Below are 54922 nucleotides of genomic sequence, written 5' to 3' on the forward strand. Positions count from 1 at the left end.
GTCCCACCGTCTCACCGGTGCGTCCCAAGCGCCTCAGCAGCGCCGGTGAAGGGGGTTCTAAGTATAACCAGCACTAGCCGCAAGCAGAAAATCACATCCTGCGCAATTTTTTTGCCATTTTACTATTTTTTATTTATTTTCAATAATTTATGAGCACCTCCGGCAGGGCGATCTCTGCCAACACACCCCAAAGCCGGTGATCCACCACAAAGCCATGACCCGGCCGCGTCCACGCCCACTCTATATATAGTGAGTCCGCCTTCCGCACCCACAAGGCCAGCCCGACTCGGTTGCCCAAAATTCGGCCAGTTTTCCCGACTCGACTCGCATTTTAGACTTAGAAAGCCGCTCGGGTCCAAGCCCGGGGCTTGCGCATTGGCCCGGGATAAGATCACCTCGCCGCAAAGAAACGTTCGAACGCATTATGAGATGACACCCAAGCAGGTAGCCCCTTTCCCACGCATCCGAACAGTTGGTCTGGACGGTGTGCTGATTTCGTTTGGAGATACGATTTCGGAACCCTCCAATCGTGCCGCCCTCGCGTTCCGCAACGCTGTCGACTCTCTGAATTGGGATGGTGTGGCGGAGACATCGGCCTCGCTTGCTTCGGCCTATATCCGGTTTGATCCAATTCGATTGCCGCACTCCGAAATTCAGGCGCGCCTGGAACAGATTTTAGAGCGACAGAATTGGTATCAGGCATCGCTTCCGGCCGGGCGTCGTCTGTGGAAGGTGCCAACCGTTTATGGCGGCGAGCTTGCGCCGCAACTGGATGAGGCCGCCGCCGCGGCGGGGCTGTCATCCGTCGAAGCCATCAAACGCCTCGGCAACACCTGCGTGCGCGTGCTGACCATAGGCTTCGCGCCTGGTCAGCCCTATCTCGGCCCGCTGGGACAGGAGTTCAACATTCCGCGCCTCAAGGAACTGACGCCGATGGTACCCGAGGGCGCCCTGGTGCTGGCGATTTCCCAGTTTGTGCTGTTTTCGGGGCCAACCCCCACCGGATGGCGGCATGTAGGTCAGACCGCGTTCCGGTGTTTCCGCCCCGAAGCCGAGCAGAGCTTTGCACTGCGCCCCGGGGATGAGATGCAGTTTATTCCGGTTAGCCCGGACGAACTGGAGGCCATCCGCGCGACCCGCGATAGCGCGGGCGGCGCGTCCTGCACGGAGATCCCGGCATGAGTCTGCTTGTGCATCAGATCGGACCGGCCTGCACAGTGCAGGATCAGGGGCGCACGGGATATCTGGATCAGGGTCTGTCACGGTCTGGCGCGGCGGATCAGTTGGCCCTTCATGAAGGCGCAGCGCTGTTGGGCCAAAGCCCAGAAAGCGCTGCATTGGAAATGGCAGGCAAGGGCGGATCGTTCGAGGCCACTGAGCCAGTCAACATTGCCCTGTCCGGTGCGTCGATGCAGGCGAATATCGATGGCACGCCGATCGTCTGGAATGCCTCTTATGCCTTGCAGGCCGGGCAGAAGCTGACCATCGGTGCGGTCACACAAGGAACATATGGCTATCTGCACGTTGGAGGCGGGATTGATGCGCCCCAGTTTCTGGGGTCGCGCTCTGCCCATTTGACCGCGAAGGTCGGGCGCGCAGTGCAGATGGGTGACATGTTGCCGGCAGGTCCGCATGCGGGCAGCGCTGGAATGAAGCTGCGTCCGGAGGATCGGTTCGCCGGTGGCACTCTGCGTGTAGTTGCAAGCTTTCAAACCCCCTTGTTCGAGCAGAGCACGCTGAACCGTTTTGCCCGGACAGCGTTTCGGCGCGGGGCACGGGCGAACCGGATGGGTATGCAACTAAACAGCGATGGCGAGGGTTTCGCTGCCCAAGGTCAGCTGAACATATTGTCCGAGGTGATCACCCCCGGTGACATCCAGATGACTGGCACCGGCAACCCCTTTATCCTTCTGCCTGAATGTCAGACCACCGGAGGCTATCCCCGGATTGCCACCGTCCTGCCCTGTGACCTGCCCCGTGCGGCGCAGACCCCTTCGGGAGGGCAGGTCCGGTTCCAATTCGTGACGATGGAGGAAGCTGTCGCCCTGCATGCAACCTATCTTTCCGATCTGTCACGATTGCGGACACGGGTCGAACCTCTGGTCCTTAACCCACATGACATACCGGATCTGTTGTCCTACCAATTGATCGGCGGAATGGTCTCTGCCACGGAGTAAGGAGTGTTGCCGATGCCCAGCGTCGATCTGAATGCAGATATGGGAGAAAGCTTTGGCCCATGGAAAATGGGCGATGATGACAGCCTGCTGAAGATCATCACATCGGCCAATATAGCCTGCGGCTTTCACGCGGGCGATCCGGATGTGATGGCAAAGACGATGACTCTGGCGGCCCGGAACGGAGTGGGCATCGGTGCGCATCCCGGCTTTCCCGACCTGCAGGGGTTTGGTCGCCGCAACATGAAGGTGCCCCATGACAGCTTGCGCAATCTGGTGCGTTATCAACTGGGCGCGGCGATGGGGATGGCCAAGGCAGTTGGCACCAAAGTCCGACACCTGAAACTGCACGGAGCGCTGGCCAATATGTGCTCGGTCGATATCGACATGGCGCGGGCTTGTTATCTGGGCGCGCTGGACGTGGACCCGGATATCATCATCATGGTTTTAGCCGTCACCAAACAAGAAGAGGCTGTGCGTGAGATTGGCTGCAAATGGGTCGGCGAGATTTTTGCCGACCGCGCCTATAATGATGACGGCACTCTGGTGGATCGCAGCCTGCCCGGCGCGGTTATCCATGACCCGGAGCTTGCCGGGCCGCGCATCCTGAACATGGTCCGCGAAGGCGCCATCATCACCGAATCCGGCAAACTGCTTGAAACCTCGATCGATACGATCTGCCTGCATGGCGATGGACCTACCGCAGTGCAAATCGCTCGGTCCGTGCGCGAGAACCTGATCGCAGGCGGTGTCGAGGTGACAAAATTCACCCGATGACCATGCGGTCGTAAGACCATCGCCCCACCTTCTTACTGTTGCCCGCTTGGACTTCTGACCCTAGCATGACCGCAAGTGCATGTTCTGATTATTGGAAATCCAAGCAAGGCCACGCCCGACTGCCACCGGGTATGCGCAAGGAGGTTTATCAATGTCTTTCGATTTGATGTCGTATCAGCCCCGCGGGGACAAGAAGAACTCGGACTTCTTCAACGAGTACCTGCCGATGATCTACGAACGGCGTACCAGCTCGGGTGTGGCCGATCAGGTTGGGCCGATGCGGGCAATAGTCCTGCAGGTGGAAACCACCGCGCTGTTCGATACGCTGATTGAGCTGTATGTGATGACCCCCTATCGCCACACGGCCACATATATGGGGCAGACCCACAAGTTCTCAATCCTGCATTCGCATCCCGATTACCCGGCCATGATCGTGATGGCTCCGCTGAACCCCAGCTTTGAGGACTTCATCCCACGCATCAACCGGATGTACCCGCTGGCGCGCAACACACCACAAACCCGATACGTCGGAGAAATCTATGGTGCGACCGACCTGAAAACGCTCAGCAAGACGCTCGAAGATCAAAACATCCGCTTTGAGTACAAAGGCGATACCGAGAACCCATTCTACACGCAGGATGGATATTGCTTCACCACCCCGTCCGATTTTACCTGCAACCGGGTGGGTTATTCCACGCTGGACTTCAATGACACGGACGGTTTGGGGCTGGGGGACCGCGTGCTGCTGAGCGATGCGGAACGGGCACAACTGGATCAGGCCGCCGCGTTTGGGGCGGACAGCAAAATCTCTCCTTTGATGCTGGGGATCGATCACCTCGCCACCCGCATTCTGGCCGGTGAGCGTGAGGACGCGATCCTCGAGTTCCTGACAATGGTGCCCTATTATTTCTGGGGGGCGTACAACATCTTCGACATGAATTCCTCGACCAACGTGAACCGGAATGCCAATGTGGATGATGACAAGAAGTCACCCGCCAAGGTCTTCACGGCGAACAACACGCCTTCCTTCGTCAATTCCTTTGAACAGTTGCCGATGCCGACCGAGGATTTTGTCCGCAATTTTGGTCGCCGCCTGCATCACATGGCGGTTGAGATTCAGGATGGTGATCACAACGCCGGGGAAAAGAACGTCGATTTCGTTGTCAATACGCTCAAGGACAAGGGCGTGCCGTTCCTGGCGCATGTGGTGGGTGAATGCAAAGACGACCCTAACCTGAAACAGATTTTCTCGAAACACTCAAAAAACACTCTGCTGATCACCGAGTATATCGAGCGCTGCCATCACTATGACGGGTTCTTTACGAAGGACAATGTGGCCGCTCTGACCGCAGCTGCCGGGCAGGATGAGCAATATCAGCACGGCCACGTGTTCGACTAAGGCGTTCTGACAAAAAAAGAGGCTGCGAGTATCCTCGCAGCCAGACCCATTCAGGAGAGTATATGTCGGATCTTATGACGGCCCGATCATGAAACATGTGACATTCCGGGCCTGAAGCCTGCGGCAGGCCAGATCAGCCTGTTCGCGGGTCATGCCCTGAAATGTCGCCTCGAACCCGCGCGAGCTTTGGTTCACCTTGCGCAGGGTTCCTTCCAGAGTGGTCATTTCCGACAGGGCGGTTTTCAGCAAAACCTTTTCCGCCTCGTATCGGGTGGTATAGCGGCCCACATTGACGCCCCACAAATGCCCGCCGGATGTAGACAGCCGGGTCACAATTTCCTGTTCGGGCTCGGGCTGCACGTTCGGGTCGGTCGATGCCAGAACCAGTTTTTCCGGACGTGCGGCTGGCCGCGTTGTGTCGTCGGTTGCAGCCTGAACATCCGCAGCCGCAATGGCTGCGGCGATACCGTCCTGAATGCGCGCACCGTTCTTGGCAGCGGTCGCTGCAACGGTGCCAGCCACCTGTACGGCGGCACCTGGCCCCGGACGTAGAACCGGCCGCAGGCTGGTTTTCGGTGCTCCTGTCAGAGCCGCGACAGTCGCGTCCAACCCGACATTCCCGGCATAGGCCGGACGGGCCGGTTTGCGGATCGGTGCCCGCGACGGTGCGCGACGGAAACCCATGTCCAGCAGCTCGGCCACTTTGGCATTGCGCGATGCGCCGGATTTACCGCCGAACACGGTGGCGATGATCCGTTCATCTTTGCGCTTGGCCGAAGCCACAAGGTTGAAGCCCGCAGCCCGGGTGTAACCGGTTTTGATCCCATCCGCGCCTTTATAGGCGGCCAGCAGGCGACGGTTCGTGTTCGGAACGGTCTTGATCCCGGCATTGGTCGATTGCCGCGAGAACAGGTTGTAGTACTGCGGGTAATCATACAGCAGGTGACGGCCCAGCGTGGTCATGTCCCGTGCGGTGGACAGGTGACCCGATTCTGTCAAACCATGCGCGTTCTTGAACGTGGTGCGGCTCATCCCCATGGCCTTGGCGGTGCGGGTCATGCGGCGGGCAAAGGCGGCTTCGGACCCGCTGATGGCGATACCGATGGCAGTGGCGGCATCATTGGCCGACTTCACTGCGGCAGCGCGAATCAGATAGCGGAAGGCAATCTTCTGCCCTGTGCGCAAACCCAGTTTCGATGGCGGCTCGGACGCGGCTTTCGTGGTGACACGCACCGGTGTGTCCAGCGTGATTTCCCCGTTCCGCACCGCTTCGAACGCGATGTAGAGCGTCATCATCTTGGTCAGCGAAGCCGGATGCAATCGTGTGTCGGCGTTGCGCGAGTGCAGCACCTCTCCGGTTCGTGCATCAATCACCATTGCCGCATAGGGCGCGGCCACCCCTTGCAACGGCGCAAAGGAGAGCAGCCACAAGAATGCTATAAGGAATAAGCCCATTCGGGCCGGAACTGTCCGCCGAACCTGCACGATCTTTGCCTCTGTCTACCTCGGGCCGCCGGGTTTTCCCGGTCAGCTTGTAATTATTTTATTGCTTTAAAGGCTAACACAGGGACCCAATGAAATAAACCAAAAGCTCATCAAATCGCTGTTTGGTTACCCTTTGCATGACATACAACATATGGCCATGCACGTCCCCTGCCCCACCACATCCATGAATGTGACCGGAAAATGCCGCCGCTCTGCGTCGAATTTTCGAAACTGAGACCATTCGGCAACATCAGCCGAGCCGCTGAACAAGGTCCGAGAGCTGGCCCAGGTCCTGCAACTCGCGGTACCGGGGGTTCTCGGCTGGCGTTTCGGCCTGCTCGACCTCCCAGACCAGCCCGTACGGCACATACACACCCCAGCATCCAGCCTGAATCGGGGCCACCACATCAGATCGCATTGAATTGCCGACCATCATGGCCGACGCAGGTCCGCCCTCGTACTGGCTAAAAATCTGCTGATAGGTCTGTGGTGTCTTCTCAGAGACGATTTCAACCCCGTCGAACAGCTCTCCCAATCCGGACTGCGCCAGTTTCCGCTCCTGGTCGATCAGGTCGCCCTTGGTGATCAGCACCACCTGATGAGTCGCCGCCGCGCCCTCGATCGCTTCACGTGCATGGGGCAGCAACTCGATCGGATGGGCCAGCATCTCTTGCCCGGCTTCGACCAGTTGGCGGATGACCGAGGCCGGAACCCGGTCATTCGTCACCTCGATCGCGGTTTCGATCATCGACAGGGTAAAGCCTTTGATTCCGTACCCGTAGTGACGGATGTTGCGCTTTTCAGCCGCCAGCAGGCGCTCCAACAGATGATCCTTCTCGGCATGATCGGCCAGCAAATCGGTGAAATGAGCCTGTGTGAGCTGAAAAAAACGCTCGTTGTGCCACAAAGTATCATCCGCATCGAAGCCGATTGTGGTAAGGTTTTGACCCATGTCGAATACGTCCTGCTGGCTCTTTTCTCTGGCCAGTACGACGTTATATAAGCGCACAGATAAACCGAAGCCTGAATCGGACAGTAGAACGCAATGCTTGAACACCAATGGATCATGTCTGACAAACCGGACGACGACGACCCAGACTCGTCAGTCCTGGTGCAGACGCGCCCAAAGACCAAGCGCCCGCCACTGTACAAGGTTCTGCTGCTGAATGACGACTACACCCCAATGGAGTTCGTGGTGCATGTACTGGAGCGCTTCTTCAGCATGACCCACGCACAAGCGTTCGAGATCATGCTGACTGTCCACAAAAAAGGCGTCGCGGTCGTGGGTGTGTTCAGCCACGAGATCGCCGAAACTAAAGTAGGTCAGGTCATGGATTTTGCCCGTCGGCATCAGCACCCTCTGCAATGCACCATGGAGCGGGAAGAGTAAGCCCGCGCTGCTCTTTCGAAGTCGTTCATGTCTCCTCGTCTCGATCTCGCCCTGCATAGCGGCCTTTCGCTGTCGCAACCGCTGACGGTGCTTGGACCAACCGCAAGCAGTGACCTGTCTGCCTTGCCCCGCGAGACGCGGGTGGTGCAGCCGTTCAAGCCGTTTCATGATCACTTTGCCAACCAGGGGTTCTCGGTCACCCCTGAAACGGATGAGCCCTGTCGGGACGCCATTGTGATCCTGCCCCGTGCCAAGGCGCTGGCCCGCTCGATGGTGTATCAGGCGTGCTGTCGCGCCACAGGAGTCGTCGTTGTGGATGGTGCCAAGACAGATGGCGTGGACAGCCTGCTGAAAGACATCCGAAAACGCGTCGCGGTCGAGGGGCCGATCTCCAAGGCCCATGGCAAGATTTTCTGGTTCCGGACGGATCGCCAGACTTTTGCGGATTGGGCCGCGCCCGAGCATCAGACCGCAGACGGCTTTCAGACCGCGCCGGGGGTGTTCTCGGCGGACGGCATCGATCCGGCTTCGGCCCTGTTGCGGGCGGCGCTGCCCGAAAAGCCGGGCGCTCGGGTCGCTGACCTTGGTGCGGGTTGGGGATATATGTCCGCCGGGCTTCTGCAGGCTCCGGGCCTGAAGGCCCTGCATCTGGTCGAGGCCGACCACACCGCGCTTACCTGCGCCCGCACCAATGTAGCTGACCCGCGCGCGCAGTTTCACTGGGCCGATGCGGTGACCTGGCTTGCACCCGAACCCATCGACGCAGTGGTGATGAACCCGCCGTTCCACACCGGCCGCAGCGCCGAACCGGAGCTGGGGCAAGGCTTCATCCGGTCGTCCGCCAGGAACCTGACCCGCACCGGTGCACTGTGGATGGTTGCCAACCGTCACCTGCCCTATGAAACCACTCTGACCGACGTTTTTATCCATGTCGAAGAAGTAACCGGCGACAATCGGTTCAAGGTCTTTCATGCCTCTCGCCCTCGGCGGTGATCCCGGCTAACCTGCGCCGCAACTCAGGAGTTTACGCATGTCCTTTTCCATAGCTGGCAAAACTGCAATCGTGACCGGCGGGGCCAACGGCGTCGGTCTGGCCATCGGGCGTCACTTTGCTGATGCAGGTGCCAATGTGATGTTTGCCGACATGGACGAGAAACGGCTGACCGAGGAGCTGGGGGAACAGGCCGACGACAGTAATATCCGTTTCTTCGCCGGGGACCTGCGGGAAAAGCTGACCATCGCCAACCTTCTGTCCGCCACCATCGACGCGTTCGATCAGGTGGACATTCTGATCAACGGCGCGCGGCAGGTGATCCCCTCCGATCCGCTGGATACCGAAGATGACTCGGTGCGTACCCTGCTAAACCAGAACCTGATGCCTGCCCTGCGGCTGAGCCAGCTAGTCGCCAAACGGATGATCAAACAAGCCGATGACGAGGACGAAAACCCGGCCAGGTCGATCATCAACCTGTCCTCGATTGCCGCCCGGCGCACGCACCCTGATCTGATGGCCTATTCCGTGTCGACTGCCGCACTGGACCAGTTGACCCGCTCACTGGCAGTGGCGCTGGCCCCGAACCGTATCCGGGTGAACTCGATCGCTCTGGGCTCGGTGATGAGTGCCTCGCTGCAATCCACCCTGAAAGAGAACCGCGACTTCCGCGACGACATCGAGAAACACACCCCTCTGGCCCGGATCGCCGCGCCTACCGAGTTGACCGAGACGGCACAGTTTCTTGCCTCGGACGCCGCCGGGTTCATCACCGGGCAAATCCTGACCATTGACGGCGGCCGCACCCTGCTGGATCCCGTCGCAGCCCCGGCCCACTAATCCCCATGTTCGACACTGAAAAATCAACCGCCTCTGCTTGGTTCCGCGATTTGCGCGACCGGATCGTCACCGCATTCGAAGCCCTGGAAGACAGTCACGACAGCGGGCCATTCTCGGATGAGAAGCCCGGCCGGTTCGAGGTCAAGGAAACCACACGCCAATCCGAGGACGGTTCGGACGCGGGTGGCGGGTTGATGTCTGTGATGCGCGGTGGCCGCGTTTTCGAAAAGGTTGGCGTCAACATCTCGACCGTCTACGGCACGCTGGGTGAGCGGGCGCAGCAAGCCATGGCCGCCCGCAAGGGCATTCCCGGCATGGTCGATGATCCACGTTTCTGGGCCTCTGGCATTTCGCTGGTCGCACACATGCAGAACCCGCATGTCCCGGCCGTGCATATGAATACCCGTATGTTCTGGACGCCACACGCATGGTGGTTCGGAGGCGGATCGGACCTGAACCCCTGTATCGAATATGATGAAGACACCGTTCATTTCCACGCCACGCAGAAGGCGCACCTGGACCCGCACGGACCGGGGCACTATCCGCGCCTCAAGGAATGGGCGGACGAATACTTCTATATCCCACACCGGAAACGCGCCCGAGGCGTGGGCGGCATCTTCATGGATGACTACTGCACCGGTGACTGGGCGGCAGATTTTGCGCTGACACAGGATATTGGCCGGGCCTTTTTACCTGCCTTCCTGCCTCTGGTCGAAAAGCGCCGCGTGCAGGGCTTTGACGATGACGATAAAAACACCCAACTGGTGCATCGCGGCCTCTATGCCGAATACAATCTGGTTTACGACCGGGGCACCAAGTTTGGGCTGGAAACCGGCCACGACCCGGACGCAGTGCTGATGAGCCTGCCCCCATTGGCCAAGTGGGTCTGATTTTGGTCAGAAGTCGAAATCCATGATGTTGTCAAAGCAATGGCTCTGTGCTCCGGATGCCGACATATTCTCACCCACGCGGCTGACCGTGATAGAATAGCTTTTCGAGGTGTCGCCGCCTTCGGGCGGCGCCAGCGAAAACTGCACTGTACGCGTCTGCTTGTCATAGGCTTTGGCGACGTAAATGCGCTGGGTCGTCGGCAGGCCGAGGGTGCGGATGGCGAAATCTCCAATACCGCACCAATAGGCGATTGCCGCTGACGAGCCATGGGTGGCCACCTGGTAATTACCATTGTCCAACTGCGTGACCGTTGCGCGATATCCGGGCCTGATTGCAAAGCCAACTCCGACGGCTTGCGCCAGTGTTGGCAGCAAAAGAAGAACAACTGCGCCTGAAACTCTGAAAAACCGCATAGCAACAAATCCTTGGCCTGAAACACATTCGGACATTACCATAAATCATAGGAGGCACGGCTTGTGAGTAAAGCCCGGGCTCATCGGGCGCTCAGCCGACCGCCAACATCCTGCGGCGCCAGGGCAACCGTCTTGATCACCGCATAGCAGGGCTTGCCGGGCTCCAGCCCCAGCGCCTCGACCGAGCGGCGGGTGACGCGGGCCAGTACCGGTCCTGCCGGGGTTTGGACCGACACAATGGCTCCCGGCCCTTCACCCGCGCGGATCGTATCGACTGTTCCTGCCAGCATGTTCAAGGCCGAGAGTCCCTCGGGCCGCTTGCTGGACAGGATCACCTCCTGAGCCGGAATACGGATGCGCAGTTCTTCCCCCACCTGATGCGGAATGCGCGGCAGGAACAGGCGCGCGCCGCCAGCATCCAATTCAGTCAGCCCGTCGGCGTGATGGTCCCGAACCCGAACCTTAAGCACCGCGCCCACAGCACGTACCCCGGCCGGGGCGATCGACGGATCGGCCATCACCTCGGACGCCGGGCCGTGTCGCACCGCCTTGCCGTCCTGAAGCGCAACCACGGAAGTCGCCAGCCGCGCGACCTCGGCCGCGGAATGTGTGACATAGAGAATCGGCACCGAGACCTCATCCCGCAGCCGTTCGAAATAAGGCAGGATCTCAGCCTTGCGTTCGTCGTCCAACGCGGCCAGAGGTTCATCGGCCAGGATCAGCCGTGGACTGGCCAGCAATGCTCGTCCAATCGCCACGCGCTGCTTTTCCCCGCCTGACAGGCCCGCAGGACGTCGGTCCAGCAAATGTCCTATGCCCAGCATCTCGATCACTTTGTCCGGGTCCTCGCGGCGCGCTCGTTTCGGCGCAAACCAGCGGCCATAGGACAGGTTCTGCCGCACGGTCAGATGCGGGAACAGACGGCCTTCCTGAAAGATATAACCCAACCGCCTGCGGTGCGGCGGCAGCCAGAGGTTCTGCTCGGTATCGAAAAGCTCCCACCCGTCTACAGCGATCCGCCCGGCCTTGGGACGCAGCAAACCGGCCACGGCGTTGACCACTGTGGTCTTGCCCGACCCGGAGCGCCCAAACAGAACGGTCACGCCCGAGGGCGCGTCAAAGCTGAGATCCAGCGTTAGGTCGGGCAGATCGTGCTGCAGGCGGACAGACAGACTCATGACCCGGACACCCGGGCAGCGGCGCGACGACCGACATATTCCGACAGTAGCAACGCCCCCATGGCGATGATGATCGACACCACCACCAGCCGCGTCGCCGCGCCCTCGCCCCCCGGCACTTGCAAAAAGGCATAGACTGCCGACGGCAGGGTTTGGGTCTGGCCGGGGATGTTGGAAACAAAGGTTATCGTGGCCCCGAACTCTCCCATCGCTTTGGCAAAGGCAAGAATGGCACCAGCGATCACACCGGGCAGAATCATTGGCAGGGTGACTGTGGCAAAGACGAAGGGGCGCGACGCGCCCAGTGTCGCCCCAGCCTGCTCCAACTTGGGGTCCACCGCCTCGATCGACAGTCGGATGGCCCGCACCATCAACGGAAAGGCCATGATCCCTGCGGCCAGCGCCGCGCCGGTCCAGCGAAAGGCCACGACGATGCCAAACTCGGCCAGCAGCTTGCCCAACGGCCCCTGGATGCCGAAGGTCAGCAATAGCAGATATCCGGTCACCACCGGTGGCAGGATCAGTGGCAGATGCACCAACCCGTTCAGCAACTGACGGCCGGGAAACCGCCAGCGCGCCAGCGCGTAGGCCACAAAAATGCCAAACGGCAAGGTCACCAGCGTAGCCCAAAAGGAAACGCGCAATGACAGTCTGAGCGCTTCAAGCTCTGCTGGCCCCAACCACCCCATGTGTCAGCGATCCGGTAGGGCAAAGCCCTGTGTGATGAAAACTTCCTGGGCGGCGTCCGATTGCAGGTGATCCAGAAACGCCCGAGCTGCGGTTGTGCCAGACGCGGTCACCGCTGCCGGATAGATAACCGGCGGGTGCAGATCGGGCGGGAACGAGGCCACAACCTGAACCCGGTCTTCGACTTGCGCATCCGACTGGTAGACAATCCCCAACGGCGCGGCCCCTGACGCAACCAGCGCGAGCGCCGCGCGAACGTTGTCGGTCTGTGCGATCCGGGTCTGCACATCCTCCCACAACCCCAGGTTCTGCAGCGCCGCCTTGCCGTAAATTCCCGCTGGCACCGCATCGACCAGCGCCATCGCCAGATGCCCGTTCCCAAGCCTCGCAGGTAGATCGACATCCGGCTGCATCCGGCCGATCTGATCCTGACCTGCACCGCCAATCAGAACCAACCCATTACCCAGCAAATCCACCCGCGAGTCCGCGTCGATCAATTCCTGGTTCTGCAGAACATCCATCCAATCCACATTCGCCGAAATGAACAGATGCGCAGGTGCGCCCAGTTGAATCTGCCGCGCCAATACGGACGAGGCTGCATAGGACACCGTGACCTCATGCCCGGTTTGCTGTTCGAAAACCAGCGCGATCTCGTCCAAGGCATTTTTCAGGCTGGCGGCGGCAAAAACCAAAACCTCCGCCGCTCCGGCCCGTATCGGGGCCAGCGTCAATGTGCCCAACACCAAGGCTGCGATTGCACATCGGCGGGCAAGGGAAAGGATCATGTGCTCTCCCGTCTGGAAAGTTTCAGTTCCTTCGGGAATATCTGAGGGCGCATATGGCACGCAAGCGCCTTTCCCAGGACCGAGGGCGCAGCCTGCCGAAAATGAACAAAATAAACGTGGAGCAATATCAAAGGAACTCGCCTGACCGGGCCGTACATCAAATAAATTGTGCAAGACCCTCTTGCGCCCGCGCGCAGGCTTGGCTACATGCACCGTCACGGGTGATTAGCTCAGTTGGTAGAGCGCTTCGTTTACACCGAAGATGTCGGGAGTTCGAGTCTCTCATCACCCACCATTCCTGTTTAAATCGCGCAAATACCACGGACCCAGCGAAATTCGCACCTGATCTTTGCAACCGATTGCAAGTTTTGACCGTTGGCGCGTAGTATTTCATCATGAATTCGCTTGTTAGCCTTCCCCAGTTCCGCGGGCGCCAGTCATGAGTGTCACCCTCAAAGATGTCGCCGCATTGGCCGGCGTGTCCCGCTCGGCCGTTTCACGCACCTTTACCGAGGGCGCTTCGGTGTCGGCCAAGACCCGCAGCAAGGTTGAAAAAGCCGCCAAGGAACTGGGCTACAGTCCCAACGCGCTGGCGTCGTCGCTGACCACGGGACGGACCAAGCTGATCGGGTTGATCTCCAACAACTTCCACAACCCGATCTTCCTTGAGGTATTCGACCAGTTCACCCGCGCCCTGCAGGAACGTGGGCTGCGGCCGCTGATCGTGAATCTGACGGACGAGACCGAACCGGCCAATTCGGTGCGAATGTTGCGGCAATACTCGGTAGATGCCGCCATCGTCGCCTCATCGACTTTGCCACCCAGCTTTGCCAAGGCGTTTCATGACGCGGGTGTTCCGGTGGTGCATACATTCGGCCGCTCGGCCACTTCGCCCGAGGTGCACGTCGTGGGAATCGACAACGTGGAATGCGGGCGGATGGCAGCGCGTGAACTTCTGGCGCGCGGCTACCGGCGCGTGGGATATCTGGGCGGGCCGAAGGATGCAACATCGGCCATGGACCGGTATCGCGGCTTCATGGAGGAGTTAGAAAAACGCCCCGACATTGAGGTGTCGCATTCCTTCGCTGGGGCCTATTCCTTTGACGCAGGGCGTGCCGAGATGCTGAGATTGCTGGCTGGCGCCCCCGCCGAAGGCTATTTCTGCGGAGACGACATCCTGTCCATCGGCGCCCTGTCGGCCCTGCGGGACCACGGGGTGAAACCGGGCACGGATATCGGTATCATCGGCCTCAACGACATGGAAATGTCGCGGTGGGAGAGCGTAGACCTCACTACAATTCACCAGCCGATCAAGCAGATCATCACCTCGTCCGTGGATCTGGTCGAGGAAATGCTGAAGGACCCCAAACGCTACCCCGAGGCGCGGATTTTCCCTTGCCGGGTGATTGAGCGGGGCACGCTGCGGCCCCGCCCCTGATCACTGGAACATCGGCGGGCGCGCGTCTTTCCAGGCGCCGTCCTCTTTGCCCGATGCCACGGCCGCGTGCACAGCGGCAATCGAGCGAACCCCGTCTGACGCGCCCGGCAGGCCGTCGCGGGTCTCGCCCCGGATCGCATCGGCCAGGTCGCAATAGATATTGGCGACCGCCAGCGGAAACCCTTCGGGATGCGCGATGGCCACGCGGGACAGGCGCTGCGCTTCATCATGCAGGCCGCCCTCACCCTTTTCGATGATCTGGGTGCGCCCGCCGACAGGGGTATAGATCAATTGGTTGGGTTGTTCCGAAGTCCAGCGCAGACCGCCGGTTTCACCGAACACCTGAATGTCGAACCCGTGTTGCCGCCCGATGGCCACGGATGAGGTCCATAGGCGGCCGACAGCGCCACCCTCCATCCGGAAGTTGATCATTGCGTCGTCTTCCAGTTCGCGGCTGGAAATGGTCGAAGCCATGTCGGCGGACAGTGTCTTCACCTCATCATCGCAGATGAAGCTGGCCATGTGCAGCGCGTGGATGCCGCAATCAGCGAATTGCCCCGAAACCCCCGCCATCGCTGGATCATAGCGCCAGCGCACACGCGGGTTGTCGGCATCGGTGGCATCGCCATGGTGGCCGTGACTGAAATTGGTGACGACCAGACGCACCTTGCCAATGTCGCCTGCCCGCACCATCGCACGGGCCTGCCGCACCATCGGATAGGCGGAATAGCAGTAATTCACCGCACAGATCTTGCCCGACGCCTCGGTCACGCGGACAATCTCCTCACCCTCTTCCACGGTCATGGTCATCGGCTTTTCGCACAGTACGTTGAACCCGGCCTCAAGGAACGCTTTGGCGATCTCGAAATGGGTGGAGTTTGGCGTGGCAATCGTCACCAGATCGATCCGGTCGGCGCGGCCCTTTTCGCCAGCCAGCATCTCTTGCCAATCGCCATAGGCGCGGTCGGCGGCCACGCCCAGCCGCTGCGCATATTCCCGGCCTACGTCGGGGCGGTGATCCAGCGCACCGGCTGCGAACTCGAACATGCCGTCCGCCTGAGCCCCCAGACGGTGTGCAGGCCCAATCTGGCTTCCTTCGCCACCACCAATCATGCCCCATTTCAGCTTTGCCATGGTATTTGTCTCTCTTAAGTGTTTTGCCGTTCGCGATCAGAAATCGCGGATGTTTTGCCATTGCCGTTGCCGGGAGGACGCCAGCGCCGCGGCGACGACAAGGTTAACCTCGTGCCCGTCGTGGAAGGTGGGCCAGATGGGCTGCCCGGTATGGATCGCCTGCAGGAAATCCTTGGCCTCAATGATGATCTGGTCCTGATAACCGGTGCCGTGGCCCGGACCTTGGCAAAAGGGTTCGTAATCCGGATGCGCCGGACCGGTCAGGATCTTGGTGAAGCCGCGCTGCGCCTCGGGGCCTTCGCGGCGATAGAACCACAGAGCGTTCTGGTCCTCCTGATCAAAACGCAGCGCGCCCTTTGTGCCAGAAATCTCATAGGCGTAGCCCATCTTGCGGCCCGTCGCGACGCGGCTGACATAGATATTGCCCATCGCACCATTTTCGAACCGGCACATGATCTGCGCGTGATCATCATTGTCCACCATGCCGCCGGGGCGGGAGTGGTGAACGGTCTCGACCTCGGCCATAACCTCGGCAATCGGCCCCATCAGCGCCAGCGCGCCATTGATCATGTGCGGCGCCAGATCGCCCATCGTGCCGTTTGCCATGCCGGTTGTGCGCCAGGTGGCCGGGGCCTCGGGGTCGGCATAAAAATCTTCAGTATGCTCGCCGCGGAACCAGGTGATGTCTCCCAGCTCACCCTCTGCAATCAGTTTTCGCGCGTATTGCGTGGCGGGGGTGCGGGCATAGTTGAAGCCGACCATGTTGGTGACACCGGCCGCCTCGGCGGCCGCTACCATGGCTGCTCCATCCTGCATCGACGCGCCAAGCGGCTTTTCGCACAGCACCGGCTTACCCAAGGCAAAGGACGCTTCGGCGATCTGGCGGTGGGTGTTCTGGGGTGAGGCGATCACTACAGCCTCGACCGCCGGGTCGTTGACCAGCACCCGCCAGTCCTCGGTCGCGCGGCGGAATCCGTACGCCGCCCGATACCGTTCGGCGCTTTCGGGGCTTGAGGCGCAGATCATCTCAAGACGCGGGCGAAGTGCCGTGTTGAACACTGCACCCACCGCCGACATGGCAACGGAATGGGCCTTGCCCATATAGCCACCGCCAACAATTCCAATTCCGATTTCAGGCATCTGTCGCGGCTCCGAACATATCATTTGCAACCGGTTGCAAAATGAGTATCGTGTGAATCGATTCAACGCAAGGTCCAAACTTTGCCGACCCCAGCTTGCCGGAGGAACATGACGTGAGCGCTTTGATAGACGGTATCAAAGGAAACCGGTTCGCCGTGTTGGGGCGTGCGGGCATGGACATGTTCGCCGATCCCATTGGCGCCAAAAGCGAAGATGCTGATACGTTCCACGCCGATCTGGGCGGATCGTCGGCCAATATCTGTGCAGGTCTGGTCAAGTTGGGTAGTCAGGCGTCGCTGGTCACCTCGGTCTCGGATGATGCCATTGGGCGATTCTGCCTTAATCGCCTGCGCCACTATGGCGTCGACACGTCCAATATACGTGTCGTTGGCGGTGAATACCGCATGTCGCTGGCCGTTTATGAAAGCCGAATCGAGAATTTCCAGAACGTCATCTATCGCAACGGGGCCGTCGATTTTCAGGTCACTGAAGAGGACATGGACAAGGTCGACTATTCCACCTTCTCCGCCGTGATCTCGGCGGGCACCGTCTTTGCCGCCGAACCCTCGCGCAGCGCCACCTTCCGCGCTTTCGAAAACGCCCGCGCAGCCGCGTTGCCCGTAATTTTCGACATTGATTACCGCCCCTATAGCTGGCCCTCGCCCGAGGTGGCCGCCGACGTCCTGTCGCTCGCCGGAGAGGCCAGTGACCTGATCGTCGGCAATGACGAAGAGTTCGGTTTCATGGCCGGGGGTATCGAAAAGGGTTTCGCCAAGGCCAAGGAACTGGCGGAAAAACCGGGCCGAATTGTCATCTACAAGAAAGGTGAACAGGGCGCGGTGACGCTGGCGGACGGTCAGGAGATCCGCACCGGTATCTACCCTGTCACCGCCGTCAAACCCAACGGCGCGGGCGACAGTTTCATGGCCGGCCTGCTGGCGTCAATCGCGGCGGGGCATTCGCTGAAAGACGCGGTCATGCGCGGGTCGGCCTGTGCCTCGATCGTTGTATCACAACCCGGTTGCGCCCAGGCGATGCCAACAACGCAGCAACTGGACGCATTCCTCGCCACCCACCCCGGCCCGATCACATAGGAGGCTCCCATGCATATCGCGCCCTATGACAATCAGAACAAACCCATCGTCGACGCCGACGACCCGACGGTGCCGCTGAACTATTTCAACATCGTCAAACTGAAAAAGGGTGAGGCGTTCGAATATCAGGTGCCGGGGTATGAAACCTGCATCGCCCCTGCCACCGGTAGCGTGGATGTAGATGTCGAAGGCATGCAGTTCCCCAAGCTCGGCAACCGGGGCGAAGACGTGTGGGATGGCGAGCCCGAGGGTGTCTATGTCCCCGTCGGAGCCAAGGCCCAGATGGTCTGCGTCTCGGACGAGGCCGAAGTGTTTATCGCTGGGGCCAAATACGACAAGGTGCTGGATCCTTTCGACGTCCGCCAGCATGACCTTGTGCAATACGGCAGCGACGACACCAAAACCCATCGCAAGATCAAGCACATCCTCGGTCAGAAACAGCATGACAAGGTGGGCCGCCTGCTGGTCAGTGAGCTGTTCACGGTGGGTCAGGGCGGCTGGTCCGGCTTCCCCAGCCACAAGCACGACACCAACCGTCTGCCGGATGAAAGCCGCCACGACGAGACCTACAACTTCCGCTTCAAACCCAACTGGGGTTCGGGTCTGCAGATGTTGCAGCGTGAGGACAACGAGTCCGGCGATGCCTATCACATCGTCGATGGCTCAACGATCTGCATCGACAAAGGCTACCACCCCTGCTGCGTTTTGCCGGGATACGAGATGTACTATTTCACCATCCTCGGCGGTCTCAGCCAGCGCTCGCTGGTGCAGTATTTCCAACCGACACATGCCTATCAGATCGAGACCATTCCGGGCATCAAAGACATGATCGCGAAATTCAAATGACCCTCGTCACACTGAAAGACGTCCTGACCCCCGCGTATGAACAAGGCTACGCCATCGGTGGGCTGGTAACGCTGGGCTGGGAGGATATGCGCGCCTATGTGGCCGCAGCCGAGGCCGAAAACGCGCCCGTGATCCTGCAGGCCGGCCCTAGCTGCCGCGAACACACGCCTCTGCCTGTTCTGGGAAAGATGTTCCGCCACTTGGCCGAGAATGCCTCGGTCCCCGTGGTGGCCCATCTGGACCACGGTTATACGTTTGAGGAGTGCAAAATCGCGCTCGACAGCGGGTACACGTCGCTGATGTTCGACGGCTCGCGCAAACCGCTGCAGCAAAACATCGACGAAACCGCTGCAATAGCCGAGATGGCCCACGCGGCCGGGATTTCCTGCGAAGGTGAGATCGGTTTTGTCGGCTATTCCGGCGGTGAAGGCTCAAACGGCACCGACCCGGCCGAGGCGGCGCAGTTCGCGCGGGAAAGCGGCGTGGATGCGATGGCCATCTCGGTCGGCAACGTCCATCTGCAGCAAAACAAAGAGGGCGGTCTGGACGAGGACCGCATCCGCCAGATCGACGCCATGACCGAAGTGCCGCTGGTGATCCATGGCGGGTCCGGCGTGCCGGTCGAGCAGCGCAAGCGTCTCGCCCGCGAGACCTCGATCTGCAAGTTCAACATCGGAACCGAGCTTCGCATGGCCTTCGGTGCAGCGCTGCGCGAGGCAGTGAACCGCGACCCCAACAGGTTCGACCGCGTCACCATCCTGAAAGAGACCCACGACCCGGTCGAAGCTGCGGCCCGTGTTGTCATTCGCGCTTTCGGAGCGCCGCCGCAAAGATAAGCCGCTAGAGCGTAAAAGAATCCCGGAAAGCCGTTAGCGCCACTTCCGGGTCGCCTGCCGCAAAGGCTTCCATTCCGACTGCCCCACGGTAACCCATATCATTCAACGCCTGTGCAACCGCCGCGAAATTGATCTCGCCCGATCCCGGCTCGCACCGGCCCGGATTGTCAGCAACCTGAACTTCTCCAATCCAAGGCAAGCATTTTTCGCACCAGCGGATCAGGTCACCCTCTCCGATCTGCGTGTGATACAGGTCGAGATTAATGCGCAATTGAGGGCGATCAATAGCTGAGACCAAATCCAATACATCCGCTGTCGATCCGAACGGACAACCGGGATGGTCCAGCAGGTTCAGGTTCTCCAGCGTGAATACTACACCTTCTTCCTCAGCCAGATCGCAAATTCGGCTCAGCGTATCCCGCGCTTTTAGCCACATTTTCCCCGTGACAGATTCGTGCTGCCAGATTGGAATACCGCCATCACCCAGCCCTGTACCGTGCAAGTTTAGACGATCCACACCCAAACGTTTGCCGATCTGCACTGTTTCGCGCGCAGATTTCAGCAACATATCTGCGCCTTCGTCATCCGCAAGACGGCCTTCGAGATAGCCGTTCATGATCGTGAAATTCGCGCCGACGCGTTCGAGTTTATCGAGATCCCACTCAGGCCAGTTCCACAGACCCACACTGAACCCCATTTCCGTCAGGCGAGCGGCGCGCCAATCGATTGGCTTATCCGGCCAAAGCATTTCGGCACAGGCTGCCAATTGGAATGGTTGGGACATCCTAAACCTCAGAATATGGGACGATCAGATCGACCCGCCTTCGACCATGAAATTCCCCGCGCTGCACATGGCAGCATCGTCAGAGGCCAAAAACAGCACCATCCGCGCCACGTAGACCGGATCAATCGGGTCCGGCAGGCATTGGCGGTCGACCTGCTTGGCCAGTGCTTCGGGCGTAACCCAGAGGTCCTTCTGGCGCTCGGTCATGATCCAACCGGGCACTACCGTGTTCACGCGAATACGGTGATCTCCCAGTTCGCGCGCCATCGTGCGGGTCAGGCCATGCACGGCCGATTTTGCGGTGGCATAGGCCGGGAAGCCCGCGCCGGCCTCCCACCATGAGTTTGAGCCGAGGTTGACGATGGCCCCACCGCCCCGTTCGATCATCGCTGGCGCGACAGATTGGATGGCAAAGAACATGTGTCGGATATTGGTCGCCATACGCTCGTCCCAGTAGTCCGGCGTCACCTCGCGCCAGTCATGCCGGTCGTCACGCGCAGCGTTATTGACCAGGACATGAGCCGCACCAAGTTCGTCCGTCAACTCTGCCAATGCGATACGCAACGCTTCGACATCGCGCAAGTCGCATTGGGCGAAGACGTGTTCGCCGTCCACCTGCGCCAACAGCGCGTGCCCCGCGTCCGCGTCAATATCAAGAATCCCGACCTTGGCCCCTTGGGCCGCGAAGGCTCGGACTGTTTCTGCACCAATTCCCCCTGCCCCGCCGGTGATGAAAACGGTCTTGCCGTTCAGACTGGGATAGGTGGCAAAGTCTCGGGTCATCCGTCACGCTCCATGATCCATTCGACCTCGGGGGCCGCAACAAAACGCCATTTCCGCAACGGTCCGGCCATGACATTCAGATAGTACATCTCAAACCCATAGGGCGCACCGCAAGGGTGATGGCCGCGCGGGACGGTCACAACATCGCCATCGGACACGGCCATCGTCTCGTCCAACTGGCCGTCATCGGTATAAACTCGCTGGATACCAAACCCGGTTGCCGGGTTGAGGCGGTGGTAATAGGTCTCCTCCAGATAAGTGATCCGGGGATAATCATCCTCGTCATGGCGGTGGCTGGGATAAGACGACCAGTGGCCATTCGGCGTGAACACCTCGGTCACCAGCAGGCTGTCGGCATAGTCCTCGTTCTCCATCGCGATATTGTTTATATGACGCGTGTTCACGCCCTTGCCGCGCTCGGTCAGGGTAATGCCGTCAGGGCCGATGCGCCGGGCCTGATGCCCGCCTTTGCCGGGGGCCGAGCAGACGGCGATGACGCAATCAGTTTCGGCGACAGCTTCCCACTCGGTTCCGTTGGGCAGGTACAGACAATGCGGCGGTGACTTTTCAAAAACGTCCAAACGGTCGCCCAGAACGCCCCAATTCTGCCCGGCCCCGGTGATCTGCGCCTTGCCTTCGACCATGACCAAGATGACCTCGCGGTCGCCCGTGGCCTCGGCGGCTTTGTCACCTGCACGCAGATGATAAAGGCCGAAACCGACATAGCGCCACCCTGCACTGGCCGGAGTGATATCGTGGACCTTGCCGCGGGTCCCGAACGGTTTCTTGAGCAGGTCTGCCATGGTGTCGTCTCCTTGATGGGCGGGCGAACAGCTCACCCCTATGTTGTCTCAGGCAGCTTGCCTTGCCTTCAGGGCCGAGAGCGCCTCGACCAGTTGCGCCTCGGTCCAGCCCTCTGTGACCGCCCGGCGCAGGACATCCGCCTGGCTTTCCGGCGCATTGCCCCCGATCGGGGGGTCCGTGTCCAGATTGGTCGGGAAAGGATAGCCTTCTGCGGTGGCCGCAATCGCCGCATCCAGTTCCGACTGGGCCAGATCTCCACGCTGTTTCAACGCGATCAGATGGGGGAACACGGCCTGCGACATGGCACGACGATCCACCGCTTCCATCGCGCGCCCGAAGGCCGACGAGATTTGCAGCAGGTTCGCCATGCGGTCGATATCGGCGCTGCTATTTTCTCCGGCAGAGTGGAACAGCGCCGGGTTGAAGAACACCGCGTCCCCTTTTGACAGAGGCAACTGAACATAGTTGTCTTCGAAATGGTCCTGATGCGCGGGATCGTGAAATGCCAGATAGCCGGATGAATAGAGCTGCGAGAACGGCAGCAGTTTTGTCGGGCCACTTTCCACCGGCATGTCACAATGGGCAACAGCCCCTTGCAGGGTCAGCGCAGCGGTCAGGTGATGGGCATGGGCGGGATACCGCGCGGCGCTGTCGGCGCTTTGGAAACCCAGGTGGTAGTCCCTGTGCGCTTGCTGTGCCTTGCCTCCGGGGCGTACCTGATTGACTTGCGCGGTCATTTGATAGTTGGGGCCCAACCACGCCTCGCAGGCGGCCGCAATCGCGGTGTTCCCAAAATACAGTGCAAAGCCTTCCGGGTCGCACAGGCATTGCTTTTGCAGCGCATTCCAAACCCGGTCATTCGCACCCGAGGCGGCGAAGTGATCACCTTCACCTGCCCCGCTTCGCCGTTCCTCATCGATGATCTGGCGGAATACCTCTGTAGCCCGGTCGATCACGGAGGTATCCGAATAGGCCCCTTTCAGGGCAATCACCCCAGCTGACTTACTCAAAACCCAGCCCCATTCCGCCAACAAAGCCTGACGCTTGTCCGTCTGCTCTAGCACCGGGCGCAGCGCCTGCATGTCGTAGACAGGTACGTTCTTTTCAACCGACGCGGCATGGGGCACCGCATCGGCCGAAAGGTTCTGAGAGGTCAACACCTTGAATTCATCCAGATCGCAGGATTCTCGGTCGAAATAGCCGACATATCCGAGGTCTTGATGCACCATGACATGCTCCCTTCTCATGGCTTACGGTGTTGCGCCTATGGGCGGTCGTTACGCAGTGATCTGCAACCCTGCCTGCTCGCAGACATCGACGATGTGGTCATAACCCTTCTTGGAATACTCATAGGGCGGTGCCTTGGCAGGGTCCTGTTCGGCCTCGACCACGATCCAGCCGTCGTATTCCATCGCCTTGAGCGCGTTCGCGACCGCCTGGAAATCAATGCAGCCATCGCTAGGCACGGTGAAGGCACCGGCAATCACTGCATCAAGGAAGCTGCGATTGTTCTCAAGCGTATCGTGCACGATGGGCGGGCGGATATCCTTGAAATGCACGTGATGTACCCGGTCGCCCCAGCGGTTGAGGGTCGCCATCACATCGCCACCACCAAACAGCAGGTGGCCGGTGTCAAAGCACAGCTTTACCTCGGGGCCCGATCCTTCCATCAGCCAGTTCACGTCATCCTCGCTTTCGATGATCGTGCCCATGTGGTGGTGATAGGCCATCGGCATGCCCTGATCGGCCATCCATTTCGCCAGTTCGGTGAGCTTTCCAGCGTAGCCCAGAACCTCATCCTTCGACAGCTTGGGACGGTCATTGACCGGCGTTCCGATCTGACCCTGTACGGTGTTGGAACACTCGGCATAGACGATGCAGGGGCTGTTTAGCGCCACGAACTGCTCGACCTGTTCGCGCACGGCTTCACGTTCGGCCGCGAAGTTGTTGACCAGCGTGTTGCCCGAGCACCAGCCGCCACAGAGCGCGATATCGTTGCCGTCCAGATAGGCGCGCAGCCCTTCGGTGTCGCTGGGCATCCGCTGGCCGCGTTCGACACCGGTATAGCCGATCTCGCGCGCCTCTTTCAGCGCCTGCTCCATGGTATAGGCCGCCGTCAGGTCCGGCAGGTCGTCATTCTGCCAGGCGATGGGCGAGATACCGATTTTCACGCTCATTTGGTGTTTCTTTCCTTGAGTGCGACCTCATAGGCCGCACGTTTTTCATTCACTTCGGGGCGGATGCTGACCTCGGGCACGGCCACTTCCCACCACGTGCCGCCAAATTCGGTGGATGGGTAGGGATCGGTGTCGATAACCACCACATACGGACCCTTGATGTCACCGCGTTTGGTTAAAGCGTCCTCAAGCTCGGCAATCGAGTTGACTTTGACCGAAGTTGCCCCCATCGCCGCCGCGTGCGCAGCAAAGTCGATGGCCGAGGGCGTGTTGTGGACCGTGTGATCCAGCAGGTTGTTGAACTCGGCCCCACCGGTACCCATCTGCAGCCGGTTGATGCAGCCAAAACCGCGGTTGTCGGTAATAACGACGGTGAAGGAAATGCCCATCATCGCGGCCGAAGCCATTTCCGAGTTCGCCATCATATAGGTGCCGTCGCCGGTAAAGCAGATCACGTCGCGCTCCGGCTGGGCCATCTTGATACCCATGGCGCCCGCGATCTCGTACCCCATGCAACTGAAGCCGTATTCCATGTGATAGGCCCCGGGGCGGGGCGCTTTCCACAGTTTGTGCAGCTCACCAGGCATGGTACCTGCTGCACACATCACAACCGTATCGTCATGCGCGGCACGCTGAACCGCGCCAATCACCTGCATATCGGTCGGCAGCGCGTTGCCGTCGCCGGGCGCGTCGGTCAGCTTGTCGACCTTGCCGAACCAATCGGCCTTCAGCGTGTCGGCCACAGGGCCGGCGCGATATCCCTGCAGAGCAATGCCCAGTTCCTCAAGCCCGACACGGGCGTCGGATTGCAGTGGCATCGCGCCGTGTTTCTCGGCGTCATAAGCGGCTGTGTTCAGGCTGATCAACTCTCGCTCGGAGTTCGAGAACAAACCCCACGAGCCGGTGGTGAAGTCCTGAAAGCGCGTCCCGACGCCCAACACCAGATCGGCCTTGGCGCAAATGTCGTTGGCGGGTTCGCCACCGGTCACGCCGATGGGACCAAGGTTCAACGGGTGATCCCAGGCTAGCGCGGACTTACCGGCCTGTGTCTCGGCTATGGGAATGTTATGCGTTTCGACAAAGCTCTGTAACGCATCGGTTGCGCCCGAATAGTGCACACCTCCGCCAGCGACGATGACCGGGTTTTTGGCGGCTTTGATCGCAGCGACCGCACGGGCCAGTTCACCCTCATCCGGGCGAATGCGGCGCTGATACCAGACGCGCGGCTCAAAGAAGCTTTGGGGATAGTCATAGGCCTCGGCCTGCACGTCCTGACAAAAGGCCAACGTCACCGGTCCGCAATCAGACGGGTCGGTCATGGTCCGGAAGGCGCGCGGCAATGCGGTCAGCAGGTGCTCGGGTCGGGAAATGCGGTCGAAATAGCGGCTGACCGGTTTGAAGCAATCATTGGCGCTGATTGTACCGTCGCCAAAGCTCTCGATCTGCTGCAACACCGGGTCAGGACCGCGGGTGGCGAACACGTCACCGGGGATGATCAGAACCGGCAGGCGGTTCACATGCGCCAGCGCCGCTGCAGTCACCATGTTCGTGGCGCCCGGCCCGATCGAGGACGTGACGGCCATGGTCCGCGTACGACGCATCTGCTTGGCATAAGCAATCGCACTGTGCGCCATGGTCTGCTCGTTATGGCCGCGATAGGTGGGAAGGCTGTCTTTTACGGCGTGCAACGCCTCGCCCAATCCTGCCACGTTACCATGGCCAAATATGGCCCAGACCCCAGCGATGAACGGCTCTCCGGCTTCGTTCATCTGCGCGCCCAGATAGCGCACCAAAGCTTGCGCTGCGGTCAGTCGGACTGTTTTGTCCATTGTGATCCCTTTCAACACAAGGCCATTTCGGCCAATTCCGCAATTTCGATAGTTGTTGGGCCTCTGGCCCCTGAGGGAGGGAGGAACGGTGTTAAACCGTACCGCCCAAAGACCCTTCCAGTTCGGCCATTTCCTGACCGCCTGCCATAAGGTCCTGCAGTTCCTCGGGCGTGATTTCGCCCCGTTTTGCGGTGCCCAGAGTCTTGCCCCGGTTCAGCACGGTAAACCGATCGCCCACCGCCAGCGCATGGCGCACGTTGTGGCTGATGAAGACAACGCCAACGCCCTGGCTGCGCACTCGGTCAATGGTCGCCAGAACATTCGACGTTTGGCGCACACCCAAGGCCGAGGTCGGTTCGTCCAGGATCAGGATTTTAGCACCGAAATAAACCGCGCGTGCAATCGCAACGGTCTGCCGCTCGCCGCCGGAAAGCGTACCGACTGCCTGATCCGGTCCGCGCAGATTGATGCCCATCTTGCGCATCTCTTCCATGCAGACGTCATTGGCCTGGTCAACATCGAACCGCTTGAGCAGACCCTTTCCTTTGGTTGGCTCGCGCCCCATGAAGAAGTTCCGCGTCACGCTCATCAGCGGGATCATCGCAAGGTCCTGGAACACGGTCGCAATGCCCGCCTCCATCGCATCACGCGGGGTGTCGAAATGCAGCGGCTTGCCTTCGAAAAAGATCTCGCCCTTGGTGGGTTTGTGCACCCCGGACATGGTCTTGATGAAGGTCGATTTGCCCGCACCGTTGTCGCCCAGCAAGCAGTGGCATTCACCCGGTTTGACATCAAAGCTGACACCAGCCAAAGCAATAATGTTGCCAAAGTGCTTTTCGATGTCTTTCATTTCAACGATGGGCGCCGCGTCGGTCGCATCGCCGTGGTGGAACTTGGTATCTTCGGTCATATCAGCGCTCCCCGGTTACGCGTTTACGGATCGCGTTGTTGAACAGAACGGCGATCAGCAGCATGGCGCCCAGGAAGACCTGGAACCAGTCCTGATCGAAGTCGGTATAGGTCAAGCCGATGACAACCATGCCAAAGATGATCGAACCGAAGAACGCCCCGATAGCCGAGCCATAGCCACCGGTCAGCAGACAGCCCCCGATCACGGCTGCGATGATCGCCTCAAATTCCTTCTGGAAGCCCCGCCGTGCATCGGTTGAACCCGCGTCCATCACCGTGATGATCGCCACCAACGCAGCGCAGCAGGCCGTCAGCATAAACAGAGAGACTTTGACGCGGTTCACCGGAACACCCGAGTTGGACGCCGCCGTCTTGTCGCCGCCCGAGGCAAAGATCCAGTTCCCTGCCGGGGTGCGCAGCAGTACATATGTTGCAGCCAGCGCCATCACGATGAACCACAGGATTTCGACCGGGATACCTGGCACCTTGGGCGCACCGCTCTTGAAGGTATCGATCGCGCCCTTCTCGGCCAGCCAGGCGAACAGGCTGCCAAAGGCCTCGCCCGAGAAAACCGGCGCCAGCCAGTCATTTTCGGTCGCGTCACGCACGCCGCGCAGTTGGGTCGACCCGCTGGTCGCCATTTTCAGACCGACCAGAGACAACCCTCGCAGGATGAACAGAAACGCCAGCGTCACGATAAATGACGGCAGGCCCGAGCGGATCACGATATTGCCGTTGATCGCGCCGACCATTGCCGCAAAAACAAACGTCATCGGGATCGCGGCGACCAGCGGCAGCTGCCAAGTCACCACGCAGACGCCGAAGAACAGGCCGGAAAACGCCACCATCGAACCGATGGACAAGTCAAACTCGCCGCCAATCATGAGCAAAGCGGCCCCGATGGCTAGGATACCCAATTGCGCCGCAGGCGTCATGAAGTTCATCACTCCGGCAAGAGTGAACATCGATTCATCTGCGGTGATCGCAAAGAAGATGACCACAAGGACGACACCTGCCATCGCACCAAGTTCGGGGCGTTTCATTAGCTTGGTCAAAAACGGTTCGCTTTTGACTCTTTCGTCCGCTGCAACTTGCGCTGACTGACTCATGTTTCCCTCCCAATTTGGTTGAAACGGCGCACGCAGCGCCGTTTCTTTTGTCTCTGTCCCGTTCGGGTCAGCGAATGCCCTGCGATGACAGGTCGATCACCTGAGCGGCCTTTTCCTGAGTTACCAGGTTCGGGCCGGAAGGTACGTTGCCACCCGGCATCAGGCCGTATTTGGCGTGCAGGCCCATGAAGTTCACCGCCAGATAACCCTGCAGATATTGCTGCTGGTCGATGGCAAAGGCCGCGTCACCGTCTGCAATCGACTGCAGGAAGTTGGCCGACAGGTCGAACGAGGCCACGTTCACGTCACGCCCCGATGCTTTGACAGCTTCCACTGTCGGTTCACCGGCCGAGCTGGCACCCAATGCCATGACAGTGTCTACATCTTCGTTCGCGGCCAAAGCAGCGGCGACTTTCGACTCGATTTCCGACGGATCGTTTGATGTCGGCAGCACTTCGACATTGCCGCCGAAACCTTCGGCGAAGCCCGCGCAGCGCAGGTCAAGTGCGACGTTGCCAACCTCGTGGTTCACACAAATCGCGGTTTCGCCGCCCATCGAGGCCAGTGCCTCACCGGCGGCTTTACCCGCGTCGAATTCATCCTGACCAACATGCAGGAGTGCGCCCAGATCCTTGGAAACATCTGACCCCGAGTTGATCGAGATCACCGGAATACCGGCCGCGACCGCACGTTCGATTGACGGGCCAAGCGCGTCTGCGTCGGGAATCGAAACGATCAGCCCGTCAGGCTCCTGGTTCACGGCAGCATCGATCAGTTGCGACATGGCCACCATATCGAAAGTCTCGGGCGCGCGGTATTCGACGTTGACGCCGACATCCTTACCCGCCTGTTCGACGCCGTTCTTGACGACGTTCCAGAACGCGTCATTTGCCTGACCGTGCGACACAACTACGATTTCCTGCGCAAATGCAGGGGTAGCCAAAGCCAATGCACCGGCAGCCAATGCGCCTTTTACGAACTTATTCATTTGGTCTCCTCCCATAAGAACAGTCTGTCTTTTGCCGGGGCTTCAGCCCCAATCATTCGGATCCACCGAATCTCCTCCGCTCCGATAACTGGCGGAGCTTGCCCCAGTTTCTAGATATCGGGTCATTTTGCAACCGGTTTCAAAACCTCGGCCAGTTCGACCGCCTGCCCAGACTGAGCGGACCGGGTCGCGGCCTCGGCCATTGCCAGGGCTGCAACGCCATCCTCCAGCGTCACCGGCATCGCCGAATCGGTCAGCACGGCCTGAACGAAGGCATCCCATTCCGCGCGATAGGCGGGCATGTAACGTTCCAGAAAAAAATAGGTCGGCTTGGCGCCTGTGACGCCATCGGCCGTCGATTTGACCACAGCGTTTTCCAGAATGTTATGGGCTTGCAGCAACCCGCCCGAACCCAGCATCTCGATCCGCTGATCATAGCCATAGACCGCCCGCCGCGAATTCTTGATCACCACGATCTGACCATCGGCATAAATCATTGTAACCACAGCAGTATCCACATCCCCAGCGCGTCCGATCTCGGGGTCAACGATCGAGGAACCTACAGCAGTAATCCGTTCGGGCAGCCGACCCATCAGGTAATTCGCCATGTCGAAATCATGGATCATCATGTCCCGGAACAGACCGCCAGATACCTTGACATAACTGATCGGCGGCGGGGCCGGATCGAAAGAGGTGATCGACAGCATCTCGGTCGTGCCGATTTCGCCGTTGTCTGCGGCCGACTTCAGGGTCGTGAAGCTGGGGTCAAACCGGCGGTTGAACCCGACCATTACCGGCTGGCCGGTTTCCGCCGCAACCGCCTGACACGCCAGCGCCCGTTCAAGGCTGAGGTCAACGGGTTTTTCGCACAGAACCGCCTTACCAGCCTCTGTGGCGGCTTCGATCAGTTCAGAATGGGTGTCTGTCGGCGTCGCAATCAGCACTGCATCAATTGATTGGTCCGCGATAATCTCCTGAGATTCGCGTGCCGTTGCCCCCTGTTCCGCGGCAAGGCTTTCAGCAGCTTCGGAAATCGCGTCGGAAACCGCACAAAGCTGACTTTGAGGATGCGCGGCAATGGCCTGTGCGTGTACCCGACCAATGCGCCCGGCGCCAAGCAGTCCGATTCTCAGCATGTGGCTCTCCCGATTCTTTAACTTGGCGTTACAATGTTGCTTTTTGCAACCGGTTGCAATATTTTTTTGATGCAAAGAGTCCGCAACGCCAAACCACTCGAGTTCTGCGATGGTGCGGTAGGCTGCTATTAAGATAACTGGCGATCCCGGAAGGACTCGAACCCTCAACCTGCTGATTAGAAGTCAGCTGCTCTATCCAGTTGAGCTACGGGACCGCTGCGCCCTTCTTGCGGTTTTTACGGGCGGGGTTCAAGACCCAAGCGCATGAAGGCGCTGTTTGGGTCGGTCTCGTATCCGTAGATCGGCTCGCAATAGGAATATCCAAGCGCCTCATAGAGTTTGCGGGCCGCATCATATTCCGGTAGATGTGCCGCGCCGGTTTCCAGAACCAGCGCTGTAACCCCTTCTGTTCTGGCCAGATCCGCAAGATGGACCATCATTTTGCGCGCCAGACCTCGCCCACGCGCCCGCGCCAGAACATGCACCGATTTCACCTCGGCGGTACCATCCGGCAACGCCTTGAGCGCACCGCACCCAACTGGCTGGTCGGCTTTGTACATGGCCCAGAACCGAATCCCCGGCCCGGCCAGCGCCTCGGCATCCATGGTGTGGTTGCTTTCCGCGGGACCGGCCGTTTTGCTATGGGCAAAATGCGCCTCGACCACCGGTCGCAATACATCCAAGGTTGGATCAGCCTCGCGAATGTCGATCAACTCAGTGGGTCCAAGGACCACGCCGGTCGGTGGCGAAGTTTTCGCCATAGCCACGGGCGCGCAGGTTGGGTTTGCGCTTGTGCGGTTCGCTCACCTGCGCGTCGATACCATTGTCCTTGGCGTAATCCAGCGCCTCTTCCTTGGTGTCGAACTTCAGGCGTATCTGGGTCTGCGTGTCATTGGATGAGGTCCAGCCCATCAGCGGATCAACCTCGCGCGACGACGCGGGGGCGTATTCCAGAACCCACTTGCGGGTCTTGGCCATACCCGAGGTCATCGCATTCCTAGCAGGCTGGTAAATCCGTGCGCGCATGTCGCCTCTCCGTACTCACTTGGCTAGGGGTGTTTATGCGCCAGACGCGCGGCGCGGACAAGTCCGCAATTGTCGCAATTTAAGGCTTTGAAATTGCCCCCTTGAACAAGAACAAAAACAGATCAAAATCAGGCGCGAAAGGAATCTCCCCTGATGGCTTACGCTCATTCCGACAAGACCCAGCTGACTGCCGAAGACGTCCGCGCCCGCCTGAAACTGGAAGGCGGCAAATCCTTCGTCATGCATACCGAGTTTTCGCCGGCGGGCGACCAGCCGACCGCGATCAAGGAACTGACCGGCGGCGTGCAGGACGGTGAACGCGATCAGGTTCTGCTGGGCGCGACCGGGACGGGCAAGACCTTCACCATGGCCAAGGTGATCGAGGAAACCCAGCGACCTGCCATCATCCTTGCGCCCAACAAGACGCTGGCAGCGCAGTTGTATGGCGAGTTTAAAGGCTTCTTCCCCGAAAACTCGGTCGAATACTTCGTATCCTACTATGACTACTACCAGCCCGAGGCCTATGTCGCGCGGTCGGACACCTATATCGAGAAAGAATCGCAGATCAACGAACAGATCGACCGGATGCGCCACTCGGCCACGCGGGCGCTGTTGGAGCGGGACGACGTGATCATCGTGGCCTCGGTGTCGTGCATCTACGGTATCGGTTCGGTCGAAACCTACGGGGCAATGACCCAGGATCTGAAGGTCGGCAACGAATACGACCAGCGGCAGGTGATGGCCGATCTGGTGGCCCAGCAATACCGGCGCAACGATCAGGCGTTTCAACGTGGGTCGTTCCGGGTTCGGGGCGATTCCCTGGAAATCTGGCCCGCCCACCTTGAGGATCGCGCCTGGAAGCTCTCGTTCTTCGGTGAGGAATTGGAAACGATCACCGAGTTCGACCCGCTGACTGGCGAACGCGCCGCGACGATGGAACAGGTGCGCGTTTATGCGAACTCGCATTATGTGACGCCGAAGCCGACGATGAACCAGGCGATCATCGGCATCAAAAAAGAACTGCGCATCCGGTTGGATCAACTCGTCGGCGAAGGCAAACTCCTGGAAGCACAGCGTCTGGAACAGCGCACCAACTTTGACCTTGAGATGCTTGAGGCCACCGGCGTCTGCAACGGGATCGAGAACTACTCGCGCTATCTGACCGGCCGCGCACCCGGCGAGCCGCCCCCGACCCTGTTCGAATTCATCCCCGACAATGCGATCGTCTTTGCCGACGAATCCCACGTCAGCGTGCCGCAAATCGGCGGCATGTACCGGGGCGACTATCGGCGCAAGTTCACGCTGGCCGAACACGGCTTCCGCCTGCCGTCCTGCATGGATAACCGGCCCCTCAAGTTCGAGGAATGGGACGCCATGCGCCCGCAATCGGTCTTCGTCTCGGCCACCCCCGCCAAGTGGGAAATCGAACAGACCGGCGGCGTCTTCACCGAACAGGTGATCCGCCCCACCGGCCTGCTGGACCCCGAGGTCGAAATCCGCCCGGTATCCATGCAGGTCGACGACCTGCTGGACGAGGTACGCAAGGTCTCGGCCAATGGCTATCGCACGCTGGTCACCACGCTGACCAAACGCATGGCCGAGGACCTGACCGAATACTTGCACGAACAGGGCATCAAGGTCCGCTACATGCACTCGGATATCGACACGCTGGAACGCATCGAAATCCTGCGTGACCTGCGTCTGGGGGCCTTCGACGTACTGGTCGGCATCAACCTGCTGCGTGAAGGGCTCGACATCCCCGAATGCGGGCTGGTCGCCATTCTGGACGCGGATAAAGAGGGTTTCCTGCGCTCGGAAACCTCGCTGATACAGACCATCGGCCGCGCCGCGCGGAACGCTGATGGGCGCGTGATCATGTATGCCGACAAGATCACCGGCAGCATGGAGCGCGCTTTGGGTGAAACCAACCGCCGCCGCGCCAAACAGCTCGCCTATAACGAGGAACACGGCATCACGCCTGAGACGGTGAAAAAGAATGTCGAGGACGTTCTGGCCGGTCTCTACGAAGGCGATGTGGACATGAACCGCGTCACCGCCACCATCGACAAACCGATGCACGGCGCAAACCTTGAGGCCCATCTGGACGGGCTGCGCGATCAGATGCGCAAAGCCGCCGAGAACCTGGAATTCGAAGAGGCCGCCAACATCCGGGATGAGATCAAACGTCTTGAAGCGGTCGATCTCGCCATCGCCAACGACCCCATGGCGCGCCAATGGGCGGTCGAGAAAGCCTCAGAAGACGTAGTGAAATCGCGCGGACGCTCAACGGCTGGACGGCCGGGCCAGCGGGGTGGGAATGTGAAGCGACGGAAGCGGTAAAAAAAGGACTCCCAGTCACGATTGCTTCAGGGAGTCCTGATTTTTAGCCGTTGCAACTAGGCTGCCATTTGGCGACTAAATCCCTTTCCTCCACCAATCGGGCCTGCTCACCGCTTTCATTTGTATGAGCATGAATGTGGGTTGCACCGTTCCTACGGATGCAATCCATCTTGTGGTGGTTGTCGAACCTTTCGCTCAAGTCCGACGTTTGACCAATGTAGACAGGTCGGTATCTGCCAGGAGATACTTCCTTGGCAAATATGTAGTTGCCTGGCTTGGCAACAAAGTTCGGAGGCAGCTTATAAACCCAATACTTATAGGATTTGCCTGATTGGCCTTGCCACGTGATTGTGTTTTGTTTGATCAGCGTCATTACACGCCCTTTCTCAAAAAATGAGAACGGTCGCTTGACCTCGTCGTTTTGAGTTGCATAACTCAAATTGCACTCGACATACCGCTGCGACCGTCCAAGGTACGCGGACCGGAGTGAAGCGCCGTCAAAGCCCGCCAGCTTTGGCGGCGTACTGATTCCGGTGGTACTACAAGCGTGTCGCTGAATCTCATTAGCGTCAACTACAAAATGACAATTTTCTCCCTGACTCCGCTATAAGTCCGGAAGATACGCAATCCATCGTAGTTTTCCCAATTGTTACCCCTATATATTGGGACAGTCAATGCGTTTACTTGTGGATAACCGGCATTTAGGCACAACATATCGACAGAGTTATCCACAACCATACAACTTACAGCATGACCTTTTGAGCAGTAGCTTTCTTGATTTCCCTTTTCGATGCAGCAATTTTCCCTTTCTAAATTTCGATCCCATGCGCCTCTTTTCCGTCTGGCTCCATACATCACTCACACTTCAAACTTGCAGCCCAGCGCCCTCTCCTCCACGTTTGAAATCACAAATTGTGAGTCCAAACGGTTGCCATGACGAACCCGAACACTCTGCCCAGCACGCATGAGGTCCAAAGCGTCGTTCTTTCCAAAAAAGTAGGGCGGGTCCACCCCGCCCAAACCTTTACCCCTTATCCCAATGCGCAATCACATCGTATCCCACCGGTGAGGGCGGACCTTCCATGAATTCGGCGAAATGGCCCCACAGTTCGGCCACTTTGGGCGCGTTTGCGTTCGAGGTCGCCTCGCTCTCGACGACCGAGATCACATAGCCCGAACCGTCCTCGTTCATCACGTTGGTAAAGCAGTGCATCCCGGGCATACCCATGATTTCGGATTTCAATGCACTCATTTTCGCCGTTGCCGCCTCCCGCGTGCCAGGCTTCATTTTGTATTGAGTAATTCGCGCAAACATCACTTTCCTCCCTCGTCTGGCGAAATTGCCATGTGGCGGGCCGGAGCGGCCTCGCCGCGCGCACCCTAGCACGACAGCGCGAAATCTCGCATTGATACGAGGGATTTGTGGGCGTTTTCAACTAGACGCCTGACCGCATCCGGGCGGCTGACACTTCAAGGTTGCAGCCCAGCGCCCGCTGCTTCACTTTTGAAATCACAAATTGTGATTCCAGACGGTTGCCATGACGAACCCGAACACCCTGCCCAGCACACATGAGGTCAAAAGCGCCATTCACCGGGTGCGCGGCACCCGTGTGGTGCTGGCCGAGGATCTGGCACAGTTCTACGGAAAATCCGTCAGCGCTTTCAATCAGGCGGTCTCGCGCAACAAGGACCTGTTCGAGGGCTATCGCTTTCAGCTGACCGATACCGAGGTCGCCGATTTGCAATCACAGAATGTGATTTCAAAACCCAAGGGGCGCGGCGGGCGGCGGGTCAACCCGTGGGTCTATACGGATTACGGTGTGGCCATCGCCTCGGCCCTGTTCAAGGACCCGCGCGCGATCAAGATCACCCGGATGATCACCGAGGCCTTTGTTGATGGTGCAAACGCTCTGGCCGAAACCCCGCGCAGCGTGCCGGAAATTCTGCCGCCCGAGAATGCCCCCGCCCCGCTGCTGCCCAATGGCGAGCAACTGCGCGATCTGGCCGAAAACATCCTCGATTCCGGCCAGCAGAGTCTGGTCGACTACATCGCCAACCCCACCACCAAACGGCAACAGGCCGTAGCGATGATCATGAAGACCCTGGCCGAAACAGCCGGGGAAGAGGTGCGCACCCAACAGGAACGCCTGCGTCTGAGCATCGCCGAGCGGTTGGCAACCGGTGACTACACCGATGATGACGACCGCAAACGACTGCTGGAATTGCTGCACGCGATGAAGGGTTAAACCCCCAGCTCGGCCCGCATCTTCTTGGTCAGCTTGGCCACGACCAGATCATAGGACGTCACGATATGCTCACGCAATGAGGCATCGCTCATGCCGCGTTCTTCATAGACCTGCAACCATTTCATCCCGCGCGATGCCAGATAAGGCGCTGGGCGGATGCCGGGCTCATCGCCCAGCACCTCAAACGCCAGATCGGTTGCCTTGAAGGTGAACGCGTCGCGCCCGTCGTTCCAGCCGCAGATCGCAAAAACCTTGCCACCCACTTTCCACACATCCGCATTGCCCCATTGCACCACGTGGTTGGTGGCTTTGAAGCTGGCGCAGAAGGCGTTGAATTCAATACGGGTCATGGCCCCAACTTTGGCGACAGATCAAAATTATGCAAGCGCCGACGCAGCAATCAGCCGATCACGGCCGCACAAACTTGGCGGTTCCAACCGTTCGTGATGGGCGCGCGCCAGCCTGTTGCGGAACCGTGTCGGAAACCGGGGTGGGCGCGATGGTTTCGCAGGCAACCCCATCGCCATCGGGATCGTTGCGGGGATGATACCCTGGCCCTCCGACCAGAAACGGCCCCGGCACAACCGATTCAACTGCATCACACCCAGCCAGGGCAATCAGATGGATCAGGGCCTCTTCACGTTCAAAGCCGGATGTGCGCAGGTAAACGGCCACAACAATACTCAGTGTCGTCAACGGCAGCATGAGTACCATGATCAGTATCCGAACCGGAGACAAAGCGCGTTTGCGCAAGGCGTCTGCACGTTTCTGGCGCCTCGATACCTTGGGGATTATCGTATCTGTTTCTAGCTTGGGCTTGTCGACTGGCATATCCTTCACCTAACCCGGATTTGTGGCGAAACCGAGGCCCGGGCACAACCGGCAACAAGGCCTCGCACCGGGCAGATGAAGCAGCTATGTTTGGCCCGTTGCAGACATTCCGGGACACATCAGCCATGGCCAAAGCCAACCCCTTTCGTCCGGTCGATGATACGGCCCGCAGTTTGGCTCGCGGCCTGATTGAAGACACAACTTATGGGGCCCTTGCCACCTTGCAACCGGGCAAAGCGGTGCCCTCGGTATCGCGTATCGCTCTGGCAACGGATGCGGACAGCGGGTTGGTGACACTGATCTCGACGCTGGCGGATCACACGCGCGCCCTGCACGCCAATCCGGCCTGCGCGTTGCTGATCGGAGAGCCCGGAGGGACAGGTGATCCCCTGACCCATCCACGTTTGACCCTGCACGCCGAGGCCGGTTTCGTTGCGCGTGATAGTACAGAACATAGCCGCCTGCGCACAAGGTATCTGGCCTTGCGACCCAAAGCGAAGCTCTATGTCGATTTCACCGATTTCGGCTTTGTTCGGTTCAAGATTTCGGAGGCCTTGTTGAATGGCGGCTTTGGCAAGGCCTGGCGCCTTGCCCCTGCCGATCTTGTGCCCGATCAGCGCACCACGTGAACCGCGCAGGCGGCGTGGCGGACCACATGGTTCGCAGTTGAACCCAGAAGAAGATCCTGCATACCCGGCCGATGCGAAGCCATGATGATCAGGTCCGGCTTGTGGGCATCCGCCCAGTCCAGAATGGTACGTCCGGAATGCCCTTCGATAACCACACCCTTTGCGTTGGGTAGCTTCTCCGCAAGTTCATCCAACTCAGTCTGAATCGCCTTGCGGGCTTCGTTCAGGTATTCGGGCGGCATGTAGGAGATCGCATAGTTGGGGATGTGCTCGACCACATGCAACAAAGTTACCTGAGCGTCCGGCGTCGACAGTATCTCGGCCAGTTTGAGGGGGCCGGAGATATCCCGTTCGGCATCGAAAGAAATGGGAACAAGAATGTTATGATACATGAAGCGCACCTCCGTTTTCCTGCATCCACTTTGGGCGGAGCCGGGTGTTAAGGCTTTGATCCAAGTCAGGAACTGCCAAATGTTTCAGCCACGTCATACATCACCGGCTCAAAGCTCTTGCAAAGCTCGTTGATCTTGCGATTGCGGTCGCGCATTTCAGGGGTGCGCAGCATGGCCAGAAAATCCTCGCGGCGTTCCCACTGTGAATAATTGGCAATCCGCGTCTGGGCGTCGTTCACATGCAACCCGGCCGAGATAAATCCCGGCTGCTTCGAGATGAACTCGGCATAGGCGTCGGTCAGCGCCTCCAACAGATCGTGGCAGGTGCCGGGCGTCATTTCAAAGGTGGTGATAACTGTCTGGACGCTCGCGCTCTTGGAAATCTTCGGCATCTGGATTCTCCTTATTGTTTCACAAGCTTAACACAGGAATTGCAAAGGTCTCGTGTTTCCTTTGCAGCCGACGCCTCTTTGCCGGTTCTCAAAAAAATGAACGAATTACTAACCATCCGTTAACCATGCTGGCGGATTCTGCCCGCATGTGCCGGATCGTCCTTCTTTTGTCTCTGCTGCTTGCTGCCGCTCCGGCATTGTCCGGGGCGTGGCTGCGGGAAAAGGGATCGGCATTTACCGCGGCTTCGGTGACCGCCTTCAGGGACCCCGGTGGTGCATATGACTACAAAACAGGGCTATACGCAGATTTCGGATACCTGCCGAACCTGACAATCGGGCTGGATTTCGAGGAAAACCGCGACCTCTATGGCCACGCGCTTCTGTTTGCCCGGCTTCCCGTGGCCGATTTCGACAAATGGGGGCGTTTTGCGGCCGAGTTCGGGGCGGGTGCCCATCACAGGCACCGGGACGCCTGGGCCATGTACAAGCTGACCCTCTCTTATGGCAAAGGGTTCCAGACCGATTGGGGGAACGGTTGGGTGGCCGTCGATACCGCTTTGGAATTGCGCACGCATGACGCCTTGTATCGCAAGCTGGATATCACGGCGGGTCTGTCCGGTGACCGGCTACTGAACCCGATGATACAGATCGAAACAGCCTATACGCCCGAGCATTCGCTGTTCTGGAGAGCCCGGCCTTCAGTCATGATCCGAACGAAGAATAGTTCGGCAACGTGGGTGCTGGGGCTTGAGCGCAATGATGCGCGTAGCGATACGGGGCTGAAGTTGGCGATCTGGAATGAGTTCTGAGACAGGCGAACCAGCCGCCCCATGACAGGGCGGCCAGCCTAAAAATCAGCGCTCCATTCGCACGATCGCGGAAACCTCTCCGCTCAGAGCTTCGGGCCAGCGCAGGTTGACTGCGTTATTCGATGCGCCCTGCTCCAGCTCTACATATGGGTTAGCGAAGGTCAGCGATCCGAAAACCGTTTTCAATGGCCCCAGAACCGTGACCGCATCACAGCTGCGTGCAAGACCGCCGAACGGTAGCTGCCCCGAGGACTGGACGGTCCAAGCCTGAGATGCGGAACCTTGAGCGTGCCTTATCCGCAAGGGGTTCGAAACTTTCTGGTCTACCCCGTGGAACGTATTGTTCTCAAACGTCACATTCCGGTGTGCATATTTGTTCAGATCGGCATAGGTGGTGTCCACCCGCTCCACCCGGGTAATACTACCGCTTGTTGAGCGGAATTTGTTTCCGGTCACGACCACACCGTTCAGGAAATGCCCCGCACCATAGGGGCGGATAACAATATAAGTGAACCAAGACGCAACTTCGCTGGAGTAGAAGATATTGTCGGTGATGGCCATCGAACTGAACGAGTAACCCGCAGTATACACCGGGTTGGCATCCCTTTCGTTGGTCCACTGGATCGAGCAGTTATCAATATAATTTCCTGAAATGGTCGAGCTGTTATACGTGCCGATCATGACCAAACCGGCGCTGCGAACACCCTGTGGAATACTGTCGCCTTGGAAAAAGTGGTTCCCCAGGATCATATTGTTGGTGCCGCCTAGAATGGCAAAGTGCCGGAACCGCACCGCCCGGTTGTGACGCAATTTGACGTCATTGGCGGTGGAGTTCAGCGCGATCGACGTGCGATCCTCCACATTGAAGGATTCTTCGGTGGACAGGAACTGGCAATTGTCGATCAGCATGCCCTGACATCCGGTCCCGATAGACGTGATCCCCCGATCCTTGGGGCGGCTGATGAAACAGTTCGTCACGGCAAAAGTACTGCCCGACGGAGACAGACGGATCGCGCTGCTTCGGCCGTTGCACTGGAACTCGATCTCTTCCATCCCGAACTTGCGCAGCGTGCTAAACCCGCTGAAATCCAGCAAGTACTTGTAAGACACGAAGGTAAAGGTCTGCGTACCGGCGGCATCATAAAATGGCGCATTCAGCGTGATCTCACCCGCGCCCTCGTTTTTGGAGCGGACATAGATCTCGCGCCCGACACCGCTTCCCTGCACCAGCGCACCAACCGGAATATTGGCCACGTTGGCAACATTTACCAAACGGGTGGGATCATTCGGGTTGTAGGTCGCAACCGAGGTGAAAGTCTCGGTATCCCAGGCCGAGCTGCTCTGAACGTCGAACTGGCCATTACGGATTACACGGCGTGTCGAGAACCCGCTTTGCCGGTTTGGTACCGCCGCAGCCATGTCGATGGGTTCGCTGACTGAAATCTTGCGCCCCCCCAGATCAAGCGATTCATGGTCTGAGTTGTTCAGCAATGCCTGAAACGCCTTTTTGAAAGCCAGCGTTTCATTACCAAAAGCGTTTACATAGGTCGGCAAGTCGAAATTCTTGGTCAGCAGCAGCATCTTGTCGTCGGGCATCGTTACAGTGCCTTCAAAATCCATCTCAGACGCTATCGACGTGTTCTGCGCCAACAGATAGGTGCCCTCGGGCACGAAAACCGTGCGCCCATTCGCGGCTTGATCCGCTGCCTCGAAGGCCGCCGAGTCATCCGCCACACCGTCACCGACTGCACCGAAATCGCGCACATCGACGAGGCTGATCAGATTACGCAGGAACACGCCGGTGATATCCGTGATCTCGATATCGTCGACCCGGATGACGGCCCCGTTTGCACCATCGATATCCAGCCCGAAATGGCCGTACAGCGCCTGCACACCCCAGGGCATGTCTACACCGGGGCGCTGTCCGGTGCCGACAATTGCGGTAACCTCATGCACCGTGCCATAGCCTGAAAGCTGCGTGGCCGGGCCCTGCTCGGCCACGCCAGTGACCTGCACGTCGCCGGCGCCACCGGCCCAGCCGGCGATGCGCACTTCGGGCAACGGGCCACTGATCGCTTTGACCCGCGCCTTGATCTGCAGATAACAGCCCGGCAGCAGCGGCGTCTGGCCCATATAGCGCAAACGTTGGGTGGCGCTGACCTTCAGGATTTCAAGACAGCCGCCGAAATCCGCATCGGCCGGAACAAACGCGCCGGTGCCCGACCCGTCATAGGTCGGCGAGCCCGGTGTTCCATCGCCGCTGGACCACACATTCAAACCGTTTGCGAAAGCAGGCGGCATGAACACGATGCCGTCGGTTATTGCCTTATTCATAGAAATCCCTTTCCCAATCGCGCGAGCGGTGACCCGCTACGCGCATAAACCCAGTGCCCGGGATCGCGCGCCCCGAACGCAAAAGTCTGAGTACCGAATTGGGATTAACTGCCACTCACGCCACCGTGACGGTGGTGTTGCATCAAGTTGCAGGGTCGGAGTTTCCCAGCAACTGAACGCCGTTGATCTTCCAGCCGTTTTCTAGCGGCACCATCTGATAGTCCAGAATGTGCACCCGGCCCTCACCGTCGGTGATCATGACCTTCTGCCACAGTTCTCCCGCGACTTCGCGCAACTCCAGAAAACGCACATCCGCAGGCCGCCATACCATCGGATAGCCACGTCTGACCATCACCCCGAAATTCTCGGGTGTTTGGAACAGTTGCTGAATAGAGGGGCTGGCGAAGGTGAAAGCAGCGGCGAAATCATCCGCTTTGAAGGCCTGTATCTGCGCCGATATATTGGCCTCGATCTCGGCGCTTTGGGCAAATGCGCCCGACGCCAAACCGGCGCTCAGGGATATGGCAAGCAATAAACGACGCATGGGGCTACCTCCTGTTGAAAGGGTAGCCCCACGTGGTTTCAGGTCAAATCAGACCAGCTCTCCGGCCAGCGCCTTGTCGATCAGTGCGATGGTTTCGGGCACGCCATATAACGCGATAAAACCGCCGAAACGCGGGCCTTGAGATGCCCCCAGCAGTACTTCGTACAAAGCCGTGAACCAGCCTCGCATCGGGTCAAACCGCTCACGCCCGACGGAGTAGACCACGGATTGCAGCGCTTCGTCTTCAATCGGACCATCATAAGCCACAAGCGCGGCTTTCAGTTCTTCCAGCGCTTCACGCTCCTGATCGGTCGGCGCGCGGTGCTGGCGGGTTGGTTTGACGAAATCATTGAAGTAACGCACCGCAAACCCCGCCGCCTGATCCAGATCGGGGTGCGTTTCGGCCGTGGCTTCGGGCGCGTAGCGGCGGATGAAGCCCCAAAGCGCCTCTTTGTCCTCGGCCCCGGAAACCGAAGCCAGGTTCAGCAGCATCGCAAATGGCACCATCAGCGTGGATGCAGGAACGTTGCCGCCGTGGATATGCCAGACCGGGTTGTTCAACTGCGCCTTCAGATCCTGTCCCGGATAGGCGCGTAGCTGCTGGTGATATTCGTCATAGGCTTTCGGGATCACATCGAAATGCATCCGCTTGGCCGTCTTGGGCTTCTGGTACATGAAATAAGCCAGCGACTCGGTCGGCGCATAGGTCAGCCATTCGTCGATCGACACTCCATTGCCGGACGATTTCGAGATCTTCTGTCCGTTCTCATCCAGGAACAGCTCGTACGAAAAGTGTTCCGGCGCGCGACCACCCAGTGCACGGCAGATCGCATCATAAATTTTCTCGTTGGTCGCATGTTCCTTGCCGTACATCTCGAAATCGACGCCCAGCGCAGCCCAGCGTGCACCAAAGTCCGGCTTCCACTGCAATTTCACGTTGCCGCCAGTGACAGGAACGGTCCATTCTTTGCCAGCCTCATCGTCAAAGGTGACGGTGTATGTTTCAGCGCAGACCTTTTTCATCGGCACATACATAACCCGCCCACTTTCGGGATGCAGCGGCAGAAAGATCGAATAGGTCTGCTGGCGCTCCTCGCGCAGGCTTTTGAGCATGATCGCCATGATCTCATCATAACGCTCAACCGCGCGTTTGAGGATCTCGTCAAACTGCCCAGACTCGTAGAATTGCTTGGCTGAGTAGAATTCATACTCGAAACCAAAAGTATCGAGGAACCGCCGCAGCATCGCGTTGTTATGCTCACCGAAGCTGTCGTATTCACCAAACGGATCAGGTACCGAGGTCAGCGGGCGCTGCAGATGCTGCTCCAGGATCTCTGGGTTCGGCACATTGCTGGGCACTTTACGCATTCCGTCCAGATCGTCCGAGAAACAGATCAGCTTGGTCGGGATGTCCGACAGCGCCTCGAACGCGCGCTTGACCATCGTAGTGCGCGCGACCTCGCCAAAGGTGCCGATATGCGGCAGGCCCGAGGGGCCATAGCCGGTTTCGAACAGCACGTACCCCTTTTCCGGAGCCGCTTTCTGATAGCGTTTGAGCAACCGACGCGCCTCTTCGAAAGGCCAGGCCTTGGACGACATCGCGGTTTCACGCAGTTCAGACATCAGATTTGCTCCATCGGGAAAAACAGCGCCGGTCGCCGTTTGCAACCGACCGGCCCCTCCTATTGTGCCGGTGCAGCATGAGTCAATAAACTGCAGGGTATTTCCTGAATGGAAGGTCGTTTTACGCGGTCAACTGGTCCAGTTTGGCGGCCCAAATGAAGTCATTCTCGCTAAGACCGCCTATTTCATGAGTGGTCAGTTTGACGTCCACATAGCCCCAGCCAAACGATACATCCGGGTGATGCCCCTGCTGATCGGCCAGCCAAGCGCAAAGATTGGCCAGATAAGTCGCCTTGGCGAACCCTTTGAACTTGTAGTGGCGGCTGAGTTCCTTTGCCTCTGTGTCCAGATTCCAGTCGGACGAAAGTTCCGCCATGTGGGTGTTTGCCTCGTCCCGGGTCAGGGCCGGGACACCTCCGGAACAGGGCACACAGGTTCGGTCCGAAAGGCTGCAGGTTTCTCCTGATGTGGTCATGATCCGTTCACTCCGCTGCGGTTGCTTTTTCCGGGAACTTGTTCGGCAGCAACCCAAGGGATTGTGCCTGCTGCACATCCGCCAGCAGATCGCGCTCGGCGGCGGCGAACAGCTCCTCAGGTGAGTTTAACACGAAATAGCCCATCTGGTGCATGTCGATCCGATAGGGCGTGCGCAGGATAGTCAGGACATCGAACGGATCACGGTCCGGAATGTCGCTTTCGACGGCGTAAACCAGTTCAGTAGGCGAGGACGCAAGCCCGGACCCCAGCGCCTTGATCTCTCCGTCCTGCCGACGCAATCCAAACTCGATCGAGAACCAGTAGAGCCGGATCAGCCAGGAATAATCCTTGTCCCCAGCCTGCACCCCGGCCTTGCCGATGGCATGGCTAAAGGCCGCAAAGCGCGGATCGCTCAGCAAAGGGGTATGGCCAAAAATCTCGTGAAAGATGTCGGGCTCTTCGATGTAATCAAAATCCTCGCGCGAGCGGATGAAGGATGCGGCAGGAAATACCCGGTCTGCCAACATGCCAAAGAACGTTTTGAACCCGATCAGTGCGGGCACCGGCTGCACCCGCCACCCGGTCATGTCCAAAAGGCGTTCCGAGATGTCGGCGCAGGACGGCACACGGGTTTTTGGCAGGTCCAGCCTTTCCAGCCCAGCAAGGTAATCGCGGGCCATGTAGCGCTGTACGTTCTTTTCTTGCGCGGCATAAAGATCGGCCCAAACCTCGTCTTCCTCAGTCGTATAGGCGATATGGCCGCGCGCATCAGCCACCTTGGCGACGTATTTGGTCGATTTTGGCATCACTTTTTCCTCCTTGAGAAAAGTATAGCCGCGCGCCCTGAAGATTTTGATTTGGTACAGCGTGATATTCTGGGTATTTTGGAGAATATGTATCGCAAAGGTACTAATTGTGAAACAAACGCTTCAACCCGCTGATATTGCCATCCTGCAGCAGTTGCAGACCGATGGCCGTCTGTCGATGCAGGAACTTGCCGACCGCACCGGCCTTTCCGCCTCGCAATGCTGGCGGCGCGTACGCGACCTAGAGGCGTCGGGCGTGGTCTCGGGCTATATCGCTCAGGTGCGGGCCAAATCCGTGGGGCTGAACGCCATCGCCTATGTACACGTCGCCTTGCGCGACCATCAAGAGGACAACATCACCGCATTCCTGCGGCTGGTCGAAACCGAACCACAGATCGTCGAATGCGCCTCGATCACCGGCGACCACGACTTCATCCTGAAGGTCTATGCCAAAACGCCCGAAGACCTTGAGCATTTCATCATGCAGCGGCTGCTGAAGTCTGGTTTGGTGCGTGACACCCGCAGCAATTTCGTGCTGCGCCAGACCAAAACTCGGGGGCCGTTGCCCATTCTGTGACTCAATGCGGCAAAATCCGTTGAACCTGCCCGCCAGCCCTCCTATCGTGCGAGCGCAGAAAAGACCAATCAGGACGACACCATGACCGAACAAGTACCTCACCCGATGTCCCCACAGGATTGCCTTGTCGCGATCATGGTTGCGGTCTCTGCCTCGGATGAGACCATCCGCACCGCCGAGCTGGTCAAGATCGAAGGCGCAGTCAACATGCTGCCGGTTTTTGCCGAATACGATATCGACCGCACGCGCCGGGTGTCGCAAACCGTGTTTGATCTGTTCGAGCAGGAGGACGGGCTGGACGCCCTGTTCGGCCTGATCCGCGACAACCTGCCCGAGCGGTTGCACGAAACGGCCTACGCGCTGGCCTGTGACGTGGCTGCGGCAGATGGATCACTTGCCGAGACCGAACTGCGCCTGCTGGAAGAAATCAGATACGAACTGAATATCGACCGTCTGCACGCCGCCGCGATCGAGCGTGGCGCGCGAGCGCGCCACACCACCTGATCTCAGCTGCCCGCCAGCATCCCCCAGCGCTCGATCAGCGCGCGCTGTAGTTTGCGCGACCTGTTGTTCCAACTGCGCGCGCCGTCGGGACGCTCGCGCAACGCGCGGGGGATCGTCGCGCGGTGATCAACATCAGCGGTGAAAATGGCAAAGGCCAGTTCCGAGCCATCCGGCGCCGTGATAAAGCCGCCCAACCCAGACACGAAATTCAGCGTCCCGGTCTTGGCATCTACCCTGATCGGATGATCCTTGACTGGTCGCCCCTGACTGTCGGCCAGGGTGAATTTTTTCAGCAACGGCCGTAGCGCCCCGTCCTTTCGGGCCTCAACCAAGGCCGTCACCAGATCTGCGGGCGCGACGCGCGACGCATCGCCGAGCCCCGAGTGATCTACCATTGCGATCCCGCGCACACCGTAGGTTTCAGATGCCCAACGGTTCATCTCCTCAGCTGAATCAGCCAGAATCTGCAACTTGGCACCCCGCGCTTTCGAGGCTGCCATCCCTACCATTTCAGCTGTGATATTGGTCGAGTATTTCAGCATTCCTCGCAGGATACTCTCCAGAGGGTCGCTTTGATGCACCACCAGAACTGAGCCCTGCGGCACCTCGCGTGTGATCTGCACACGGCCCAAAACAATTCCGTTCACCCGCGCCAGAGTGCTAAACACGTCGCCCGCATAAAGCGCCGGTTTGCGCACCGGCAACCATCGCGCACCTCCATTTCCCAGTGCACCGTTAGCCACAGTCCAACGATCCTGCCGGGCGCTTGGCTGGTAGGTGTAGATCGGCAAGCTGCGTTTTTCGACGCGCATTGACGCCATATCCACGGACGGCCTGTACCGCGCCGTGCGGGCGTCCATGGTCACATCATACCCGGTACCGTCGCGCTTCCATTCGAAATGTACGCGGTTGAAATTCAAAGAGATGCCGCTTATGGCCGGGCTGTATCCCAGATGGTCCGGCTGCCCGGGGTCGACGCTAAAGATATAAGGCAGCGCACCGTCATAGACCTTGAACGCGCCCTGCACCTCGGTAATTCCGGCCTCGCGCAGATTGGCCGCCAATGCGGCCAGATCGTCGGTATCCAGAAGGGGGTCTCCGCCGCCCACAAGGATCAGGTCGCCCTTCAGCACGCCATTTTCGATCGGGCCATCGGCCATCAAGGTGGTTTCAAACCGGTATTCGGCCCCCAGAACATCCAGCGCATAAAGCGCCGTCAACGCCTTGGCGACACTGGCAGGGGGCAGACCTTGATCGCCGCCAAATTCTTCAAGCTGCGCACCGGTTTGCACATCGGCGACGGCAAAAGCCACCTCGCCTTTCAGCCTTGCGGATTTGATGAGCCGCTCCGCTCCAGTGGGTAGATCCCCCCGAATCTGAGGCCGCAAAGACTGCGCTGGGGCATCAGCCAGAGCCGAGCCTGAAACAACCGAGGCCCCCAGACCGGCAAGAAACAAACGACGCGAAAGACGATCAACCATGGGTCAATTAAAATCCCAGAGATCACAGGCAAACAACCACTGAATGCGATTATGTGCCCATCTTAGCTATTCAGGCAACACCCCACCGTCCCACTCACCGCGCGTGCGCAGCTCGGTCGAGCTCACATCGACCATCGGCACATTGACAAAACACCACGCCGGCGCCTGTGCGCGGCCCAACAGATGCCGCGCCTGTCCGTCGATGCGATAGCGCGCATACAGCCGGGCGGCAGGCGACATCCGGGCCGAAATCCGATCCCCCGGCCGCGCAACCACACCAACCGACACGCTATCCATGATTCGGCGCCAGTCTTTCCAGCGATGAAACTGCGCCAGATTGTCCGCACCCATCAGCCAGACGAACCGCACCTGAGGGTAAAGCCGCTGCAATGCTGCGAGCGTATCCGCCGTTGCGCGCGTTCCGGTCAGCGCCTCGATATCCGTCACCTCGGCACGCGGATGTTGCATGACAGCCTGCGCCGCACTGACCCGCCGTTGCAACGGCGCGGGGCCGCGCTCTTTCAACGGGTTGCCCGGCGACACCAGCCACCAGACCCGATCCAGCCCAAATGCCTTCATCGCCTCAAGCGTCACATGCACATGCCCCTGGTGCGGAGGATCAAAAGACCCGCCGAACAGACCGATGACCTGCCCCGGTCGTGCGTATGGAATGGCGCTGCGCAACATCCTTTGCTGATGTTCAGAACTCAGTCGGCTTGTCAATCAACAGGTTGCACCGGATCGCCCAGCCGGACCCGTCCGGGCTGAACAACTTCGGCACACCAACCCCCATGCCCGCGCACGGCAGAATAACCACCTGTGCCCAGCGCCTCCTCCATCCGGCTGCACGGCGCACAGATGACAGTAAAGCGCAAAATCGCCTCCCTCACCTGCACCTCCCGCCCCTTGAGTGCCGCAAGGTTGATACCCGACACCACCAGATTGCGCCGAAGGATTTCAGGCGCAACCGACCCCTGCCCCAGATAAGAGCCAATCGCGGCCAGATGCTCCTGCTGGATCAGAGTCACCGCCCGCTTGCCTGCAGGTGCTCGGTCGCCGTCCAGCCCACCGGCTAATATCATGGTCACTTCTGGAACTCGCATCCCGAGACGCCGTTCTGGCCTTAACCCGATCCAATCAATTTGGCCGGACTTAGCCCAACCAGAAATCAGCTGTTTCAACGCCATTCAAGCACCGAGCTTCTCGACTACAAAGTAAATGAAGCAACAAGAAATTGTCACATCCGACAGCATCCGCCTGAATGCCTTCCACCAGTATTTTCGAAAGGCAACATCTTGAGGGGTACTTTTGTCATACGAGGCGGGTACAGGAATGCGAATATGATCCGCCGGTGAAACGGGTTCTTGATAAATCCGTGACCGCGCACCAACTACCTCAGACCAGAACTTGGCCACGCGGAACATGGCAAAAAAAGCTAGAGCAACCACAATACAATCTGCAAACAATGCCACGAATTCCTCCGTTACCTGCAATGTCTTCGTCCCCTCAAGAGTCTCTACCGATACTCTTTTTCAGCGCGTTGGGAAACACTCCGGGCAGTGGCTGTTTTGCGAAACCATATCCATTGCCCCCACCCCAACCATCCGCTATCACACCGCCCAACTCAATTTCCCCGACCCAAAGGACGCGACATGGCCGCCTATCAATATGTCTACCACATGCAGGGTGTCTCCAAGACCTATCCCGGTGGCAAGAAGTGCTTTGAAAACATCCACCTGAGCTTTCTGCCCGGCGTGAAAATCGGTGTCGTCGGCGTCAACGGCGCGGGTAAATCGACACTGATGAAGATCATGGCCGGCCTCGACACCGATTTCTCGGGTGAGGCATGGGCCGCCGAGGGCGCCAAGGTCGGCTATCTGCCGCAGGAACCGCAGCTGGATGAATCGCAGACCGTCCGCGAAAACGTCATGCTGGGTGTGGCCGCGAAAAAGGCCAAAGTCGACCGCTTCAACGAAATCGCCATGGAGATCGCCGAGAACTATTCGGACGAGTTGATGGAGGAAATGACCACCCTGCAGGACGCGATTGACGCGGAAAACCTGTGGGACCTCGACAGCCAGATCGACGTCTCGATGGAGGCGCTGCGCTGCCCGCCGGACGACGCCAACATCGCCAACCTCTCGGGGGGCGAGAAACGCCGCGTGGCGCTGTGCAAGCTGCTGCTCGAAGCGCCCGACATGCTGCTGCTCGACGAACCAACCAACCACCTGGACGCCGAAACCATCGCCTGGCTGCAACAGCACCTGATCGACTACAAGGGCACCATCCTGATCGTCACCCACGACCGCTATTTCCTGGATGACATCACCGGCTGGATCCTCGAACTCGACCGGGGCCGCGGCATTCCTTACGAGGGCAACTATTCCGCATGGCTGGAACAAAAAGCCAAACGGCTCGAGCAGGAAGCGCGCGAGGACAAGTCCAAGCAAAAGACCCTGCAACGCGAATTGGAATGGATGCGTCAGGGCCAGAAGGCCCGTCAGGCCAAATCCAAGGCCCGGATCAACGCCTATAACGAGCTGGCCGAACAGTCCGAGCGCGAAAAGCTGACCCGCGCCCAGATCGTCATCCCCAACGGCCAGCGCCTTGGCGGCAAGGTGATCGAGGTCGAGGGCCTGTCGAAACACATGGGCGACAAGCAACTGATCGAAGGGCTGGACTTCGCCCTGCCCCCCGGCGGCATTGTTGGCGTCATCGGCCCCAACGGCGCCGGTAAATCGACGCTCTTCAAGATGCTCACCGGTCAGGAAAAGCCCGACAGCGGCTCCATTACGCTGGGCGACACGGTCGAGCTGTCCTATGTCGACCAGTCCCGCGACGACCTCAAGGACAACGACACCGTGTGGGAGGCGATCACCGGCGGCGCCGAGATAATCCAGCTGGGCGACGCACAGGTCAATTCCCGCGCCTATTGCTCGTCCTTCAACTTCAAGGGCGGTGACCAGCAGAAAAAGGTCTCGCTGCTGTCAGGTGGTGAGCGCAACCGCGTCCACATGGCCCGCCTGCTGAAAGAGGGCGGCAACGTCCTGCTGCTCGACGAACCGACCAACGATCTGGACGTTGAAACCCTTCGCGCGCTGGAAGACGCATTGGTCGACTTCGCCGGTTGCGCCGTGGTCATCTCGCACGACCGCTTCTTCCTCGACCGCATCTGCACGCATATTCTGGCATTCGAGGGCGACGCCCATGTGGAATGGTTCGAGGGCAACTTCGAAGACTATGAAGAAGACAAGAAACGCCGGCTGGGTCCTGATGCTCTGGAGCCCAAGCGCCTCAAGCACAAAAAGTTTGCACGATGATCGACTTTTTTGAAAAGCGCATCGACAAGTGGAAGCGCAGTGTCCGAAAACGGGTTGCTATTCGGCGGTTGCAGCGAATTCCGCAAAACGCACCTCAGAACTGTGTTATTGTGGCAAGCAATGGTCGGTCCGGCAGCACGTTGACCTTTCTTGCCCTTGCTGATGCGCTGAAAGAGATCGACCCTATATCGGCAAAGCGGGTGGATTTTGTCGCCCGGTTGAGTGACACGGAGTATTACACTCCGTGTGTGTACAAGACCCACGACTTTCCTCAGCCGCTCGCTACATGGCCCGAGAATACCCGGGTCGTTTTTTGTTTCGGACCCACCAAGGATTCCGCGTTTTCCGTTTATTCCGCAATGGAAAGATTTGGCGCGGACTGGATAGATCAGCACTTTTATCATCTGCACGCTACCGGCACCTTTGATGAGCTGTTCGAACGCGATGTGCTGCAGCAAGCACGGCAGATCAGGGAGTGGGTAACATTTGAAGATGTTCCCGTTCTGTGCGTTCGCTATGACGCGCTTTGGGACCATCAGGATACAATTTCGCGGTTTACCGGGTTGGATTTCACCCCGCCCAAGCGGCGCGAGCGGACCCCGAAAGACATTCCGGATGAATTCAAAGCCGACGCCGATCGGCTATATGACCCGATTGATGAAGTGATCGACGAATTGCCAGAGTGTTTTATTGCCTCGGCCCAATATAGCGGCGTTGTAGGTAAACTACCCGTCGCCGACTGAGTGTAGATGATTGGTGGCTCTTTTTGTCGGCGCCCGTTGGGATTTTATCAAAACGCGTATGACCGACGCGACAGCAACTGCCTGAGCGAAGACCCCACGCGGTCGTTCGCCTTCGGAATTCGCCTGTGTGAATTTCTTTTGGCCAACTTGGCATCGGTCAAACCTGATTCAATTTGGCGCCGTCCCGGTAAGGGCGAACGCCAAGCAACAAAGGACCAATTTGGTGAGAGTGCTTTTTTCAAAGGGGCTTGTGTTCATATCTAAGCCACGCTGTGGCTCTACATCGGTCCGCAAGTATCTAAAGCGATACCTGTCAAGTAAAGCCGGAGATTTCGCCGTCGATTATGCCCACGACTCCGAGCATTTTCACCCTCACGATACCGCCCCGTATGTCAAAACAACGCTGGCAGACCTGTATCCCGGGCACGCAAGGCTTTCGTATTTCATGACCACGAGAAACCCGGTTGAGTTGCTTTGGTCTTATTACCGGTATTTCAAACCCGATGCCGAGTGCCGCTACAACTTTGCTCCTGATTGGGATGAAATGACGAAGATGGAGTTCGAAGAGTGGGTACAGCATGGCAAAATGGGCATGAAGGATGGGTGGAAGGAACTCGCTCCCAGTTGGATTTCGACGCAGAACCTGTCGCCCCTAAGCCTTGAGGCCCACGCCATCGATCGGGCGGGAGTCAACCATATCGATCACCTGTTTCGGCTCGAAAACGTAAATGAGCTGAACGGCTGGCTTTCTGGCAGGTTACCCAAACGCTGGTATTCGGCGTTTTCACTGCGTGAAAACTCAGTTCCACACATCAACCAGGCGGGCGGTCATACCGAAGGTGATGAAAAGCCCTTCACCCTGTCAGAAAAAAGCCTGAATGCTATCCGGTTGATGTTTCCTGCCGAAAGCAAAATGTACAATATCTAGGCTGGCTTAGCCTGTACTTTAGGCGGTCATTCGAAAACCTGTCAGGCGACCACCAGCAGGCCAGATTCGCCATCCACTTTGGATTTCCGGGGGTTTTTTTGTTTCTTACAGAACAGGACTCCTCCCTTGCCCTGCGCCGTTGCCGATGCCATATCTAAATTGCTAACGTTTTTCTATTTCGACCTACTGTCTCCTTCTACGGCGCTCAGTCTATCGATCCAGACAACGACGCCAGGCTGCCGCAACTCCGTGGGCAGCATTAAACAGGAGACAACGGATATGCCCGCAGGCACCGTAAAATGGTTCAACACCACCAAAGGCTACGGCTTTATCGCACCCGAAGATGGCGGCAAAGACATCTTCGTTCACATCTCGGCCGTGGAACGCTCGGGCCTGACCGGCCTGGCCGACAACCAGAAGGTCACATACGAGTTGCGCGCCGGTCGTGACGGCCGCGAAAGCGCAGACAATATCGTGCTTGCATAAGATATTGGAAGGGCAGAGTATTCTCTGCCCTTTTTCTTTTTCGGGTATCTGTTTGCGCTCGTGATGCGACATGATTGTGTGTCCCCACGACGACATCACAATAGGGTTACTTCTCTCCAGCGATTGACCAGATCGGTTATCCTTCCGACATTAGGGTCAAGATTTATCTGTTGTTTTATAGAGAGCTGCCATGTTCACCCGCCGTACCTTTCTGACCGCGACCGCAGCCGCCAGCCTGGTGCCTGGCGTTGCCGCGGCAAAGAAGAAAGCTGTCGAATACGATCCCACGCCGCAATTTGTGCGCATAAAGAAGCAGTTTCAGCCGGGTCAGTTGCTGGTCGCGCCCCGGTCGTTCTACCTGTATTTCGTGACCGAACCGCGCAAGGCGGTCCGCTATGGCTGCGGGGTAGGCAAAGCCGGTCTGGAGTTCACTGGCACCGCCACCATCGACGTCAAGAAAGAGTGGCCGACCTGGCGCCCGACCGACGAGATGATCGAGCGCGAACCCGTCACTTATGCCCGGTTCAAGGACAATGACTATGTCCAACCTGGCGGCGGCGACAATCCTTTGGGCGCGCGGGCGCTGTACCTGTTCCAGAATGGCGTCGACACCTATTTCCGCATTCACGGTACCACGCAGCCGCAGACCATCGGTCATGCGGTCTCAAATGGCTGTATCCGAATGATGAACGAACACGTTGTCGATCTCTACGAGCGTGTGCCGATCGGGACCGTCGTAACCGTCGTTTGATCACTGCTGGGCAGCAGCAACAAGTTCCAGCACATAAGGGCCGAGGTTATCAACGATCAGGGCAACCCCTTCGGCGTTCGGGTGAATGCCGTCCGGCTGCATATAGAGACGGGCGGTGTCCGGATCGCCCTCGGCGGTCAGCCCGGTGAAAAAGCTTGGGGCGTAGCCGGTTTCATACTGTTCGGCCAGATCAGGATAGATGGCATCAAACGCCAATTTGTAATCTGCCCCGTAATTTCCCGGTGCCTGCATCCCGATTAGCAGCACATCGACATCTGCGACATCCGCCGCTTTGACAATCGTTTCAAGATTGGCGCGCGACACCGCCGGGTCGATCCCCCTCAGCAGATCATTACCACCAAGCGTCACGATCATCCCGTCCACATCCGGCGTCAGCGTCCAGTCCACCCGCGCCGCGCCACCAGCCGTGGTGTCTCCGGACACACCGGCGTTGATAAGGCGCACATCCGCACCCTGCGCCTTAAGCCAGCGGTCCAACTGAGGCACAAATCCGTCCTGTTCGGGCAACCCATAGCCTTGCGTCAGTGAATCCCCTAAAGCAGCAATCACCACCTGCTCGGCTGTGGCCGCAAAGCCCCAGAACGTAAACAGCATCGACATCAAAACCTTGCGCAACATCTGAACCGCTCCATATCCCAATTGACCATGCCCATCCGGAATGACCCATGACGACACCCGTTCTTTCGCTCCAAAATGCCGCTTTGTCGCTGGATGGCAATGCCGGTCGAGTGAATATCCTGCACGACATCTCCCTGACCGTCGCCCAAGGCGAAACGCTAGGGTTGGTTGGGCCGTCCGGGTCCGGCAAATCCTCACTGCTGATGCTGATGGGCGGGCTGGAGCAGGCGACCGGGGGCGAAATCACTGCTTTGGGCCATGATCTGACAGGAATGGACGAGGATGCGCTTGCCCGGTTCAGGCGTGATGCAATGGGGGTGGTGTTTCAGAACTTTCACCTGATCCCCACCATGACCGCGCTTGAGAATGTGGCCACGCCGCTGGAACTGGCCGGGCATAAGGATGCATTTGCCCGTGCCGCGGCCGAATTGGACGCGGTCGGTCTTTCACATCGGCACGATCACTATCCGGCGCAACTGTCGGGGGGTGAGCAGCAGCGGGTTGCGCTGGCGCGCGCCTCCGCGCCGCGCCCTCAGATCCTGCTGGCGGACGAGCCGACCGGAAATCTGGACGATACCAACGGTGCGGCCATCGTCGAACTGCTGTTCGGTTTGCGTGACAGGCATGGTGCCACGCTGGTTCTGGTCACCCACAGCCACAGTCTGGCGCGCAAATGCGACCGGGTGATCCGGTTGCGGGATGGCACCATCGCGGAAGACACGCAACAAGAGGCCGCGGAATGAGCCTGCGCCTGGCCGGTCGTCTGGCACGCCGGGAACTGCGCGGCGGCGTGCGCGGCTTTCGCGTGTTTCTGGCTTGTCTGGCGTTGGGAGTGGCTGCCATTGCCGCTATCGGGTCGGTGCGTTCTGCGATCCAGACCGGGCTGACGCAGGAAGGCTCGGCGCTGCTGGGCGGGGACGCGCAGTTGGAATTCACCTACCGCTTCGCCACAGATGACGAGCGCGCGTGGATGCAACAAACCGCGACCGAAGTGTCCGAGGTTGTGGATTTCCGCTCGATGGCCGTT

The 54922-nt window shown here is 59.0% G+C and carries 61 protein-coding genes and 2 tRNA genes (1 of these 63 cut by a window edge); 26 read left to right on the forward strand and 37 right to left on the reverse strand.

Going from position 1 to position 54922, the window contains the following annotated elements; all coding sequences use genetic code 11:
* Nucleotides 1–429: 429 nt before the first annotated feature.
* From ACR0IM_RS12565 to ACR0IM_RS12580, 4 genes are all read left to right on the forward strand, one after another.
* Nucleotides 430–1182, forward strand: a complete 753-nt coding sequence (locus ACR0IM_RS12565; RefSeq protein ID WP_480682119.1) for a 5-oxoprolinase subunit B family protein — start codon at nt 430–432, stop codon at nt 1180–1182.
* The gene (locus ACR0IM_RS12570) at nt 1179–2177 is read left to right on the forward strand and encodes a 5-oxoprolinase subunit C family protein (protein WP_480682121.1); all 999 of its coding nucleotides are present in this window, start codon (nt 1179–1181) and stop codon (nt 2175–2177) included. Before ACR0IM_RS12565 ends, ACR0IM_RS12570 begins: the two co-directional genes overlap by 4 nt.
* Before the next feature lie 12 nt (nt 2178–2189).
* On the forward strand, nt 2190–2951 hold the full coding sequence (locus ACR0IM_RS12575) for a LamB/YcsF family protein (protein ID WP_480596455.1): 762 nt from the start codon (nt 2190–2192) through the stop codon (nt 2949–2951).
* 151 nt (nt 2952–3102) lie between these two features.
* Complete coding sequence (locus tag ACR0IM_RS12580) at nt 3103–4350, forward strand: hypothetical protein (protein WP_480682122.1); 1248 nt, start codon at nt 3103–3105, stop codon at nt 4348–4350.
* A 72-nt stretch (nt 4351–4422) separates the two neighbouring features.
* On the opposite strand, the gene ACR0IM_RS12585 is transcribed toward ACR0IM_RS12580, so the two are convergent.
* Both ACR0IM_RS12585 and ACR0IM_RS12590 read right to left on the reverse strand, forming a co-directional pair.
* Complete coding sequence (locus tag ACR0IM_RS12585) at nt 4423–5805, reverse strand: D-alanyl-D-alanine carboxypeptidase family protein (protein WP_480682123.1); 1383 nt, start codon at nt 5803–5805, stop codon at nt 4423–4425.
* A gap of 280 nt (nt 5806–6085) precedes the next feature.
* Entirely contained in the window at nt 6086–6787 is a 702-nt protein-coding gene (locus tag ACR0IM_RS12590) for an HAD family hydrolase (protein ID WP_480682124.1), read from the reverse strand.
* 93 nt (nt 6788–6880) lie between these two features.
* Between ACR0IM_RS12590 and clpS the strand changes: the two genes are divergently transcribed.
* The 4 genes from clpS to hemF are packed head-to-tail and all read left to right on the forward strand — an operon-like array spanning nt 6881 to nt 9946.
* Nucleotides 6881–7225, forward strand: a complete 345-nt coding sequence (clpS, locus tag ACR0IM_RS12595; RefSeq protein WP_480596463.1) for an ATP-dependent Clp protease adapter ClpS — start codon at nt 6881–6883, stop codon at nt 7223–7225.
* Nucleotides 7226–7252: 27 nt separating this feature from the next.
* Nucleotides 7253–8218 carry a class I SAM-dependent methyltransferase gene (locus tag ACR0IM_RS12600; protein WP_480682125.1) on the forward strand — a complete coding sequence of 322 codons (966 nt, stop codon included), beginning with the start codon at nt 7253–7255 and terminating at the stop codon, nt 8216–8218.
* Between the two features lie 37 nt (nt 8219–8255).
* Nucleotides 8256–9056: an SDR family NAD(P)-dependent oxidoreductase gene (locus ACR0IM_RS12605; protein WP_480596468.1), complete on the forward strand. Its 801-nt coding sequence runs from the start codon at nt 8256–8258 to the stop codon at nt 9054–9056.
* A 5-nt stretch (nt 9057–9061) separates the two neighbouring features.
* Complete coding sequence (gene hemF, locus ACR0IM_RS12610; RefSeq protein ID WP_480682126.1) at nt 9062–9946, forward strand: oxygen-dependent coproporphyrinogen oxidase; 885 nt, start codon at nt 9062–9064, stop codon at nt 9944–9946.
* Between the two features lie 6 nt (nt 9947–9952).
* Here the strand turns inward: hemF and ACR0IM_RS12615 are convergent, their stop codons facing one another.
* The 4 genes from ACR0IM_RS12615 to modA form a co-directional block, all read right to left on the reverse strand.
* A complete protein-coding gene (locus tag ACR0IM_RS12615) occupies nt 9953–10360 on the reverse strand; it encodes a hypothetical protein (protein ID WP_480641869.1) in 408 nt (135 codons plus the stop codon).
* An 80-nt stretch (nt 10361–10440) separates the two neighbouring features.
* The gene (gene modC, locus ACR0IM_RS12620; RefSeq protein WP_480641868.1) at nt 10441–11538 is read right to left on the reverse strand and encodes a molybdenum ABC transporter ATP-binding protein; all 1098 of its coding nucleotides are present in this window, start codon (nt 11536–11538) and stop codon (nt 10441–10443) included.
* On the reverse strand, nt 11535–12227 hold the full coding sequence (gene modB, locus ACR0IM_RS12625) for a molybdate ABC transporter permease subunit (RefSeq protein WP_480641867.1): 693 nt from the start codon (nt 12225–12227) through the stop codon (nt 11535–11537). The genes modC and modB overlap by 4 nt, the downstream gene beginning before the upstream one ends.
* 3 nt (nt 12228–12230) lie before the next feature.
* Nucleotides 12231–13010 carry a molybdate ABC transporter substrate-binding protein gene (gene modA / locus ACR0IM_RS12630; RefSeq protein ID WP_480682127.1) on the reverse strand — a complete coding sequence of 260 codons (780 nt, stop codon included), beginning with the start codon at nt 13008–13010 and terminating at the stop codon, nt 12231–12233.
* Between the two features lie 219 nt (nt 13011–13229).
* Here modA and ACR0IM_RS12635 point away from each other — a divergent pair.
* Together ACR0IM_RS12635 and ACR0IM_RS12640 are read left to right on the forward strand one after the other, a co-directional pair.
* Nucleotides 13230–13305, forward strand: a tRNA-Val gene (locus ACR0IM_RS12635).
* 144 nt (nt 13306–13449) lie between these two features.
* Nucleotides 13450–14448, forward strand: coding sequence for a LacI family DNA-binding transcriptional regulator (locus tag ACR0IM_RS12640; RefSeq protein WP_480682129.1), 999 nt, complete (start codon nt 13450–13452; stop codon nt 14446–14448).
* Here ACR0IM_RS12640 and ACR0IM_RS12645 read toward each other — a convergent pair whose 3' ends face one another.
* On the reverse strand, nt 14449–15582 hold the full coding sequence (locus ACR0IM_RS12645; protein ID WP_480596486.1) for a Gfo/Idh/MocA family protein: 1134 nt from the start codon (nt 15580–15582) through the stop codon (nt 14449–14451). It lies immediately after the preceding gene.
* 36 nt (nt 15583–15618) lie between these two features.
* The gene (locus tag ACR0IM_RS12650) at nt 15619–16722 is read right to left on the reverse strand and encodes a Gfo/Idh/MocA family protein (RefSeq protein WP_480596488.1); all 1104 of its coding nucleotides are present in this window, start codon (nt 16720–16722) and stop codon (nt 15619–15621) included.
* 113 nt (nt 16723–16835) lie between these two features.
* On the opposite strand from ACR0IM_RS12650, the gene iolC reads away from it, so the two are divergent.
* Genes iolC through ACR0IM_RS12665 form a run of 3 tightly spaced genes read left to right on the forward strand, consistent with a single transcriptional unit; the run spans nt 16836 to nt 19498 of the window.
* On the forward strand, nt 16836–17816 hold the full coding sequence (iolC, locus tag ACR0IM_RS12655; protein ID WP_480682130.1) for a 5-dehydro-2-deoxygluconokinase: 981 nt from the start codon (nt 16836–16838) through the stop codon (nt 17814–17816).
* A 9-nt stretch (nt 17817–17825) separates the two neighbouring features.
* Complete coding sequence (locus ACR0IM_RS12660) at nt 17826–18662, forward strand: 5-deoxy-glucuronate isomerase (RefSeq protein ID WP_480641864.1); 837 nt, start codon at nt 17826–17828, stop codon at nt 18660–18662.
* Nucleotides 18659–19498, forward strand: a complete 840-nt coding sequence (locus ACR0IM_RS12665; RefSeq protein WP_480682131.1) for a class II fructose-bisphosphate aldolase — start codon at nt 18659–18661, stop codon at nt 19496–19498. The genes ACR0IM_RS12660 and ACR0IM_RS12665 overlap by 4 nt, the downstream gene beginning before the upstream one ends.
* Before the next feature lie 4 nt (nt 19499–19502).
* Here the strand turns inward: ACR0IM_RS12665 and ACR0IM_RS12670 are convergent, their stop codons facing one another.
* From ACR0IM_RS12670 to ACR0IM_RS12730, 13 genes are all read right to left on the reverse strand, one after another.
* The gene (locus ACR0IM_RS12670) at nt 19503–20282 is read right to left on the reverse strand and encodes a TIM barrel protein (protein ID WP_480682132.1); all 780 of its coding nucleotides are present in this window, start codon (nt 20280–20282) and stop codon (nt 19503–19505) included.
* Nucleotides 20283–20306: 24 nt separating this feature from the next.
* Nucleotides 20307–21065, reverse strand: coding sequence for an SDR family NAD(P)-dependent oxidoreductase (locus tag ACR0IM_RS12675; protein WP_480596498.1), 759 nt, complete (start codon nt 21063–21065; stop codon nt 20307–20309).
* Nucleotides 21062–21868, reverse strand: coding sequence for a 5-deoxy-glucuronate isomerase (gene iolB / locus ACR0IM_RS12680; RefSeq protein WP_480682133.1), 807 nt, complete (start codon nt 21866–21868; stop codon nt 21062–21064). Before iolB ends, ACR0IM_RS12675 begins: the two co-directional genes overlap by 4 nt.
* A gap of 48 nt (nt 21869–21916) precedes the next feature.
* Nucleotides 21917–23098, reverse strand: a complete 1182-nt coding sequence (locus tag ACR0IM_RS12685; protein ID WP_480682134.1) for a phytanoyl-CoA dioxygenase family protein — start codon at nt 23096–23098, stop codon at nt 21917–21919.
* A 48-nt stretch (nt 23099–23146) separates the two neighbouring features.
* On the reverse strand, nt 23147–24046 hold the full coding sequence (gene iolE, locus ACR0IM_RS12690) for a myo-inosose-2 dehydratase (protein WP_480682136.1): 900 nt from the start codon (nt 24044–24046) through the stop codon (nt 23147–23149).
* A complete protein-coding gene (iolD, locus tag ACR0IM_RS12695; protein WP_480682137.1) occupies nt 24043–25875 on the reverse strand; it encodes a 3D-(3,5/4)-trihydroxycyclohexane-1,2-dione acylhydrolase (decyclizing) in 1833 nt (610 codons plus the stop codon). Before iolD ends, iolE begins: the two co-directional genes overlap by 4 nt.
* A gap of 91 nt (nt 25876–25966) precedes the next feature.
* A complete protein-coding gene (locus tag ACR0IM_RS12700) occupies nt 25967–26785 on the reverse strand; it encodes an ATP-binding cassette domain-containing protein (protein ID WP_480596510.1) in 819 nt (272 codons plus the stop codon).
* Between the two features lies 1 nt (nt 26786).
* The gene (locus ACR0IM_RS12705; protein WP_480596512.1) at nt 26787–27893 is read right to left on the reverse strand and encodes an ABC transporter permease; all 1107 of its coding nucleotides are present in this window, start codon (nt 27891–27893) and stop codon (nt 26787–26789) included.
* Between the two features lie 67 nt (nt 27894–27960).
* Nucleotides 27961–28881, reverse strand: coding sequence for a sugar ABC transporter substrate-binding protein (locus tag ACR0IM_RS12710; RefSeq protein WP_480596514.1), 921 nt, complete (start codon nt 28879–28881; stop codon nt 27961–27963).
* A 122-nt stretch (nt 28882–29003) separates the two neighbouring features.
* Nucleotides 29004–30017, reverse strand: a complete 1014-nt coding sequence (gene iolG / locus ACR0IM_RS12715) for an inositol 2-dehydrogenase (RefSeq protein WP_480596516.1) — start codon at nt 30015–30017, stop codon at nt 29004–29006.
* A 138-nt stretch (nt 30018–30155) separates the two neighbouring features.
* Nucleotides 30156–30232, reverse strand: a tRNA-Arg gene (locus tag ACR0IM_RS12720).
* A gap of 21 nt (nt 30233–30253) precedes the next feature.
* A complete protein-coding gene (locus ACR0IM_RS12725) occupies nt 30254–30778 on the reverse strand; it encodes a GNAT family N-acetyltransferase (protein WP_480682138.1) in 525 nt (174 codons plus the stop codon).
* Entirely contained in the window at nt 30732–31043 is a 312-nt protein-coding gene (locus ACR0IM_RS12730; protein WP_480596520.1) for an ETC complex I subunit, read from the reverse strand. Before ACR0IM_RS12730 ends, ACR0IM_RS12725 begins: the two co-directional genes overlap by 47 nt.
* A 153-nt stretch (nt 31044–31196) precedes the next feature.
* Here ACR0IM_RS12730 and uvrB point away from each other — a divergent pair, with 153 nt between their 5' ends.
* A complete protein-coding gene (gene uvrB, locus ACR0IM_RS12735; protein ID WP_480682140.1) occupies nt 31197–33383 on the forward strand; it encodes an excinuclease ABC subunit UvrB in 2187 nt (728 codons plus the stop codon).
* Between the two features lie 43 nt (nt 33384–33426).
* Here the strand turns inward: uvrB and ACR0IM_RS12740 are convergent, their stop codons facing one another.
* Both ACR0IM_RS12740 and ACR0IM_RS12745 read right to left on the reverse strand, forming a co-directional pair.
* A complete protein-coding gene (locus ACR0IM_RS12740; protein WP_480682142.1) occupies nt 33427–33756 on the reverse strand; it encodes a GIY-YIG nuclease family protein in 330 nt (109 codons plus the stop codon).
* 651 nt (nt 33757–34407) lie between these two features.
* Complete coding sequence (locus tag ACR0IM_RS12745; RefSeq protein WP_170679349.1) at nt 34408–34698, reverse strand: hypothetical protein; 291 nt, start codon at nt 34696–34698, stop codon at nt 34408–34410.
* A 223-nt stretch (nt 34699–34921) separates the two neighbouring features.
* On the opposite strand from ACR0IM_RS12745, the gene ACR0IM_RS12750 reads away from it, so the two are divergent.
* Nucleotides 34922–35629 (forward strand): ORF6N domain-containing protein, encoded by a 708-nt coding sequence (locus tag ACR0IM_RS12750; RefSeq protein ID WP_480682143.1) that lies wholly within the window; start codon nt 34922–34924, stop codon nt 35627–35629.
* Here the strand turns inward: ACR0IM_RS12750 and ACR0IM_RS12755 are convergent.
* Nucleotides 35626–35979, reverse strand: coding sequence for an MmcQ/YjbR family DNA-binding protein (locus tag ACR0IM_RS12755; RefSeq protein ID WP_480682144.1), 354 nt, complete (start codon nt 35977–35979; stop codon nt 35626–35628). The genes ACR0IM_RS12750 and ACR0IM_RS12755 overlap by 4 nt on opposite strands.
* Before the next feature lie 58 nt (nt 35980–36037).
* Nucleotides 36038–36460 carry an excalibur calcium-binding domain-containing protein gene (locus ACR0IM_RS12760; protein ID WP_480641854.1) on the reverse strand — a complete coding sequence of 141 codons (423 nt, stop codon included), beginning with the start codon at nt 36458–36460 and terminating at the stop codon, nt 36038–36040.
* Nucleotides 36461–36585: 125 nt separating this feature from the next.
* Here ACR0IM_RS12760 and ACR0IM_RS12765 point away from each other — a divergent pair, with 125 nt between their 5' ends.
* Entirely contained in the window at nt 36586–37089 is a 504-nt protein-coding gene (locus tag ACR0IM_RS12765; protein ID WP_480596440.1) for a HugZ family pyridoxamine 5'-phosphate oxidase, read from the forward strand.
* On the opposite strand, the gene ACR0IM_RS12770 is transcribed toward ACR0IM_RS12765, so the two are convergent.
* Both ACR0IM_RS12770 and ACR0IM_RS12775 read right to left on the reverse strand, forming a co-directional pair.
* Nucleotides 37074–37481, reverse strand: coding sequence for a universal stress protein (locus ACR0IM_RS12770; protein ID WP_480596438.1), 408 nt, complete (start codon nt 37479–37481; stop codon nt 37074–37076). The two genes, ACR0IM_RS12765 and ACR0IM_RS12770, sit on opposite strands and share 16 nt — an antisense overlap.
* A gap of 65 nt (nt 37482–37546) precedes the next feature.
* A complete protein-coding gene (locus ACR0IM_RS12775) occupies nt 37547–37873 on the reverse strand; it encodes an antibiotic biosynthesis monooxygenase family protein (RefSeq protein ID WP_170402482.1) in 327 nt (108 codons plus the stop codon).
* A gap of 146 nt (nt 37874–38019) precedes the next feature.
* On the opposite strand from ACR0IM_RS12775, the gene ACR0IM_RS12780 reads away from it, so the two are divergent.
* Nucleotides 38020–38682 (forward strand): hypothetical protein, encoded by a 663-nt coding sequence (locus tag ACR0IM_RS12780; protein WP_480682145.1) that lies wholly within the window; start codon nt 38020–38022, stop codon nt 38680–38682.
* A gap of 45 nt (nt 38683–38727) precedes the next feature.
* On the opposite strand, the gene ACR0IM_RS12785 is transcribed toward ACR0IM_RS12780, so the two are convergent.
* The 5 genes from ACR0IM_RS12785 to phhA all read right to left on the reverse strand — a co-directional run bounded on the left by ACR0IM_RS12785 (nt 38728) and on the right by phhA (nt 44466).
* Nucleotides 38728–41016, reverse strand: a complete 2289-nt coding sequence (locus ACR0IM_RS12785) for a glycosyl hydrolase family 28-related protein (RefSeq protein ID WP_480682146.1) — start codon at nt 41014–41016, stop codon at nt 38728–38730.
* A 142-nt stretch (nt 41017–41158) separates the two neighbouring features.
* Complete coding sequence (locus tag ACR0IM_RS12790) at nt 41159–41560, reverse strand: DUF4864 domain-containing protein (RefSeq protein ID WP_480641851.1); 402 nt, start codon at nt 41558–41560, stop codon at nt 41159–41161.
* Between the two features lie 48 nt (nt 41561–41608).
* A complete protein-coding gene (locus tag ACR0IM_RS12795) occupies nt 41609–43183 on the reverse strand; it encodes a lysine--tRNA ligase (protein WP_480682147.1) in 1575 nt (524 codons plus the stop codon).
* Nucleotides 43184–43304: 121 nt separating this feature from the next.
* Nucleotides 43305–43658 (reverse strand): 4a-hydroxytetrahydrobiopterin dehydratase, encoded by a 354-nt coding sequence (locus ACR0IM_RS12800; RefSeq protein WP_480641849.1) that lies wholly within the window; start codon nt 43656–43658, stop codon nt 43305–43307.
* 7 nt (nt 43659–43665) lie between these two features.
* A complete protein-coding gene (gene phhA, locus ACR0IM_RS12805; protein WP_480596423.1) occupies nt 43666–44466 on the reverse strand; it encodes a phenylalanine 4-monooxygenase in 801 nt (266 codons plus the stop codon).
* Between the two features lie 109 nt (nt 44467–44575).
* Here phhA and ACR0IM_RS12810 point away from each other — a divergent pair, with 109 nt between their 5' ends.
* Nucleotides 44576–45043 (forward strand): Lrp/AsnC family transcriptional regulator, encoded by a 468-nt coding sequence (locus tag ACR0IM_RS12810; protein WP_480682149.1) that lies wholly within the window; start codon nt 44576–44578, stop codon nt 45041–45043.
* An 81-nt stretch (nt 45044–45124) separates the two neighbouring features.
* Complete coding sequence (locus ACR0IM_RS12815; RefSeq protein ID WP_170327101.1) at nt 45125–45547, forward strand: tellurite resistance TerB family protein; 423 nt, start codon at nt 45125–45127, stop codon at nt 45545–45547.
* A gap of 2 nt (nt 45548–45549) precedes the next feature.
* Here the strand turns inward: ACR0IM_RS12815 and dacB are convergent, their stop codons facing one another.
* The 4 genes from dacB to ACR0IM_RS12835 form a co-directional block, all read right to left on the reverse strand.
* Entirely contained in the window at nt 45550–47028 is a 1479-nt protein-coding gene (dacB, locus tag ACR0IM_RS12820; protein WP_480682150.1) for a D-alanyl-D-alanine carboxypeptidase/D-alanyl-D-alanine endopeptidase, read from the reverse strand.
* Between the two features lie 66 nt (nt 47029–47094).
* A complete protein-coding gene (locus ACR0IM_RS12825) occupies nt 47095–47715 on the reverse strand; it encodes a nicotinate-nucleotide adenylyltransferase (protein WP_480682151.1) in 621 nt (206 codons plus the stop codon).
* Between the two features lie 32 nt (nt 47716–47747).
* On the reverse strand, nt 47748–48215 hold the full coding sequence (locus tag ACR0IM_RS12830; RefSeq protein WP_480682152.1) for an MOSC domain-containing protein: 468 nt from the start codon (nt 48213–48215) through the stop codon (nt 47748–47750).
* A complete protein-coding gene (locus ACR0IM_RS12835) occupies nt 48216–48500 on the reverse strand; it encodes a hypothetical protein (RefSeq protein ID WP_480682153.1) in 285 nt (94 codons plus the stop codon). It lies immediately after the preceding gene.
* Nucleotides 48501–48680: 180 nt separating this feature from the next.
* On the opposite strand from ACR0IM_RS12835, the gene ettA reads away from it, so the two are divergent.
* The 5 genes from ettA to ACR0IM_RS12860 all read left to right on the forward strand — a co-directional run bounded on the left by ettA (nt 48681) and on the right by ACR0IM_RS12860 (nt 53256).
* Complete coding sequence (ettA, locus tag ACR0IM_RS12840) at nt 48681–50348, forward strand: energy-dependent translational throttle protein EttA (RefSeq protein WP_480682154.1); 1668 nt, start codon at nt 48681–48683, stop codon at nt 50346–50348.
* The gene (locus ACR0IM_RS12845; RefSeq protein ID WP_480596412.1) at nt 50345–51091 is read left to right on the forward strand and encodes a hypothetical protein; all 747 of its coding nucleotides are present in this window, start codon (nt 50345–50347) and stop codon (nt 51089–51091) included. The genes ettA and ACR0IM_RS12845 overlap by 4 nt, the downstream gene beginning before the upstream one ends.
* 223 nt (nt 51092–51314) lie before the next feature.
* Entirely contained in the window at nt 51315–52019 is a 705-nt protein-coding gene (locus tag ACR0IM_RS12850; protein WP_480682156.1) for a sulfotransferase family protein, read from the forward strand.
* A gap of 279 nt (nt 52020–52298) precedes the next feature.
* Nucleotides 52299–52505 carry a cold-shock protein gene (locus tag ACR0IM_RS12855; RefSeq protein ID WP_170327110.1) on the forward strand — a complete coding sequence of 69 codons (207 nt, stop codon included), beginning with the start codon at nt 52299–52301 and terminating at the stop codon, nt 52503–52505.
* 190 nt (nt 52506–52695) lie between these two features.
* Nucleotides 52696–53256, forward strand: coding sequence for a L,D-transpeptidase (locus ACR0IM_RS12860; RefSeq protein WP_480641844.1), 561 nt, complete (start codon nt 52696–52698; stop codon nt 53254–53256).
* Here ACR0IM_RS12860 and ACR0IM_RS12865 read toward each other — a convergent pair whose 3' ends face one another.
* On the reverse strand, nt 53257–53895 hold the full coding sequence (locus ACR0IM_RS12865; RefSeq protein ID WP_480682157.1) for an arylesterase: 639 nt from the start codon (nt 53893–53895) through the stop codon (nt 53257–53259).
* Nucleotides 53896–53942: 47 nt separating this feature from the next.
* Between ACR0IM_RS12865 and ACR0IM_RS12870 the strand changes: the two genes are divergently transcribed.
* Complete coding sequence (locus tag ACR0IM_RS12870; RefSeq protein ID WP_480596404.1) at nt 53943–54638, forward strand: ABC transporter ATP-binding protein; 696 nt, start codon at nt 53943–53945, stop codon at nt 54636–54638.
* Nucleotides 54635–54922, forward strand: partial view of an ABC transporter permease gene (locus ACR0IM_RS12875; protein ID WP_480682158.1) — the 5' portion only. The gene runs 2241 nt beyond the window's last position; the window shows 288 of its 2529 coding nt (coding positions 1–288); it begins with the start codon at nt 54635–54637; its stop codon lies beyond the right edge, outside the window. Before ACR0IM_RS12870 ends, ACR0IM_RS12875 begins: the two co-directional genes overlap by 4 nt.

This window comes from Ruegeria sp. BF6 (genome assembly GCF_056538665.1).

Excerpts from the sequence above, each read along its gene's own strand:
- ACR0IM_RS12770 (WP_480596438.1), bottom strand. The coding sequence starts at position 37,481 with ATGTATCATAACATTCTTGTTCCCATTTCTTTCGATGCCGAACGGGAT.
- ACR0IM_RS12675 (WP_480596498.1), bottom strand. The coding sequence starts at position 21,065 with ATGACCCGAGACTTTGCCACCTATCCCAGTCTGAACGGCAAGACCGTT.
- ACR0IM_RS12750 (WP_480682143.1), top strand. The coding sequence starts at position 34,922 with ATGACGAACCCGAACACCCTGCCCAGCACACATGAGGTCAAAAGCGCC.
- modC (WP_480641868.1), bottom strand. The coding sequence starts at position 11,538 with ATGAGTCTGTCTGTCCGCCTGCAGCACGATCTGCCCGACCTAACGCTG.
- ACR0IM_RS12665 (WP_480682131.1), top strand. The coding sequence starts at position 18,659 with ATGACCCTCGTCACACTGAAAGACGTCCTGACCCCCGCGTATGAACAA.
- ACR0IM_RS12825 (WP_480682151.1), bottom strand. The coding sequence starts at position 47,715 with ATGTTGCGCAGCGCCATTCCATACGCACGACCGGGGCAGGTCATCGGT.
- ACR0IM_RS12730 (WP_480596520.1), bottom strand. The coding sequence starts at position 31,043 with ATGCGCGCACGGATTTACCAGCCTGCTAGGAATGCGATGACCTCGGGT.
- ACR0IM_RS12795 (WP_480682147.1), bottom strand. The coding sequence starts at position 43,183 with ATGTCTGAACTGCGTGAAACCGCGATGTCGTCCAAGGCCTGGCCTTTC.
- ACR0IM_RS12600 (WP_480682125.1), top strand. The coding sequence starts at position 7,253 with ATGTCTCCTCGTCTCGATCTCGCCCTGCATAGCGGCCTTTCGCTGTCG.
- hemF (WP_480682126.1), top strand. The coding sequence starts at position 9,062 with ATGTTCGACACTGAAAAATCAACCGCCTCTGCTTGGTTCCGCGATTTG.
- ACR0IM_RS12855 (WP_170327110.1), top strand. The coding sequence starts at position 52,299 with ATGCCCGCAGGCACCGTAAAATGGTTCAACACCACCAAAGGCTACGGC.
- ACR0IM_RS12780 (WP_480682145.1), top strand. The coding sequence starts at position 38,020 with ATGTGCCGGATCGTCCTTCTTTTGTCTCTGCTGCTTGCTGCCGCTCCG.
- ACR0IM_RS12760 (WP_480641854.1), bottom strand. The coding sequence starts at position 36,460 with ATGCCAGTCGACAAGCCCAAGCTAGAAACAGATACGATAATCCCCAAG.
- ACR0IM_RS12710 (WP_480596514.1), bottom strand. The coding sequence starts at position 28,881 with ATGAATAAGTTCGTAAAAGGCGCATTGGCTGCCGGTGCATTGGCTTTG.
- ettA (WP_480682154.1), top strand. The coding sequence starts at position 48,681 with ATGGCCGCCTATCAATATGTCTACCACATGCAGGGTGTCTCCAAGACC.
- modB (WP_480641867.1), bottom strand. The coding sequence starts at position 12,227 with ATGGGGTGGTTGGGGCCAGCAGAGCTTGAAGCGCTCAGACTGTCATTG.
- ACR0IM_RS12745 (WP_170679349.1), bottom strand. The coding sequence starts at position 34,698 with ATGTTTGCGCGAATTACTCAATACAAAATGAAGCCTGGCACGCGGGAG.
- ACR0IM_RS12705 (WP_480596512.1), bottom strand. The coding sequence starts at position 27,893 with ATGAGTCAGTCAGCGCAAGTTGCAGCGGACGAAAGAGTCAAAAGCGAA.
- iolB (WP_480682133.1), bottom strand. The coding sequence starts at position 21,868 with ATGGCAGACCTGCTCAAGAAACCGTTCGGGACCCGCGGCAAGGTCCAC.
- clpS (WP_480596463.1), top strand. The coding sequence starts at position 6,881 with ATGCTTGAACACCAATGGATCATGTCTGACAAACCGGACGACGACGAC.
- ACR0IM_RS12650 (WP_480596488.1), bottom strand. The coding sequence starts at position 16,722 with ATGCCTGAAATCGGAATTGGAATTGTTGGCGGTGGCTATATGGGCAAG.
- ACR0IM_RS12585 (WP_480682123.1), bottom strand. The coding sequence starts at position 5,805 with ATGGGCTTATTCCTTATAGCATTCTTGTGGCTGCTCTCCTTTGCGCCG.
- ACR0IM_RS12700 (WP_480596510.1), bottom strand. The coding sequence starts at position 26,785 with ATGACCGAAGATACCAAGTTCCACCACGGCGATGCGACCGACGCGGCG.
- ACR0IM_RS12565 (WP_480682119.1), top strand. The coding sequence starts at position 430 with ATGACACCCAAGCAGGTAGCCCCTTTCCCACGCATCCGAACAGTTGGT.
- ACR0IM_RS12570 (WP_480682121.1), top strand. The coding sequence starts at position 1,179 with ATGAGTCTGCTTGTGCATCAGATCGGACCGGCCTGCACAGTGCAGGAT.
- modA (WP_480682127.1), bottom strand. The coding sequence starts at position 13,010 with ATGATCCTTTCCCTTGCCCGCCGATGTGCAATCGCAGCCTTGGTGTTG.
- ACR0IM_RS12580 (WP_480682122.1), top strand. The coding sequence starts at position 3,103 with ATGTCTTTCGATTTGATGTCGTATCAGCCCCGCGGGGACAAGAAGAAC.
- ACR0IM_RS12740 (WP_480682142.1), bottom strand. The coding sequence starts at position 33,756 with ATGACGCTGATCAAACAAAACACAATCACGTGGCAAGGCCAATCAGGC.
- dacB (WP_480682150.1), bottom strand. The coding sequence starts at position 47,028 with ATGGTTGATCGTCTTTCGCGTCGTTTGTTTCTTGCCGGTCTGGGGGCC.
- ACR0IM_RS12640 (WP_480682129.1), top strand. The coding sequence starts at position 13,450 with ATGAGTGTCACCCTCAAAGATGTCGCCGCATTGGCCGGCGTGTCCCGC.
- iolE (WP_480682136.1), bottom strand. The coding sequence starts at position 24,046 with ATGAGCGTGAAAATCGGTATCTCGCCCATCGCCTGGCAGAATGACGAC.
- ACR0IM_RS12785 (WP_480682146.1), bottom strand. The coding sequence starts at position 41,016 with ATGAATAAGGCAATAACCGACGGCATCGTGTTCATGCCGCCTGCTTTC.
- iolD (WP_480682137.1), bottom strand. The coding sequence starts at position 25,875 with ATGGACAAAACAGTCCGACTGACCGCAGCGCAAGCTTTGGTGCGCTAT.
- ACR0IM_RS12645 (WP_480596486.1), bottom strand. The coding sequence starts at position 15,582 with ATGGCAAAGCTGAAATGGGGCATGATTGGTGGTGGCGAAGGAAGCCAG.
- iolG (WP_480596516.1), bottom strand. The coding sequence starts at position 30,017 with ATGCTGAGAATCGGACTGCTTGGCGCCGGGCGCATTGGTCGGGTACAC.
- ACR0IM_RS12790 (WP_480641851.1), bottom strand. The coding sequence starts at position 41,560 with ATGCGTCGTTTATTGCTTGCCATATCCCTGAGCGCCGGTTTGGCGTCG.
- ACR0IM_RS12670 (WP_480682132.1), bottom strand. The coding sequence starts at position 20,282 with ATGTCCCAACCATTCCAATTGGCAGCCTGTGCCGAAATGCTTTGGCCG.
- ACR0IM_RS12815 (WP_170327101.1), top strand. The coding sequence starts at position 45,125 with ATGACCGAACAAGTACCTCACCCGATGTCCCCACAGGATTGCCTTGTC.
- ACR0IM_RS12685 (WP_480682134.1), bottom strand. The coding sequence starts at position 23,098 with ATGGTGCATCAAGACCTCGGATATGTCGGCTATTTCGACCGAGAATCC.
- ACR0IM_RS12590 (WP_480682124.1), bottom strand. The coding sequence starts at position 6,787 with ATGGGTCAAAACCTTACCACAATCGGCTTCGATGCGGATGATACTTTG.
- phhA (WP_480596423.1), bottom strand. The coding sequence starts at position 44,466 with ATGCCAAAATCGACCAAATACGTCGCCAAGGTGGCTGATGCGCGCGGC.
- ACR0IM_RS12615 (WP_480641869.1), bottom strand. The coding sequence starts at position 10,360 with ATGCGGTTTTTCAGAGTTTCAGGCGCAGTTGTTCTTCTTTTGCTGCCA.
- ACR0IM_RS12845 (WP_480596412.1), top strand. The coding sequence starts at position 50,345 with ATGATCGACTTTTTTGAAAAGCGCATCGACAAGTGGAAGCGCAGTGTC.
- ACR0IM_RS12865 (WP_480682157.1), bottom strand. The coding sequence starts at position 53,895 with ATGTTGCGCAAGGTTTTGATGTCGATGCTGTTTACGTTCTGGGGCTTT.
- ACR0IM_RS12755 (WP_480682144.1), bottom strand. The coding sequence starts at position 35,979 with ATGACCCGTATTGAATTCAACGCCTTCTGCGCCAGCTTCAAAGCCACC.
- ACR0IM_RS12870 (WP_480596404.1), top strand. The coding sequence starts at position 53,943 with ATGACGACACCCGTTCTTTCGCTCCAAAATGCCGCTTTGTCGCTGGAT.
- uvrB (WP_480682140.1), top strand. The coding sequence starts at position 31,197 with ATGGCTTACGCTCATTCCGACAAGACCCAGCTGACTGCCGAAGACGTC.
- ACR0IM_RS12800 (WP_480641849.1), bottom strand. The coding sequence starts at position 43,658 with ATGACCACATCAGGAGAAACCTGCAGCCTTTCGGACCGAACCTGTGTG.
- ACR0IM_RS12830 (WP_480682152.1), bottom strand. The coding sequence starts at position 48,215 with ATGGCGTTGAAACAGCTGATTTCTGGTTGGGCTAAGTCCGGCCAAATT.
- ACR0IM_RS12575 (WP_480596455.1), top strand. The coding sequence starts at position 2,190 with ATGCCCAGCGTCGATCTGAATGCAGATATGGGAGAAAGCTTTGGCCCA.
- ACR0IM_RS12860 (WP_480641844.1), top strand. The coding sequence starts at position 52,696 with ATGTTCACCCGCCGTACCTTTCTGACCGCGACCGCAGCCGCCAGCCTG.
- ACR0IM_RS12605 (WP_480596468.1), top strand. The coding sequence starts at position 8,256 with ATGTCCTTTTCCATAGCTGGCAAAACTGCAATCGTGACCGGCGGGGCC.
- ACR0IM_RS12660 (WP_480641864.1), top strand. The coding sequence starts at position 17,826 with ATGCATATCGCGCCCTATGACAATCAGAACAAACCCATCGTCGACGCC.
- ACR0IM_RS12775 (WP_170402482.1), bottom strand. The coding sequence starts at position 37,873 with ATGCCGAAGATTTCCAAGAGCGCGAGCGTCCAGACAGTTATCACCACC.
- ACR0IM_RS12725 (WP_480682138.1), bottom strand. The coding sequence starts at position 30,778 with ATGGCGAAAACTTCGCCACCGACCGGCGTGGTCCTTGGACCCACTGAG.
- ACR0IM_RS12765 (WP_480596440.1), top strand. The coding sequence starts at position 36,586 with ATGGCCAAAGCCAACCCCTTTCGTCCGGTCGATGATACGGCCCGCAGT.